We start from the raw sequence: 56,625 nt of genomic DNA on the forward strand, positions 1-56,625 counted from the left end.
ACGCCTTTACCGCGATCGCCCGTGCAGCGGGCGAGCGGGTCCCGGCATGATCTACGGGTTGCTCCTGGTCGTTCAGGTGGCGGTCTCGATCGCCCTGATCGCCCTTGTGCTGATGCAGCATGGCAAGGGTGCCGACGCGGGTGCGGCCTTTGGCAGTGGCGCGTCTGCGACCGTGTTCGGCGCACGGGGGTCGGCGAATTTCCTGAGTCGTTCCACGGCCTTTCTCGCGGTGGTGTTCTTCCTGAACAGCCTGACACTGGCCTATCTAGCTTCCTCGACGCCTCAGGCGGAGAGCCTCATGGACCAGCTGGAGGCGCAAGAGCTTCAGGAAGAGGGCGACATCCCGGAAGGGGTTCCCGGGACGGTCCCGCCGGAGGAAGAGGCGGATAGGCCGGCACCCGATCGCCCGGCCGACGTACCTGAGTAGGCCGTTGCGGCCTCGTAATCAAGCAGATGTGGTGGAATTGGTAGACACGCTATCTTGAGGGGGTAGTGGCGAAAGCCGTGTGGGTTCGAGTCCCACCATCTGCACCATATTCAACGGCGCTCGGAGTCATGCTGCAATGTGGCGCCGAGAGTCAAAACAAATAAAAATCAGTAACTTATAAAATAAGAGACACTTGACACCGTTTTTGCGGTTCACCTAGACTCCGTGCCCGGTATGCGCCCCGGCCTCGTCCATCGAGGTGGCCACCTGCCGGCGCATTCAACCAGCAACGCTAGAACGGCTCGCGGACGCGCCGGATCCACGCGGCACCCTGCGAACCGACCCGCCCGAGGGCGGTGTACGGGAGAGAGACATGCTGGAAGGTTATCTACCCATCCTGCTGTTCATCGCAGTGGGCATCGTGATCGGCATCGTGCCGCTGGTGGTCGGGATGGCCGTCGGGCCGCGCAAGCCGGACGCCGCGAAGAACTCGCCATACGAGTGCGGCTTCGAGGCCTTCGAGGACTCGCGGCTGAAGTTCGACGTGCGCTTCTACCTGGTCGCGATCCTCTTCATCATCTTCGATCTTGAGATCGCATTTCTCTTCCCGTGGGCGGTATCGCTGGATGCCATTGGCCTGTTCGGGCTTCTTGCGATGGCCGTGTTTTTGCTCATTCTGGTCGTTGGGTTCATTTATGAGTGGAAGAAGGGGGCGCTGGAATGGGAATAGAAGGCGTTCTTGAAAAGGGCTTCGTCACCACCTCGGCTGACAAGCTCATCAACTGGGCGCGTACAGGCTCCCTGTGGCCCATGACTTTCGGGCTGGCTTGTTGCGCGGTGGAGATGATGCATGCGGGTGCCGCGCGCTATGACCTGGACCGGTTCGGGATCATCTTCCGGCCCAGCCCGCGCCAGTCGGACGTGATGATCGTCGCCGGCACGCTGGTCAACAAGATGGCTCCGGCGCTGCGCAAGGTGTACGACCAGATGCCCGAGCCGCGCTGGGTGATCTCGATGGGTTCCTGCGCGAATGGCGGCGGCTACTACCACTACTCCTACGCCGTGGTGCGCGGGTGCGACCGCATCGTGCCGGTGGATGTCTACGTGCCGGGCTGTCCGCCCACGGCCGAGGCACTGCTCTACGGCATCATCCAGCTGCAGAACAAGATCCGGCGCACGAACACCATCGCGCGCTGACGCACCCGGGGTTTCAGATGGCTGAACAAGACAACTGGATCGACGCCCTGCGGGCGGAACTGGGCGACGCCCTGGAGACGGTCACGGAGGCCTATGACGAGGTCACGGTCGATATCCGGCCAGAGTCCTGGCGCGAGGCCGCTGAGAAGCTGCGTGACGCGTTCGGCTTCGAGATCCTGATCGACCTGTGTGGCGTGGACTATCTCGAGTACGGCCAGGACGAGTGGGGCACCGAGTCCGCGACCAACACCGGCTTCTCCCGCGGGGTCGAGGCGGCCACCTCCGGGCGCTTTACCTTCGACGACGCCCCGGAAGACAGCCTCTGGGACGGTCCGCGTTTCACCGTCGCCGTGCAGCTGCTGTCGATCCAGCACAATCGCCGCCTGCGCATGCGCGCCTGGCTGGCGGATGACGAATTCCCCGAGATCGAGTCGCTGGTGGAGGTCTGGGCCTCGGCCAACTGGTTCGAGCGCGAGGCCTTTGACCTGTTCGGGATCCTGTTCTCCGGGCATCCGGACCTGCGCCGCATCCTCACCGACTACGGCTTTGTCGGCCATCCGTTCCGCAAGGACTTCCCGCTGGTCGGTCATGTGGAGATGCGCTACGACGCCGAGCAGGCGCGCGTGGTGTACCAGCCGGTGACCATCGAGCCGCGCGTGCTGGTGCCCAAGGTGATCCGCGACGACCATCGCTACAGCGAGGGCCAGAAGCCGGGCGAAGGAGCCGAGAATGCCTGAGATTCGCAACTTCACCCTGAACTTCGGGCCGCAGCATCCGTCCGCCCATGGCGTGCTGCGCCTTGTGCTGGAGATGGACGGCGAGGTCGTGCAGCGCGCCGACCCGCATATCGGTCTGCTGCATCGCGGTACCGAAAAGCTCGCCGAGAGCAAGCCCTACAACCAGTCCATTGGCTACATGGACCGCCTCGACTACGTGTCGATGATGGCCAACGAGCACGGCTATGTGCTCGCGATGGAAAAGCTGCTCCAGATCGAGGCCCCGCTGCGCGCGCAGTACATCCGGGTGATGTTCGACGAGATCACCCGCATCCTGAATCACCTGATGTGGCTGGGCGCCCACGCGCTGGATATCGGCGCGATGGCGGTGTTCCTTTATGCCTTCCGCGAGCGCGAGGACCTGATGGACTGCTACGAGGCGGTCTCCGGCGCGCGTATGCACGCGACCTACTATCGCCCGGGTGGGGTTGCGCGCGACCTGCCGGGCACGATGCCGCAGTACCAGCCGTCTTCGTGGAAGTCCCAGGATGTCGTGGATGACCTGAACAGGATTCGTCAGGGCTCGCTGCTGGACTTCATCGAGGCGTTTACCGAGCGTTTCCCGGGGTGCGTGGACGAGTACGAGACCCTGCTGACCGACAACCGCATCTGGAAGCAGCGCACCGTGGGTATCGGCGTGGTCGATCCCGAACGCGCCATGCAGCTGGGCTTTACCGGCCCGATGCTGCGCGGCTCCGGCATCGAGTGGGACCTGCGCAAGAAGCAGCCGTACGAGGTCTATGACCGGCTCGACTTCGATATCCCGGTGGGTGCCAACGGCGACTGCTACGACCGCTACCTGGTCCGCATGGAGGAGATGCGCCAGTCCAATCGCATCATCCGCCAGTGTGTGGACTGGCTGCGCCAGAACCCGGGCCCGGTGCTGCTGGAGGATCACAAGATCACCCCGCCCAAGCGCGAGGAGATGAAGGCCGACATGGAGGCCCTGATCCACCACTTCAAGCTGTTCACCGAGGGCATGTGCCTGCCGGAGGGCGAGGCCTACGCCGCGGTGGAACATCCGAAGGGCGAGTTCGGCGTGTACCTCGTCTCGGATGGTTCCAACAAGCCCTATCGTCTGAAGGTCCGTCCGCCGGGCTTTGTGCACCTGTCCGCGCTGGACGAGATGGCGCGCGGCCACATGCTGGCCGATGTGGTCGCGATCATCGGGACCCAGGACATCGTATTCGGGGAGATCGACCGCTGATGGCTGCCGAACAGAAAACCGTCGCCTTCCACAAGCCCGCGGGCAAGAAGGTCGAGCTCAGCGACCACGAGCGCGAGGAGATCGATACCTGGCTGGCGCGCTATCCAGACGACCAGAAGCGCTCTGCGGTGCTGGCCGCCCTGCGCGCGGTACAGCACGAGGACGGCTATCTCTCCACCGAGAAGATGGACGCCGTGGCCGAGTACCTGGATCTGCCGCCGATCGCGGTCTACGAGGTCGGTTCGTTCTACTCCATGTATTCGCTGGAGCCGGTGGGCAAGCACACGATCATGGTGTGCAACAACATCTCCTGCATGCTGCGCGGTTCGGACAAGATTATCGAGCACCTGGAAAACCGGCTCGGCATCAAGCTCGGCGAAAGCACGCCGGACGGCAAGTTCTACCTGAAGCAGGAAGAGGAGTGCCTGGCGGCCTGTTGTGGTGCCCCGATGATGCAGGTGGATCACGTCTACTACGAGAATCTCACCCCCGAGAAGGTGGACGAGATTCTCGACGGTCTGGAGAAGTAGCATGGCCAACCAGATCTGCTTTGCGACCCGCTACCTGGACGATCCGGCCTCGCTCGAGACCTACAAGAGCGTCGGCGGTTACCAGGCCCTGGAGAAGGTCTACAAGGGCAAGATGTCCCCCGAGGACGTGATCGAGGAGGTCAAGGCCTCCAATCTGCGCGGCCGCGGCGGGGCGGGCTTCCCCACCGGGCTCAAGTGGTCCTTCATGCCGCGCAACACCCCGGGGCAGAAGTACATCGTCTGCAACTCGGACGAATCCGAGCCGGGCACCTGCAAGGACCGCGAGATCCTGATGTACAACCCGCATGCCCTGATCGAGGGCATGGCGATCGCCGGCTACGCGATCGGTGCGACGGTGGGCTACAACTACATGCGCGGCGAGTTCATGGACGAGGTGAACACCCGCTTCATGGCCGCGCTGGACGAAGCCTACGCGAACGGTTATCTGGGCAAGGACATCTTCGGCTCCGGGGTCGATTTCGATCTCTACCCGTCGCTGGGTGCCGGCGCCTACATCTGCGGCGAGGAGACGGCGCTGCTGGAGTCGCTGGAAGGCAAGAAGGGCCAGCCGCGCTTCAAGCCGCCGTTCCCGGCCAATTACGGTCTCTACGGCAAGCCGACCACCATCAACAATACCGAGTCGCTGGCTTCGATCCCGGCGATCATCCGCAACGGCGGGCAATGGTTCGCCGATCTGGGCGTGCCCAAGTCCGGTGGCGAGAAACTCTTTTCCGTGTCCGGGCACGTGAACAAGCCGGGGAACTACGAGATCCCGCTGGGCACGCCGTTCAAGGACCTGCTGGAGATGGCCGGCGGCGTGCTGAACGGGCGGAAGCTCAAGGCCGTGATCCCTGGCGGATCATCGGTGCCGGTGGTCCCGGGCGACGCGATGCTGAAGGCCAACATGGACTTCGACTCCATCGCCCAGGCCGGTTCCATGCTGGGCTCCGGCGCGGTGATCGTGATGGACGAGACCGCCGACATGGTCAAGGCCCTGCAGCGCATCTCCCGTTTCTACTTCTCCGAGTCGTGCGGCCAGTGCACGCCCTGCCGCGAGGGCACCGGCTGGCTCTACCGCATGCTGACCCGCATCGTCGAGGGGCAGGGTCGCCCCGAGGACCTGGAACGCCTGGACGATGTGGCCAGCAAGATCGAGGGGCATACCATCTGCGCCCTGGGTGATGCCGCGGCGATGCCGGTGCGCAGCTTCGTCAAGCACTTCCGCCACGAATTCGAATACTACATCCAGCACGGTCGGAGCCCGGTGGCAGACGCCGCCTGACGCCCTCCGCGCATCCGCAGCAGGAATCGAGCATGAGTCAGGATCAGAAGCAGGATCTGGTCAGCATCGAGATTGACGGCCGCACGATCGAGGCGCCCAAGGGCGCCATGCTGATCGACGTGGCGGACGATGCCGATATCCGCATTCCGCGGTTTTGCTACCACAAGAAGCTGTCGGTGGCGGCGAACTGCCGTATGTGTCTGGTCGAGGTGGAGAAGGCGCCCAAGCCGCTCCCCGCCTGCGCGACCCCGGTCATGGACGGGATGAAGGTCTACACCCAGTCCCCGCTGGCGCTGCGCGCGCAGAAGGGGACCATGGAGTTCCTGCTGATCAACCACCCGCTGGACTGCCCGATCTGCGATCAGGGTGGCGAGTGCGAGCTGCAGGACGTGGCCATGGGCTACGGCGAGAGCGTATCCAAGTACACCGAAGCCAAGCGCGTGGTGAAGGACAAGGACATCGGTCCGCTGATCGAGACCGAGATGACCCGCTGCATCCACTGCACCCGCTGCGTGCGCTTTGGCGAAGAGATCGCCGGGGTGCGCGAACTGGGCGCCACGGGGCGCGGCGAGCACATGCGCATTGGCACCTACGTCGAGAAGACCGTGGCCCACGAGCTGTCGGGCAACGTGATCGACCTGTGCCCGGTCGGTGCGCTGACCGCCAAGCCGTCGCGCTACACCGCGCGCGCCTGGGAGCTTTCGCAGGCCGCGACCATCGCCCCGCACGATGCAGTCGGTTCCAACCTCTATCTGCATACCCACGACGGGCGTGCGATGCGCGTGGTGCCGCGCGACAACGAGGCGGTCAACGAGACCTGGATCTCCGACCGCGACCGCTTCAGCTACACCGGCCTGTATGCCGAGGATCGCCTGACCCGGCCGCGCATGAAGGTGGACGGCCAGTGGCAGGACGTCTCCTGGGAGACCGCCCTGAGCTATGCGGTAGAGGGCCTGAAGGAGACCGCCCCCGAGCGAATGGGTGCGCTGCTCTCCCCGTCGCTTTCGGTGGAGGAGCACTACCTGGCGCAGAAGGTGCTGCGTGGCATGGGCGTCACCGACATCGACCATCGGCTGGACCAGGTGGATTTCTCCGACGAGGCGGCCGCACCGTTGTTCCCGTATCTCGGCTCGTCGATCGGCGAGCTGGAGACCGCAGACGCCGTGCTGCTGGTCGGCACCAATCCACGGCGCGAGCAGCCGCTGCTGGCACATCGCCTGCGCAAGGCGGCATCGCGCGGGGCGCGCGTCAGTCTGATCAACGACATGCTGCTGGATCTGACCTATCCGGTTCAGGCCCAGCTGGTCGGGCACGAGCGTGACCAGGTGATGGCACTGGCAGGTGTCGCCGGGCAACTCGCCGCCGCCGGCAAGTCGCTGCCGAAGAAGCTGGAAAAGATCGTCAAGGCCGCCGAGTCCGATGACGCGGACACACGTGCGGCGTTCGACCACATTGCGAAGTCGCTGCTGGATGCCGAGCAGGGCCATGTACTGCTGGGCCAGGTCGCGATCCACGGGCCGGCCTTCGCCACCCTGCGGGCGCTGGCGGGCTGGATCGCCAAGCATACCGGTGCCCGGCTGGGCTATCTGCCGGCCGGTGCCAGCGCCGCGGGTGCCTGGCTGGCCGGCGCGCTGCCGCACCGGGGACCTGCCGGGGCCGAGATCGACGCAGCCGGCAAGAACGCCGTCCAGATGATCACTGAGGGCCGGGAGGCCTTCGTGCTGGCCGGTGTCGAGCCGGGCCGCGACGGCGCCGATCCGGTGGCGCTCCGCGCCGCGCTGGACAAGGCCGGGTTCGTGGTCGCCCTGAGTGCCTACGCCAGCACGGATCTCGAGGCCGTGGCCGACGTCCTGCTCCCGGTCGCAACCAGCTTCGAGAACTCCGGGACCTTCGTGAATGTGGAGGGCCGCTGGCAGAGCTACCGCGCCGCCGCCCGTGCGCCGGAAGACGTTCGTCCCGGCTGGAAGGTCTGGCGCGTGCTCGGGAATCTGCTGGAACAGCGCGGCATGGATTACCTCGATTCGCGCGCGGTGCGCGACGAACTGAAGGGTCTTCTGACGGATGCCAGTTTCGACACCGCGGTCAACATGAACAAGGTCCAGGTCTCCCTGCCGGAACCGGCACAGGGCGGCCTGTATCGGGTCCAGGCCGCCGGGCTGTACAGCACCGATGCCGTGGTGCGCCGCGCCGAGCCGTTGCAGACCAGCCCCGAGGGCGAGCTGGCCGAGTGCGTGGTCGTGCATCCCGAATCCGCGGGCGGACTGGATACAGGTTCGCGCGTGAAGCTGCGCCAAGATGGCGCCGAGACGGAACTGACCCTGATCCTGGACGACGCCGTGCCGGTGGGCCTGGCGGTGACCTTTGCGGGCTCGACGGCCATGGGCCGGTTGGGCGCCCCGAACGCCACGGTCACGCTCGCGCGTGCCTGAGGGAACGTAAGACATGTTCGACTGGATGATGAACTTCTACAGCGGCCTGCCGACAGTGATCCAGATCCTGATCGGCATTCAGCTGATCGTGATCCCGCTGATGCTGGCCGTGGCCTATACGACCTTTGCCGAACGCAAGGTGATTGGCTATGCCCACGTGCGCGTCGGGCCGAACCGGGTGGGCCCGCGCGGCTGGCTGCAGCCGATCGCGGACGCGCTGAAGCTGCTGACCAAGGAGGTCATCCTTCCGACCAACGCCAACCGCTTCCTGTTCCTTAGCGCCCCGGTGCTGACCATTGCCCCGGCGCTGGCCGCCTGGGCGGTGATCCCGTTCTTCGAGGGCGGGGCGCTCGCCGACGTAAACGCAGGACTGCTGTACCTGCTCGCACTGACCTCGCTGGGCGTGTACGGGATCATCATCGCCGGCTGGGCGTCGAACTCGAAGTACGCGCTGCTGGGCTCGCTGCGTTCGGCCGCGCAACTGGTCTCCTACGAGATCGCGATGGGCTTTGCGCTGGTGGGCGTGCTGATGGCCGCCGGCACGCTGAACGTGGGCGGCATCGTCGAGGCCCAGTCGGGGAGCATGTATCACTGGTTCCTGCTGCCGCTGCTGCCGCTGTTCTTTGTGTATTTCATCTCCGGGATCGCCGAGACCAACCGTGCCCCGTTCGACGTGGCCGAGGGCGAGTCCGAGATCGTCGCCGGTTTCCACGTCGAGTACTCGGGCATGGCCTTTGCCGTGTTCTTCCTGGCCGAGTACGCGAACATGATCCTGATCTCGGCCCTGGTCGCGATCCTGTTCCTTGGTGGCTGGCTGTCGCCGTTCCAGGGGATCCTGCCGCAGGCGGCCTTTGACCTGCCGGTGATCGGTGCGCTGCTGGGTCACGGCATCCACTGGTTCCTGTTCAAGACGGCGGTGTTCCTGTTCGCCTTCTTGTGGTTCCGCGCCACCTTCCCGCGCTATCGCTATGACCAGATCATGCGTCTGGGCTGGAAGGTGCTGATCCCGGTGACCATCCTCTGGCTGTTTGTCGAAGGCGTGCTGGTCGCGTTCAACGTCGGCCCGTGGTTCGCCTGAGGAGTTCGTGATGAAAGCGTTGCGCCGTTACCTGAAGAGTTTTCTGTTCTTTGAGCTGCTGCTGGGGCTGCGCCTGACCGGGCGCTACCTGCTCAGTCGCAAGTTCACCGTGCAGTACCCGGACGAGAAGACCCCAATGTCGCCGCGTTTCCGCGGCCTGCATGCGCTGCGCCGCTACCCGAATGGCGAGGAACGCTGCATTGCCTGCAAGCTGTGCGAGGCGGTCTGCCCGGCGCTGGCGATTACCATCGATTCCGAGGAGCGCGCGGACGGCACGCGCCGCACCACGCGCTACGACATCGACCTGTTCAAGTGCATCTTCTGCGGCTTCTGCGAAGAGGCCTGCCCGGTGGATTCCATCGTCGAGACGCACATCTTCGAGTACCACTTCGAAAACCGGGGCGAGCAGATCATGACCAAGGACAAGCTCCTGGCCATTGGTGATCGCTTCGAGAAAGAGATCGCCGAGGCCCGCGCGGTCGACGCCCCGTACCGGTAACGCAGGGAACGCCCCATGACCTTCGAGCTGCTTCTTTTCTATCTCTTCGGCGCGATCCTGCTGGGCGGGGCGCTGGCGATGATCAGTGTCCGCAACCCGGTGCACGCGGCCCTGTTTCTGGTGCTGTGCTTTTTCGCCGCGGCGGCAATCTGGCTGCTGGCGGAGGCGGAGTTCCTCGGCATCGTGCTGGTGCTGGTCTATGTCGGCGCGGTCATGGTGTTGTTCCTGTTCGTGGTCATGATGCTGGACATCAACCTCGCCAAGCTGCGCGAGGGCTTCACCGAGTATCTGCCGGTGGGCATCGTGGTCGCGGTGGCGATGGCGACCGTGCTGGTGGCCGTGATCACCCGCTACATCACGATGGATGTGCCGGAGCGCGCTGGGCCGGAGTACGCCAATACCGAGGCACTGGGCGCGATCCTCTACACCGACTACGTCTATCCGTTCGAGATCGCGGCGGTGATCCTGCTGGTGGCGATCATCGCGGCGATCTCGCTGACCATGCGCAAGCGTCCGGACAACAAGTCGATCGACCCGGGCCAGCAGATGGCGGTCTCCCGCGAGGGTCGAGTACGCATGGTCTCCATGGCATCCGAGAAGAAGAAGTCCCCGCGTCGGGGCGCCCAGGGCGGCGGCGCGGATGGGCAGCAGGACGACCAGTCGAAATAGGCAATCCGAGTAACTAGGCATTCCGGCCAGAGGTCGGGACCCGGACACCGGGGGCGGATTTCGCCCTCGAAAGAACTCAGGGCTAGAACATGATTACGCTAGAGCACTACCTGGTGCTGGCCGCGCTGTTGTTTTCGATCAGTGTGGCCGGGATCTTCCTGAACCGGAAAAACGTGATCGTGCTGTTGATGTGCATCGAGCTGATGCTGCTCGCGGTGAACATCAACTTCATTGCCTTTTCGTTCTTCCTGCAGGACCTCGCGGGCCAGGTGTTCGTGTTTTTCATCCTGACCGTCGCCGCGGCCGAGGCGGCCATCGGCCTCGCCATCCTGGTGTTGCTGTTCCGTAATCGCGGAACCATCAACGTCCAGGATCTGGACGCAATGAAGGGATAACGGGCCATGGATACGATCTATCTACTTATCGTCCTGGCGCCGCTGTTCGGCGCGATCATCGCCGGCCTGTTCGGCCGCCAGATCGGCCGGGCCGGGGCGCACAGCGTCACCATCCTCGGGGTGGCGATCTCGTTCATCCTGTCCGTGGTGGTCTTCTGGGCGCACGTCTTCGGTGACGCCGGGGTCTATAACGAGACCGTCTACACCTGGATGGTCTCCGACGGGATCCAGTTCGAGGTCGGGTTCCTGGTCGATAACCTGACCGCGCTGATGATGCTCGTCGTCACCTTCGTCTCGCTGATGGTGCACATCTACACCATTGGCTACATGAAGGACGATCCGGGCTACCAGCGCTTCTTCGCCTACATCTCGCTGTTCACCTTCTCCATGCTGATGCTGGTGATGGCGAACAACTTCATGCAGCTGTTCTTTGGCTGGGAGGCCGTGGGGCTGGTTTCCTACCTGCTGATCGGTTTCTGGTACAAGCGTCCGACCGCGACCTACGCCAACATGAAGGCGTTTATCGTCAACCGCGTGGGGGACTTCGGCTTCCTGATCGGGATCGCCGCGCTGGTGTTCTATGCCGGCAGCCTGAACTACACCGAGGTGTTCGCCGAAGCGGAGTCCATGCGTGATGCGACCATCACCATCTGGCCGGGCTGGACCTTCGGCCTGCTGGACCTGGCGCTGATCTTCCTGTTCATCGGCGCGATGGGCAAGTCCGCCCAGGTGCCGCTGCACGTCTGGCTGCCGGACTCCATGGAAGGCCCGACCCCGATCTCCGCGCTGATCCATGCGGCGACCATGGTGACCGCGGGCATCTTCATGGTGGCGCGCATGTCGCCGCTGTACGAGTTCTCCGTCCCGGCACTGTCGATGATCCTGATCATCGGGGCGATCACGGCGTTCTTCATGGGTCTGATCGGGCTGGTCCAGAACGACATCAAGCGCGTGGTGGCGTACTCGACGCTGTCGCAGCTGGGCTACATGACCGTCGCGCTGGGCGCCTCCGCCTATGCCGCTGGACTGTTCCACCTGATGACGCATGCCTTCTTCAAGGCGCTGCTGTTCCTGGCCGCGGGCTCGGTAATCATCGCGATGCACCACCTGCAGGACATGCGCGCGATGGGCGGGCTGCGGCGGCACATGCCGATCACCTACGTGACCGCGCTGATCGGCTCGCTGGCACTGATCGGCTTCCCGTTCTTCTCCGGGTTCTTCTCCAAGGACGCGATCATCGAGGCGGTTGGCTACTCCGAGATCCCGGGAGCCACCTTTGCCTACTGGCTGGTGCTCGCCGGGGTGTTCGTGACCGCGCTGTACACCTTCCGCATGTTCTTCCTCGTCTTCCACGGCGAGGAGCGCTACGACCAGGCGCACAAGTACATGCCGGATCACGGCGACGAGGACGATGATCATCACGACCATGGCCCGCTGCACCCGAAGGAGTCTCCGTGGGTGGTGACGGTGCCTCTGATTTTGCTGGCAATCCCTTCGGTGGTGGCCGGCTACTTCATCGGTCCGATGCTGTTCGGCGACTTCTTTGCCGACAGTCTGTTCGTGCTGCCGGAGCAGGACGTGCTGGCGACCAAGGGCGAGACCTACACCGGCGTGATCGCGTTCGTGCTGCATGGCCTGATGCTGCCTGCGTTCTGGCTGGCGATGGCGGGTCTGGGCACGGCCTGGTACCTGTACATGAAGCGGCCCGAACTGCCGGGCGTGATCGCCGAACGGCTGAAGCTGGGCGTGCGCATCCTCGAGGACAAGTATGGCTTCGACCGCTTCAATGACTGGTTCTTCGCGGGCGGGACTGTTCGCCTGGGCCGCGCGCTGTGGCGCTACGGGGACGCGCTGATCATCGACGGGCTGCTGGTCAACGGCACGGCGCGCTCGGTCGGCTGGATCTCGGCGCGCATCCGCCACATGCAGTCCGGTTTCCTCTACCACTACGCGTTCGTGATGATCATCGGCCTGCTGGTCCTGATGTTCGCCTTCGTGATCTGAGCGGCTTCGACACCCATGCGCTCGAAGCCCATCGCTGTTTCAAGGAACGACCATGTTTGCTGACTGGCCTATCTTGAGTCTGTTGATCTGGCTGCCGATTCTCGGCGGCTTCCTGGTGCTTGCCGCCGGGCGCGATGCGCCCCATGTGGCGCGGCGGCTCGGGCTCGCGGTGGCCGTGGCGACCTTTGTGGCCAGCCTGCCGCTGTGGTTCGCGTTCGAGCGCGGTACCGCGGAGATGCAGTTCCAGGAACTGGCCTCGTGGATCCCGGCGTTCAACGTGAACTACCACCTGGGCGTGGACGGCATCTCCATGCCGCTGATCCTGCTGACCACGCTGATCACCGTGATCGTGATCATTGCCGCCTGGGAGTCGGTGAAGGACCGCATTGCCTATTACATGTCGGCGATGCTGGTGATGGAAGGCCTGATGATCGGCATGTTCGCGGCGATGGACGCGGTGCTGTTCTACGTGTTCTTCGAGGCGATGCTGATTCCGATGTTCCTGGTGATCGGGATCTGGGGCGGTCCGCGGCGCGTCTACGCGACCATCAAGTTCTTCCTCTATACCTTCCTGGGCTCGGTGTTCATGCTGGTCGCGCTGATCTGGATGTACATCCAGTCCGGCAGCTTCCTGATCCAGGACTTCCATGCCCTGCAGATCGGCATGACCGCGCAGATACTGATCTTCCTCGCCTTCTTCATGGCGTTCGCGGTGAAGATCCCGATGTTCCCGGTGCATACCTGGCTGCCGGATGCGCACGTAGAGGCACCGACCGGCGGCTCGGTGATCCTGGCCGCGATCATGCTGAAGATCGGGGGCTACGGCTTCCTGCGCTTCTCGCTGCCGATCACGCCGGATGCCTCGGCGGTGCTGGATACGCTGATGATCGTGCTGTCGCTGATCGCGATCGTGTACATCGGCCTGGTCGCCCTGATCCAGAGCGACATGAAAAAGCTGATCGCCTATTCGTCGATCGCGCACATGGGCTTTGTGACGCTGGGCTTCTTCCTCGCCTTCTACATCTACCGCAATACCGGTGACTGGGAAGGCGCCTCGCTGGGTATCGCCGGCGGCATGGTGCAGATGATCTCGCACGGCTTTATCTCCGCGGCGATGTTCCTCGCGGTCGGCGTGCTGTACGACCGCCTGCACAGCCGGCAGATCTCGGACTACGGCGGTGTAGTGAACACCATGCCCTGGTTCGCCGCGTTCTTCGTGCTGTTCGCGATGGCCAACACCGGCCTGCCGGGCACCTCCGGCTTCGTCGGCGAGTTCATGGTCATCCTGGCCGCGTTCAAGGCGGACTTCTGGATCGCCTTCCTGGCCGCGACCACGCTGATCCTGGCCGCGGGCTACACCCTGTGGCTGGTCAAGCGCGTGATCTTCGGCGCGGTGGCCAACGACAACGTGGCCAGTCTGTCCGACATGAACCGCCGCGAGTTCTTCCTGATGGGCGTGCTGGCCTTCTTCACCCTGCTGCTGGGTGTATGGCCGGCGCCGCTGCTGGATGTGATGAACGCGACCATCGACCACCTCGTGGCGCATATCGCGCACTCGAAGCTCTGAACGGACGCCTGACATGACTTTCGAGATCCCCAACTTCCTCCCCGCCGTGCCCGAGATGTTCGTGCTCGGGATGGCGTGCCTGATCCTGGTGATCGACGCGTTCCTGCCGGATTCGCGGCGCGACATCACCTATGGCCTGGTGCAGGCGACCCTGGTCGCGGCCGCCGGTCTGACCCTGTGGATGATGGGTCCGGAGACGGTGTTGACCTTCTCGGACAGCTTCGTGAAGGATCCAATGGCGGACATCCTGAAGGTCGCGGTCTACGTGACCAGCTTCCTGGTGTTCCTGTATGCGCGTCCGTACCTCATGGAGCGCGGGATCCACAAGGGCGAGTTCTACATCCTCGGCCTGTTCGCCGTGCTCGGGATGATGATCATGATCTCCGGGCACAACCTGCTGACGCTCTACCTGGGTCTGGAGCTGCTGTCGCTGTCGTCCTATGCGCTGGTCGCGTTCTGGCGCGACAACACCCGCGCGACCGAGGCGGCGATGAAGTACTTCGTGCTGGGCGCGCTGGCCTCCGGTCTGCTGCTCTACGGCATGTCGATGATCTACGGGATGACCGGCTCGCTGGATATCGCGGTCATTGCCGCCGAACTGGTGGCGGCCGATGAGACGCCGAACATCCCGCTGGTCTTCGGTCTGGTGTTCCTGGTGGTCGCGATCGCGTTCAAGCTGGGGGCGGTGCCGTTCCACATGTGGGTACCGGATGTCTACGACGGGGCACCCACGGCAGTCACGCTGTTCATCGCCACTGCGCCGAAGATCGCCGCGTTCGCCTTCTTGATGCGCCTGCTGGTGGAGGGTATGGGCCCGATGCATGCCGACTGGCAGGGCATGTTCGTGATCCTGGCCGTGCTGTCGCTGGCGGTGGGCAACGTGATCGCGATCGCGCAGACCAGCATCAAGCGCATGCTCGCCTACTCGACCATCGCCCATGTCGGCTTCGTGTTCATGGGCATCCTGGCCGGTACCGACAGCGGCTATGCCTCGGCGATGTTCTACGTGATCGTCTACGCGATTACCGCGGCCGGTGGCTTCGGCATGATCGTGTTCTTGTCGCGCAAGGGCTTTGAGGCCGATCAGATCGACGACTTCAAGGGCCTGGCCAAGCGCAACCCCTGGTTTGCGTTCATCATGCTGCTGCTGATGTTCTCGATGGCCGGGGTGCCGCCGACGGTCGGCTTCTACGCCAAGCTCGCGGTGATCCAGGCCGCGGTGGGCGCGGACCTGGTCTGGCTTGCGGTGGTCGCTGTGATCTTCTCGATCATCGGGGCCTTCTACTACCTGCGTGTGGTCAAGATGATGTTCTTCGACGACCCGCGCGAAGACGCGCAGGAGCCCGTCCAGCCCTCCGGCGCGCTGGCCACCGCGCTCAGTATTAACGGGCTGGCAGTGCTGCTTCTTGGAATTTTTCCGGGCCTGCTGTTGTCTGTCACCCACTACGCAATCATGGGCTAAGTCGTGACACAGTGGATTCCGTTTGAAGTTCTGGTCTGGGGTTTTGTCGTTGTTGCCTTTATTTCGGCAAACCTGCCCTGGCTGACCGAGCGCATCGGCCTGATGGTCCTGCCGGCCAGCGGCGTGAAGGGCCCCTGGACCCGGATCTTCGAATGGGTCGGGCTCTATTTCCTGGTGGGGCTGATCGGCAAGGGCCTGGAGTACCAGGCGACCGGTGGCATCCATGCGCAGGGCTGGGAGTTCTACGTGATTACCCTGTCGATGTTCGCGGTGTTCGCGCTGCCGGGATACATCTGGCGCTACGACCTCAAGCAGCATCTGAGGAGCCGTGCGCACCGCTCGCGGTAAGGGCATCGACGAGGAGCGCGAGAGGTCGCTGGAGCCGGAAAAAACTCGCATTTTTCCTTGCAGGTCCCAACCCTCTTTGTTATAGTTTTGCGTCTCGGATGCGGGGTGGAGCAGTCTGGCAGCTCGTCGGGCTCATAACCCGAAGGTCGCAGGTTCAAATCCTGCCCCCGCTACCAATTTTCAGAGAGGCCCCATATGGGGCCTTTTTGTTAGGCAGGTCCGTTGTGGCGGTCTTGCCGGGCTGCGCTCCCGCGCGCCAAGCAGTCGGCACGACTGGCTGCGGTCATCGCTGAGGTGTTCGAGGGGCGTTTATCGCCCTTTTTTTGTTTCCGGGCCCGGGAAAGGGCCGTTGCGCGAATCGTTCCGGGTGGAATCAGGTGGCGGAAAAGGCCGAACAACTGAAGGCATTGCTGGCCCCGGTGGTCGAGGGGCAGGGGTTTGTGTTCTGGGGGCTGGAGTATCACCCCGGTTCCAAGCCGGTGATGCTGCGCATCTACATCGACAGCCCGGAGGGGGTGACGGTGGATGACTGCGCGCTGGTGAGCGAACAGGCCGGCGCGGTGCTCGAGGTCGAACAGGCCATCCGGGGCAACTACACGCTGGAAGTGTCCAGTCCGGGCATCGAGCGGCCGCTGTTTACGCCCGATCAGTACCGGGGCTACATCGGGCATCCGGTGAAGGTGCGGTTGAGCTGGCCGGAGCATGGTCGGCGGAACTATCGCGGCACGCTGATCGGCGTGGACGAGGAGATGATCGAAGTCGAGGTCGACGGCATGGGCTACGAGCTGCCGTTGAACGCTATCCACAATGCGCGGGTCCTGGAACAGCTGTAGACCGGCGTACGGTTTTTGTTGAATCGGCGGGCAACCGCCGAGGTGCGGAGAGACAAGAGATGAACAAGGAGATCCTGCTGGTCGCGGATGCCGTGGCGAACGAGAAGGGTGTCGAGAAAGACATTATCTTCGATGCCCTGGAATCGGCGCTGGCCATGGCGACCCGCAAGTATCACGGCGGCAAGATGGACGTGCGCGTGAGCATCGACCGTGAGGAAGGTGACTACGAGGCCTTCCGTCGCTGGACCGTGGTCGATGACGAGGACCCCGAGTTCGAATCGCCGGAGTACCAGATTCTCCTGTCGTATGCGCAGCAGAAGAACCCCGAGGCACAGATCGGTGACGTGATCGAGGAGCCCGTGGAGGCCGTGGATTTCGGCCGGATCGCCGCGCAGACCGCGAAGCAGGTCATCGTGCAGAAGGTGCGCGAGGCCGAACGCGCCAAGGTGGTCGAGGAATACCAGGACCGCGTGGGCACGCTGGTGATGGGGATCGTCAAGCGCACCGACCGCAACGGTACCTACGTGGATCTCGGCAACAACGCGGAGGCACTGATCCCGCGCGAGCACATGATCCCGCGCGAGACGGTACGTACCAATGACCGCCTGCGCGGCTATCTCAAGGAGATCCGTCCCGACGCGCGCGGGCCGCAGTTGATTCTGAGCCGTACCGTGCCGGAGTTCCTGATCGAGCTTTTCAAGCTCGAGGTGCCGGAGGTCGGGCAGGAGATCATCGACATCATGGGTGCGGCGCGCGACCCGGGCCAGCGCGCGAAGATCGCGGTGCGCTCCAACGACCCGCGCCTGGATCCGGTCGGCGCCTGTGTCGGCATGCGCGGCTCGCGCGTGCAGTCGGTGTCCAACGAGCTGGCCGGTGAGCGCATCGACATCATCGTCTGGGACGAGAATCCGGCCCAGTTCGTGATCAACGCGATGTCCCCGGCCGAGGTCCTGTCGATCGTGGTCGACGAGGACAAGCAGTCGATGGACATCGCGGTCGAAGAAGACAAACTCTCCCTGGCCATCGGCCGCGGCGGGCAGAATATCCGTCTGGCCTCCCAGCTGACCGGCTGGGAACTGAACGTGATGACCGAGGAGCAGGCGGCCGAGAAGAGCGAGGCCGAGGCACAGCAGCTGGTCACCTTCTTCATGGAGGCGCTGGACGTCGACGAGGAAGTGGCCGGCATCCTGGTGCAGGAGGGCTTCAGCACGCTGGACGAGGTGGCCTATGTCGAAGAGGCCGAACTGCTGGCGATCGAGGAGTTCGACGAGGATATCGTGGCGGAGCTGCGCAACCGTGCCAGCGACGCCCTGTTGACCCGCGCGATCGCGGGCGGCGAGAACTACCAGCCCGCCGAGGACCTGCTGAGCATGGACGGCATGACCCAGGGTGTGGCCAACAAGCTGGCCTCGCATGGTGTCTGCACCATGGAGGACCTCGCGGAGCAGGCAGCCGACGACGTGGTCGAAATGACTGGATTGAGCACGGAAGAGGCGTCCGAGCTGATTATGACGGCGCGCGCCCCGTGGTTCGAAACCGGGGAGTGAGCCCCGGACGAACGGATCGCGAACCCCGTGTGGCAGGCCTTCGGCTGGCCTGAAAAGAATATGGAATGGAGGTAAGGCGCCATGGCGCAAATGACAGTTCAGCAATTCGCGGAATCGGTTGGCAAGCCGGTGGACCGCCTCATGGAGCAGCTCAAGGAGGCGGGCGTCGAGGTGGATGGCCCGGAAGCGGCGATTACCGATGCCGAGAAGCGCAAGCTGCTCGATCACCTCCGGCAGTCGCATGGCGAGAGCGAAGGCGGGCGCGTGACGCTCAAGCGCCGCTCCCAGGCCCAGACCCTGAAGGTCAGCTCCGGGCCCGGACGCTCCAAGACGGTGAACGTCGAGGTGCGCAAGAAGCGCACGATCAAGCGCAAGCCGGTCGAGGAGCCAGCCGAGGCCCCGGCCGAGGGGGAAGCCGCGCCGACCCCCGAGCCGAGCGCCGAACCGACCCCGACTCCGAAGGAAGTGCCGGCCGAGCCGGTGGCCGAGGAGCCCAAGCCGGAGGAAGTCGAGGTCGAGGAGCCTGCCGCCCCTGAAGCCGAGGCCGCCGCTGAAGAACCGGTTGAGGCTGAGGCCAGCGAAGAGGCCGAAGCGCCTGAACCCGAGGCCGAGCCCGAACCCGAACCGGTCCCGGCCAAGCCAAAACGCCCGTTGAGCCGGACCGAGCAGCTGGCCCTGCAGGTCGAGGCCGAACGGGAGGCCCAGCGCAAGGCGCTGGAGGCTCGCAAGCAGGAAGAGGTCGAGCGCGGCGAGCGTCAGAAGCGCCGCCAGAAGGAGCTGGAGGCCCAGGAGGCCAAGCGCGAGAAAGAAGAACAGGCACGTCTCGAGCGCGAGGCTGCCCAGCGTCAGGCCGCCGCTGAGGCCGAAGCCGGCAAGACCGCGGCCGGCGCGGGCAAGGGTCGCAAGACGCGCAAGGACGACCGCAAAGAGCTGCATGTCGCTGGCGATCGTCGTGGTCGGCGCAAGAAGGGCGAGGGCCGCAAGGCGCAGTCCGCCGCCGCGCAGGCCGTTGCCAGCAAGCATGGCTTTGCCAAGCCGACCGCACCGGTTGTCCGCGAGGTCGAGGTGCCGGAGACGATCACGGTCTCCGAGCTGGCCCAGGCGATGGCGATCAAGGCGCCACAGCTGATCAAGGCCCTGATGGGTATGGGCGTGATGGCGACCATCAACCAGTCCATCGACCAGGACACCGCGATGCTGGTGGTCGAGGAGATGGGCCACACGCCGGTCGCCGCGAAGGAGACCTCGGTTGAGGACGAGATTGACACCGGTCTGGAGCAGACGGCAGAGGCCAAGGCGCGCCCGCCGGTCGTCACCGTGATGGGTCACGTCGATCACGGCAAGACCTCGCTGCTGGACTACATCCGCAAGGAGAAGGTCGCCTCCGGCGAGGCTGGGGGTATTACCCAGCACATCGGTGCCTACCACGTGGACAATGGCCACGACGGCGTGACCTTCCTGGATACTCCGGGGCATGCGGCGTTTACCGCGATGCGTGCCCGTGGCGCGCAGTCCACCGACATCGTGATCCTGGTGGTCGCGGCGGACGACGGCGTGATGCCGCAGACGCTCGAGGCGATCCAGCACGCGAAGGCGGCGGGCGTCCCGATCGTGGTCGCGGTCAACAAGATCGACAAGCCGGAGGCCGAGCCCGAGCGGGTGATGAACGACCTCGCCCAGCACGAGGTGATCCCCGAGGCTTGGGGCGGCGATACGCAGTTCATCAACGTCTCCGCTCATACCGGCGAGGGCATCGACCAGCTGCTGGAGGCCCTGGGCCTGCAGGCCGAGGTGATGGAACTGAAGGCCCCGGACGAGGGACCCGCGCGTGGCGTGGTGATCGAGTCACGCCTGGACAAGGGGCGTGGCCCGGTGGCGACCATCCTGGTCCAGTCCGGCAAGCTGAAGCATGGCGATATCCTGCTCTCGGGCAAGGAATACGGTCGCGTCCGGGCAATGTTCGACGACACCGGAAAGTCGGTGAAGGAGATCGGTCCGTCCATGCCGGTCGAGGTGCTGGGTCTGTCCGGCGTGCCGGAGGCCGGGGACGAGGTGCTGGTGGTTGCGGACGACAAGACCGCCCGCGAGGTCGCCGAGCACCGCGACGCCAAACAGCGCGAGCGCAAGCTGGCCGCGCAGCAGGCCGCCAAGCTGGAGAATATCTTCAACCAGATGCAGGAAGGCGAGATCGCCACGGTGAACATCCTGATCAAGGCGGATGTTCAGGGCTCGGCCGAGGCCCTGCGCGAGTCGCTGATCAAGCTGTCCACCGACGAGGTGCGCGTGAAGGTGGTCTCCGCCGGGGTCGGCGGGATCTCCGAGTCCGACCTGAACCTGGCGATGGCCTCCGAGGCGATCGTGATTGCGTTCAACGTGCGTGCCGATGCTGGCGCCAAGCGTCTGGCTGCCGAGAACGACATCGATGTGCGCTACTACTCGGTCATCTACGAGGCGATTGACGACGTGAAGCAGGCGCTGTCGGGTCTGCTGTCGGCCGAGATCCGCGAAGAGGTCGTGGGCCTCGCCGAGGTGCGCGATGTGTTCAAGGCCTCCGGCTTTGGTCAGGTCGCCGGCTGTCTGGTGGTCGAGGGTGCGGTCAAGCGGGGCAACCCGATCCGCGTGCTGCGCGACAACGTGGTGATCTACGAGGGCGAACTGGAGAGCCTGCGTCGCTTCAAGGATGACGTGAACGAGGTCAAGGCCGGTACCGAGTGCGGTATCGCGGTGAAGAACTACAACGACGTGAAGGCCGGTGACCAGATCGAGGTCTTCCAGCGCGTCGAGGTGGCCCGGACGCTCTGATGCCCGGCAATCGCGACTTCCATCGTTCCGACCGGGTCGGGGACCAGATCCAGCGCGAGCTGGCGGAACTGATCCGTCTGGAGGTCAAGGACCCGCGCGTGGGCATGATCACGCTGGCGGATGTCGAGGTCTCGCGGGATCTCGCCCATGCGAAGGTGTTCTTCACCCAGCTGGGCGGCGAGGAGAAGGGGCTCGAGGCACAGCAGGGGCTGAATCACGCGGCCGGATTTCTGCGCCGTGCGCTCGGTCAGCGGATGCGGCTGCGTAGCGTGCCCCAGTTGCGGTTTGTCTACGACGACACGCCGGAGCGCGGGGCTCGTATGTCCTCTCTGATCGATCAGGCCCTGGCCGAGGATCGCGCGCATCACGCCGATTCGGATGGGGGCGACAGCGGTGACAATGGTGGGTCCGAGGACCCGAAGGACCCGGGCCGCGAGGCCTGATCCCGGCCGGTTTCCTTGATGGCGCGCGCACGTCGCGAGGTCGACGGTATTCTGCTGCTGGACAAGCCCCGCGGGCCGAGTTCTACCCAGATCCTGGGGCGCGTGAAGTACCTGTTGCAGGCCAAGAAGGCCGGTCATACCGGGGCGTTGGACCCGCGTGCGACCGGCCTTTTGCCGTTGTGTTTCGGTCAGGCGACCAAGGTGTCGGGCTGGCTGCTGGACGCTGACAAGCACTACATCGCCGAGGCTCGGCTGGGCATCGAGACCGACAGTGCGGATCTCGATGGCGAGGTGATCCGCGAGGCGCCGGTGCCGGCCATCGAGCCGGAGCAGCTGTGGGCGCTGGAACGGCAGTTCAGCGGGGCACAGGAGCAGGTGCCGCCGATGGTCTCGGCCCTCAAGCACGACGGCCAACGGCTCTACGAGCTGGCGCGCAAGGGGGTGGAGGTCGAGCGTCCTCCGCGGCCGGTGCAGATCCATGCCCTGTCGATCGAGCCTGTTGCTCCCGACCGATTGCGTATCGATGTGCGCTGCAGCAAGGGCACCTATGTCCGCTCCCTGGTGGCCGACATCGGGCATGCGCTGGGTTGCGGGGCGGCGGTCGACAGCCTGCGGCGGGTCGGGCACGGTCCGTTCGAGGCCGCCGCGATGGTCACGATGGAGCAGGTCGAGGCCGCCTTCGAGACCGGGGGCGCGGCCGCGATCGAGGCCATGCTGCAGCCCCCGGAGGCAGCGTTGACGCACTGGCCCGGCGTAAGCCTGGACGCGCAGGCCAGCGCGGCCATGCGGCACGGCCATGCGGCGAGTGCCGAGGCGATCGAGTTGTACGCGCCGGGCGCGAAGGATGCGCCTGTGGATCCCGAAACTGGCTGGCCGCTGGTGCGGGTGTATGACGCCGAGGGTGGGTTCCTGGCGGTGGGCGCGCGCGAACCGGACGGCCGGGTCCGGCCCCGTCGCCTGTTTGTTTCGGCCCCCTGAAGGGGCCGGGATTCTTCCTATTCAAGGCCTGTGTGTCGTGCTAACATTGCGCGCCTATCGCCAGCGCCACTGGTCGGTTAACGGTTCAGAATTCTCAGGAGTCAGGTTTACATGTCGCTCACTACCGAAGAAAAATCGGCCATCGTCGAGAAGCACAAGCGCGATGCCAACGACACCGGTTCGCCGGAAGTCCAGGTCGCGCTGCTGACCGCCCGCATCCAGCATCTGATGGGGCATTTCGAAAAGCACAAGCAGGATCACCACTCGCGTCGCGGGCTGCTGAAGATGGTCAGCCAGCGGCGCAAGCTGCTGACCTACCTCAAGCGCAATGACCAGGACCGTTACCAGGCACTGGTTCAGGAGCTTGGCCTGCGCCGCTAAGGCAGGCACAACGGGCCCGCGCCACTGGTGCGGGCCCGTTCAGTTTCAGGGGCGGCCACGCAGGGGCGCTGGCCGGCCCGTCGCAAGCAAGACCGATGCACGCATTACGGGAAACGGGATATAACGTGGCACACAAGAAGTCGTTCCAGTACGGAAACCATACCGTCACCTTCGAGACCGGTGATATCGCCCGCCAGGCCAGTGGCGCCGTCCTCGTCAACATGGCCGAGACCGTGGTCCTGGTGACCGCCGTCGCGCGCAAGGAGGCCGATCCCGGCCGCGACTTCTTCCCCCTGACCGTGAATTATCAGGAGCGGACCTACGCCGCCGGCAAGATCCCGGGCGGCTTCTTCAAGCGCGAAGGGCGTCCGAACGAGAAGGAAACCCTGACTTCGCGCCTGATCGATCGCCCGATCCGCCCGCTGTTCCCCGAGGGCTTCAAGAACGAGACCCAGATCGTGGCCACGGTCATGTCGATCAACCCCGATGTCGATCCCGACATTCCCGCCCTGCTGGGCGCTTCGGCCGCACTGGCCTTGTCCGGCGTCCCGTTCGCAGGCCCGATCGGTGCCGCGCGGGTCGGCTATCGTGCCGGCGAATATCTGCTGAACCCGACCTACAGCGCCCTGGAAGAGTCCGACCTCGACCTGGTCGTGGCGGGCACCGAACAGGCCGTGCTGATGGTCGAATCGGAGGCCAGCGAGCTCTCCGAGGAAGTGATGCTCGGCGCGGTGATGTTCGGTCACGAACAGATGCAGGCCGCGATCCAGGCGATCAAGGAACTGGCCGCGGAGGCCGGCAAGCCGGCCTGGGACTGGCAGGCACCGCCGTCCGAGGCGTCGCTGGAGGACCGCGTCAAGGAGGCGGTGGGCAGCGATCTCGTCGAGGCCTACCAGATCGCCGAGAAGCAGGCGCGCACCCAGCGCATCAGCGAACTGCGCAACCAGGCCGTCGACGCGATCGCCAGCGAAGACGAGTCCGGTCCGAGCGCGGAAGACGTGAAGACGGCGTTCCACGATCTCGAGTACCGTCTGGTGCGCGACCGCATCCTGGATGGCAACCCGCGCATCGACGGGCGCGACAACAAGACCGTGCGCCCGATTAGTGTCCAGAACGGCGTGCTGCCGCGTGCGCACGGTTCGGCGGTGTTCACGCGCGGCGAGACCCAGGCCCTGGTCGTGGCCACTCTGGGTACGGACCGCGATGCCCAGGTGATCGACGCGATCGAGGGCGAGCGCCGTGACCGCTTCATGCTGCACTACAACTTCCCGCCCTACTGCACCGGCGAGACCGGTTTCGTCGGCTCGCCCAAGCGCCGCGAGATCGGGCATGGCCGTCTGGCCAAGCGGGGTGTGGCGGCGGTGATGCCGACGGCCGAAGACTTTCCCTATGTCGTGCGCGTGGTCTCCGAGATCACCGAGTCGAATGGCTCCAGCTCCATGGCGTCTGTTTGCGGTACCTCGCTGGCGCTGATGGATGCCGGCGTGCCGCTGAAGGCCCCGGTCGCGGGGATTGCGATGGGCCTGATCAAGGAAGGCGATCGATTTGCCGTGCTGTCGGACATCCTCGGTGACGAGGACCATCTCGGCGACATGGATTTCAAGGTGGCCGGTACCAGCAACGGCGTGACCGCGCTGCAGATGGACATCAAGATCGACGGGATCACCCGCGAGATCATGGAACAGGCGTTGGCGCAGGCGCGCGAGGGCCGGATGCATATCCTCGGGTGCATGAACGAGGTGCTGCCGAGCCACCGCGAGGAGATGTCTTCGCACGCGCCACGCTTTATCACCATGAAGATCAACCCGGACAAGATCCGTGACGTGATCGGCAAGGGCGGGGCCACGATCCGCGCCCTGACCGAGGAGACCGGTGCGACGATCGACATCCAGGACGACGGTACCGTCAAAGTCGCCTCCACCGATCAGGCCGCGGGTCTCGAGGCCAAGCGCCGCATCGAGGAGCTGACCGCCGATATCGAGGTCGGGCGTCAGTACACCGGAAAGGTCGCGAAGATCATGGATTTCGGGGCGTTTGTCTCCATTCTGCCGGGCCGCGACGGTCTGGTGCATATCTCGCAGATCTCCGATGAGCGGGTGGAGAACGTGGCGGACTTCCTTTCCGAGGGCGATTCGGTCACCGTGAAGGTGCTGGAAGTGGACAAGCAGGGGCGTATCCGCCTGAGCATGAAGGCGGTCGAGTCCGAGGCCTGATCTGGGCCCTGTCACGCTGCGGGCGCCCACGGGCGCCCGGCCATCGGTATTCGGGACGTAACGGCATGGATCTGGTCAGTATCCGCAAGAGCTACAAGCGCTACGCCCGGCACTACGACGCCACGTTCGGACGCGTGTTTGCGACCGGACGCGAGCGCGCCCAGGAGACCCTGGCGCCGCTGTCCGGCAAACGCGTGCTCGAGGTGGGCGTGGGCACCGGGCTCTCGCTGCCGGACTATCCGGACGACTGCGAGATCGTCGGGATCGACGTCTCGCGCGAGATGCTGGAGGTGGCGCGTGGCCGCCTCAATGGCGGCCTGCCTGCGGTCTCGGGCCTGTGCGAGATGGACGCCGAGAAGCTCGGATTTGCCGACGGGAGCTTCGACGCGGTTGTCGCGATGTACGTTGCCACTGTGGTGCCCAACCCTGATCGGTTGTTTGCCGAGATGTGGCGCGTCTGCCGTCCGGGCGGGCAGATCCTGGTGATCAACCACTTCGCGTCGCAGCAGTGGCTACTGCGGGGGTTCGAGCGCTGCCTGCGGCCATTGTCGCGCGCGGTCGGCTTCCGGCCGGATATGGAGTTCGAGGACTTCGTGAACGTGACCGGGCAGGAGCCGGCGATGGTGGCCCCGGCCAGTCTGTTCGGCTACTGGAAGCAGGTGGAGTTCCGCAAGCCGGCGCACGCCTGATGCGGGCGGCGCGTGCATGCGGGCGCGAGTTTGCCTACACTACGCGCCGCACGCTGTTCCTGCCTGGCGCCCGCGTTAGCCGGGGCCTCTCTGGAGCCCGCCGTCTGGCGGGTTCTTGCGTTTGCGAAGCAGGATCGCCCCCGTTTTTTCAACCTTAGTCAGGAGAGCCAGCATGGCCGCAGAACGTACCCTGTCCATCATCAAGCCGGATGCCGTTTCCAAGAATGTGATCGGCGAGATCTACAGCCGCTTTGAAAAAGCCGGGCTGCAGATCGTTGCCGCGCGCATGATGCATCTGAGCCGCGAACAGGCCGAGGGCTTCTATGACGTGCACAAGGAGCGCCCGTTCTTCAACGATCTGGTGGAGTTCATGATCTCCGGCCCGGTGATGGTGCAGGTGCTCGAAGGCGAGGACGCCATTGCCAAGAACCGCGAAATCATGGGTGCCACCAATCCGAAGGAAGCGGCGCCGGGCACGATCCGTGCGGACTTCGCGACCTCCATCGACGAGAACGCTGTCCATGGCTCGGATGCCGCGGAAACCGCCGCGCGCGAGATCGAGTTCTTCTTCGGCAACGACGGCGTTTGCCCGCGTACCCGTTAAGCACCGGTTCGGGAAGGGCGCGGATCGTCCTGCCCGCGCCCTTTTCGTCTGCCGCGGCGCCTTTTGCGGGCCCCGTAGGCAGGCATCCCCCATGCACAGTACACTAGGGGGTGTTTTCAACCGGTCGCGAGCATGGCAGCGGAAACCTCTACACCTCTGAATCTGCTGGGTTACAGTCGCAGCCAGCTCACCGAGCTGCTGGCGCAGTGGGGTGAGCCGCGTTTCCGTGCCACGCAGCTCGTCAAGTGGATGCATCAGCGCGGAGTCACGGACTTCGACGCGATGACGGACGTATCGCGCAAGCTGCGCGAGCGCCTGTCGCGCGAAACCGAGGTTGCCCTGCCCGAGATCGCGCTGGAGAAGGCCTCTGGCGACGGTACCGTGAAATGGGTGCTGCGTCTGGCGGATGGCAACGCGATCGAGACCGTCTTCATCCCCGAATCCGGACGCGGCACCCTGTGCATCTCCTCGCAGGTCGGTTGCGCGCTGGACTGTACCTTCTGTTCGACCGCCCAGCAGGGCTTCAATCGCAACCTGACGGCCGCCGAGATCATCGGCCAGGTCTGGCTGGCGATGCAGCGTCTGCCGGCCCCTCAGGGCCGTCCCCGCGCGGTCAGCAATGTGGTGTTGATGGGCATGGGCGAGCCCCTGGCCAACTACGATGCCGTGGTCGCTGCCTGCCAGCTGATGACCGACGACAATGCCTATGGCCTCAGCCGTCGCCGGGTGACGCTGTCGACCTCCGGACTGGTGCCGGCGCTGGACCGCCTCAGCGAGGACACCGATGTGGCCCTGGCGGTCAGCCTGCATGCCCCGAATGACGCGCTGCGTGACCGTCTGGTCCCCATCAACCGCAAGTATCCGATCGCGCGCCTGATGGAGAGCTGTCGGCGCTATGTCGAGGCGACGGGCGCCCACAGCGGTGTCACGTTTGAATACGTGCTGCTGGCTGGCGTGAATGATCGCCCCGAACATGCCAATCAGCTCGCGGGCGTGCTGCGGGGCATCCCGGGCAAGATCAACCTGATCCCGTTCAATCCGTTTCCCGGTGCGCCCTTCGACCGCCCCGCCGAAGCGGATATCGAGCGTTTCGAGCGTCAGCTGCAAAAGGCGGGCTACGTGACCACGGTGCGACGCACGCGCGGGGACGACATCGACGCGGCCTGCGGACAGCTGGTGGGGCAGGTGGAGGACCGTACTAACCGGGGGATGCGCATGATTCGTCTGCACGCCGAATTGCCTGAGCGGCCGCGGAGGGCCTCTTGATGGGGCGGCGATGGGGGCGCCCGTTGGCTGTGCTGGTGCTGGGGGTGGCCCTCGGGGGCTGTGCCGCGATGGCGGAGCGCGAGGTGACCGGGGAGCGTGCAGAAGCGGCGGAGGTCAATGCCGAACTGGGCATCGGGTACCTGCGCGAGGGCGAAGTCGACCAGGCCGAGCGCAACCTGAAGCGGGCACTGGAATTTGACGCCAACCATCCGCTCGCCAATCTGGGCATGGCGAACGTCTACGAGCGCCGCGGTGCGTATGACCGGGCGGAGGAACACTATCGGCGGGCGCTCCGGCGCGACGATGGCAACCCGTATGTGCAAACGAGCCTCGGGGCACTGTTGTGCCGGCGCGAGGCCTTTGACGAGGCACAGGAGCTGTTCGCCAAGGCGATCGACAACCCGGACTACGACCAGCGCGAGATTGCCCTGATGAACTCCGGGGTGTGCTTCTCCGATGCCGGCGACAGCGAGCGCGCGGAAGAGAAGCTCCGCGAGGCGCTGCGCATCAACCCGCAGTATCCGCGGGCCCTTCTGGAAATGGCGAGCCTGACCTACGGAGACGACCGCCCGATGCAGACCCGGGCATTCCTCCAGCGCCTGGAAGGGCTGGGCGTGGAGAATTCCGAGACGCTGTTCCTGTGCTATCAGGCGGAGATGGCGCTCGGCAATCGTCGGGCGGCGGACGATTGTGCGGAACGCCTCCGCCGTCAGTATCCGGACAGCATGGAGCTGGTCCGCCTGGAAGACATGGAGCGTAATGGTGGCTGAGCCGCGTGACGACAAGGAGCCGGGCCTGGGCCGGGTCGACGAAGTCGACGATTCCGTTTCCGAGATGGAGCCGCTGCGTACCACGGATGATGATCCGCATGGCGCGTCGGATGTGCCTCCTGCGGGTGGTCTGACAACCCGTGACCAGCCTCCGCCTCCCGATCCCGAGAGCGGCGAAGGCGAGCCCGGCAACAGCCTGCGCCGGGCGCGCGAGGCCGCCGGTCTGGATACCGCCACGCTGGCGCACCGGATCCACCTTGGCCGGGGCACACTGGAGGATCTGGAGGCGAACCGGTTCGACCATATGGCGCCGGCGTATGTTCGGGGCTACCTGCGGGCCTGTGCGCGCGAGCTCGGGGTGAATGCCGATCCCTGGCTACGGGCATTCGAGAGCCACGGGCTGACGGAGCCGGAGCTGCGTGCGGTGGCGACTGCTTCCGCGCGTTCCAGGGGACGGCGGCGTTCCAGCGCGCCGTACTGGCTGACCTTCCTGCTACTGCTGGGGCTGCTGGGGCTGGGGGTGTACGCCTGGACGGAGCGCGGAGGCGGGACACCGTCGTTTCCGTCCCTGGGGTGGACGGAAGACGATCCAGCGGCTGTGTCTCAGGACGCAGCGCCCGCGACCACCGACGATGAATTGGGTGCTCCGCCAGCGCTGATCGAGGAGGCGGAACCCCAGGCCGAGGCACCGGCCGAAGCCGAAGCCGGGAGCGAGGCCAGCGAGGCGGATGCAGAACGGGATCCGGAACCCGTGATGGACACCCTGACCGAGCCGGTACCTTCGGAGGACGCGGCGACGGATGACGTCGAAGCGCATGAGGTGGCCGAGGATCCCGGCCCGGTTTCGGACATGGCCCTTCTGACGGGCGAGACCAGGCCTTCCGCAGAACAGGAGGAGGAAACGGCGGAATCCGATGCCGGCGAGGCCGAACGCGAGGGCATGAGCCGGCTGGTGCTGGATGTCAGCGAGACCTCCTGGGTCGAGATTCGCGATGCCGACGACGAGGTCGTCTTCACCGGCGTGCTGAGCGGAGGCGATCGCGAGGAACTGGAGCTGACATTGCCCGGGCGCGTGGTGCTGGGGAATGCCCAGGGGGTCGAGCTGACCCTGGATGACGAGCCCTTCGATCTCGAGTCGCACATCCGCGGGGACCGCACCGCGCGTTTCGACCTCGAACCCTGATTTTTTCGACTCCGTCCACGTGCTAGGGAAACACCGATCAATGTACACGCTCGCGTTGGCGCCCCAGGTTCCCCGATCCTGCGTTGCGCCGCTTGCCGGTAGAACCACTACCGGCTGCGCACCGCGCCTTGTTCGCACGCAAGAGCGACGAAGCAGCGAGTGTCTACATTGATCAGTGTTTCCCTAGGCGGCGTGAACGGTCCCGAATCCACAAAGGCAACATGAAAGCAATCAAGTCCATCCGCGGGATGCATGACATCCTGCCCGAGTCGATCCATGTCTGGCAGCACCTGGAAGACCGCCTGCGCGACCTGCTGGGCCGCTACGGGTACCAGGAGATCCGCATGCCGGTGGTCGAGGCAACGGAACTGTTCAAGCGCTCCATCGGCGATGTCACGGATATTGTCGAAAAGGAGATGTACACCTTCGAGGACCGCAATGGCGACAGCCTGAGTCTGCGGCCAGAGGCGACGGCCTCCTGCGTGCGCGCCGGCATTCAGCACGGCCTGCTGCACAATCAGGTCCAGCGGCTCTGGTACCTGGGGCCGATGTTCCGCCACGAGCGTCCGCAGAAGGGCCGCTATCGCCAGTTCCACCAGGTCGGGGTGGAGGTGTTCGGCCTCCAGGGCCCGGATGTAGACGCCGAGATGATCGCCATGACCGCGCGGCTCTGGCAGATGCTGGGCCTGGACAATGTCCGTCTCGAGCTGAATACCCTGGGCACGCCCGCGAGTCGCGCGCAGTATCGGGAACAGCTGATCGCCTACCTGGAGCAGCACCGCGATTCGCTGGACGAAGAGGCGCTGCGGCGGCTGCACGACAACCCGATGCGCATTCTGGACAGCAAGCACCCGGAGACGCGCGCGGTGGTCGCGAACGCGCCCAGCCTGATGGACCACCTGGACGACGAATCGCGCGCGCATTTCGACGCCCTGCGGTCGCATCTGGACGTGCTGGGTATCGAATACGTCCACAACCCGCGTCTGGTACGTGGTCTGGACTACTATACGCACACCGTGTTCGAGTGGATCACGGACGACCTGGGGGCCCAGGGCACGGTCTGCGCCGGCGGCCGTTATGACGGCCTGGTGGAGCAGCTGGGTGGACGTGGCACCCCGGCTATTGGCATGGCCATGGGGCTGGAGCGCCTGGTCGCGCTGCTGGAAGCCCGGGAAGACGCACCGCAGCCGCCAGGGCCGGATGCCTACCTGGTCGTGGGCGGTGACGAAATGGTGGGGTCGGCGCTGGCGCTGGCCGAGCTGCTGCGCAGCGAACTGCCCGGGCTGCGGCTGGTCCAGCACTGCGGGGGCGGCAGCTTCAAGTCACAGATGAAACGGGCGGATCGCCTGGGTGCGCATTTTGCCCTGGTGCTCGGAACTGACGAACACGCCGCGGGCACCGTGACGGTGAAGCCGTTAAGATCGCCCGGAGCTGAACAAAGTACCGTACCGCGCGAGGGGCTGGCGCGCCATTTGGAGCAGGCCCTGCACGCTATCGACGCCTGACGCGCGTTCAGTACGTATCGAAACTAGAGAATCGAGAGGACCATGAGTTACCTCACCGACGAAGAAAAAGCCGAGCGCATCAAACAGTGGTGGTCGGACAATGCGATCGCCATTATCGCCGGCCTGGTGCTGGGCGTCGCTGGCCTGATCGGCTGGAACTGGTGGAGCGGTCACCAGGAAGAGCGCGCGGCCGGCGCCTCCGACATGTATATCGCCATGCAGGGCGCGGCGCAGGCCGGCGATAATGCCCGTGCGATGGAGCTGGCTGACCAGTTGATCGAGCAGGGCCGGGGAACACCGTACCGCTCGCTGGCCTGGGTGTTCCGTGCCGACCTGGCGGTTTCCGAGAGCGACCACGAGGGGGCGATCGAGGCCCTGAGCGCCGCTCGTGATGCCGCGCCGGATCGGGGCTACCGGGAACTGCTCACCCTGCGCATGGCGCGCCAGATGATTCTGGCGGAGCAGTATGATGATGCCCAATCGGCCCTCGACGACGTGCGCCGCGATGCCTTTCGTGGCTTGCGCCTGGAACTGGAAGGCGACCTCGCGCGGGCGCGCGGGGATCTCGACCGGGCCCGCGAGCGCTATCGCGAAGCGCTCGACCATGGCCACACACCCGAATACCTGAGCCTGAAGTACGAAGAGCTCTCCGCCTAAAGGATTACTGTTCCATGTCCGTGCCTGCCCCGACGAAGACTGCCATGCGCCTGCTGATTGCCGGTGCGCTCATGCTGTCGCTGAGTGCCTGTGGCCTGTGGCAACGCGATACCACGGAGCCCCCGGCCGACCTGCCCGATTTCGAGGCGGAGGCGCAGCCGGAACAGCTGTGGTCGCGTTCGGTCGGGAGCGGTGGTGAACGCTTTCTCTGGCAGGTCTATCCGGGGGTGGCGGACGACATGCTGGTGATGGTGGATGCCGATGGCCGCGTCTCGGGGATGAACCCCGAGAGCGGAAGCCAGCGCTGGCGGCTGCGCCTGGACGACGCCCGGGTGTCGGCGGGTGTCGGTGTGGGCGACGAGATCGCCGTGATCGGCACCCTGGAGGGCGAGGCCATAGCGGTGGATCTGCAGGGCGATGGCGAGCGCTGGCGCTCGCGTCTGTCCAGCGAGGTCGTGGCGGTCTCGGATGTCGCCTCGGGGGTGGTGATTGCACGCACCAACGATGGTCGCGTGCATGCCCTCGATGCGGCCTCCGGGGCCACGCAATGGACCGCGCTGCGGACCACGCCCTCGCTGAGCCTGCGCGGTGCGCACCGGCCTCAGATGACGGCCGGACGCGTGCTCACGGGCTTCGATAACGGCCGTGTGGTGATGCTCGGGCGGGAGCGCGGCAACGTGCTGTGGGAGACCACCCTCGGCATCCCGACCGGGCGTTCGGAAGTGGAGCGCATGGTCGATGTCGACGGCTACATGCCGATCTACCAGGGTGCGGCGATCGCATCCGGGTATCAGGGGCGCCTGGCCGCCATCGACCTGGACTCGGGCGAGATCTTCTGGGCCCGCGACTTTTCGTCCTATCAGGGTGGGGACGTGACGAACGAGGCGAACGTCCTCGCGGTCACCGATGCCGAGAGCCACCTGTGGGGGGTGGACCCGCGCAATGGCGCCGATCTCTGGCAGAGCGACCAGCTACGCCTGCGCGGCGTCACCGCCCCGGTCGTGGTCGGTGACTACGCCATCGTCGGGGATTACGAAGGCTACCTGCACTGGTTCCACCTGGAGGACGGGCGCATCGTGGCGCGTCTGCGGGCGAGTTCCGGCGCGGTCGTGACCCGCCCCGTGCTGGTGGACGACATCCTCTACGTGGTGACCGACAACGGTCGGCTCACCGCGGTCAATCCGCGTCTGGACTCCGGGGAATGAGCGTCGCTGGCACATACCCCCGGATCCTGCGGTTGCGGTAGCGTTGCCTGATGATCCCTGTCATTGCCCTGGTCGGCCGGCCGAACGTCGGCAAGTCGACCCTGTTCAACCAGCTCACGCGCTCGCGTGATGCGCTGGTAGCCGATGTTGCGGGCCTCACCCGCGATCGCCAGTACGGCATCGGCAAGGTCGGCGACTTCCCCTACCTGGTGGTGGATACCGGTGGTCTGTCGGGCGAGGGCGCCGAGATGGACCGCGCGATGGCCGAGCAGACCCGGCGCGCCGTCGCGGAGGCGGATCATGTCCTGTTCCTGGTGGATGCGCGCGATGGCCTGACCCCTCAGGACCAGGCGATTGCCGACCAGCTGCGCTCGGCCGGGGTCAAGGCCCGGGTCGTGGTGAACAAGACCGACGGCCTGGATGCCGATGCTGTGAGCGCCGAGTTCTATACCCTGGGCATGGGCGAGATCACGTCGATCGCCGCCGCCCATGGTCGCGGCATCAAGGGCCTGATGCAGAAGGTCCGGCGGGCCGTGGCCGCCGAACGGCGCGAGTCCGAAGCGGCCGAGGGAGCAGGGGAGGAGGCCGCGGAGGACGGGCTGGACGAGGCCTCTCAGCAGGCCGCGCTGGACGACTGGCCCGGCATCCGCGTGGCCATTGTCGGGCGCCCGAATGTCGGCAAGTCCACGCTGGTCAATCGTATCCTCGGTGACGACCGCGTGGTGGCCACGGACGTCGCCGGCACGACCCGTGACTCGATCTTTGTCCCGTTCTCGCGCGACGGACAGGATTACACCCTGATCGACACCGCGGGGGTGCGGCGGCGGGCGCGTGTGCACGAGACCATCGAGAAGTTCAGCGTGATCAAGACGTTGCAGGCGATCGAGGCCGCTCATGTCGTGATCATGGTGATGGATGCCCAGGCCGGGCTGTCGGAACAGGATGCCCACCTGCTGGGCCTGGTGATCGACTCCGGTCGCGCGCTGGTGCTCGCGGTGAACAAGTGGGACGGTATGGCGCCGGAGGAACGCGAGCGGGTGCGCGACGACTTGGACCGGCGCCTCGGCTTCGTCAATTTCGCCCGGCTGCGGCTGATCTCCGCCCTGCATGGCACCAATGTGGGCCACCTGCTCGAAGACGTGCAGGAGGCGCATACCAGTGCGTTCGCCAAGGTCTCTACCCCCGAACTGACCCGCCTGCTGGAGAGTGCAGTCGCCGAGCATGCTCCACCGCTGGTCAGCGGTCGCCGGATCAAGCTGCGCTATGCCCATCAGGGCGGACAGAATCCCCCGGTCATCGTGATCCACGGCAACCAGACGGATGCCCTGCCGGGGAGCTACAAGCGCTACCTGGAGAACTTCTTCCGCAAACACCTGGGGCTGGTCGGGACACCACTGCGCATGGAGTTTCGCTCCGGACGCAACCCGTACGCCGGGCGTCGCAATATCCTCACCCCCCGCCAGCAGCGCAAGCGAAAGCGCATGATGCGCCATGTCCGGCGCTGATCCGAGCCGGACATCCGTGGAGGCGCCGGGCGCCCCTGCGCTGTCCGCGTTCGGCCGCGCGGTCGAGCCCTTCCGGGTGATGGACATCCTGGCGCGCGCCCAGGCGGCCGAGCGTGCCGGGCGCGATATCATCCACCTGGAGGTGGGTGAACCGGACTTTCCCACACCCCCTGCCGTACTGCGCGCCGGGGAGCTGGCGCTGGCGGCCGGGGATACCCGCTATACCCCCGCGCATGGCACCCGTGAACTGCGCGAGGCCATCGCGGCCGATTACCGCCGTCGCCATCAGGCCGACGTCGACCCCGAACGCATCGTGATCACGGCGGGGGCCTCCGCCGCGATCCTGCTCGCGCTGGCCGCCGGAGTGAATCCTGGCGAGGAGGTACTGCTCCCCGACCCGGGCTATGCCTGCAACCGCCAGTTTGTCGCCGCGCGCGGGGCCGTCCCGGTGGGACTTCCGGTGGGGGCCGAGCACGCCTTCCAGCCGACGGCCGAGGCGGTAGCGCAGGCCTGGGGCGAGCGGACCCGGGCCGTGCTGCTCGGCTCGCCCGCAAATCCCACTGGCACCCGGCTGTCCGCTGATCGTCTGGCGGACATCGTGGATGTCGTACGGGCGCGGGGCGGTCTGGCGATCGTGGACGAGATCTACGGCCAGATCCTGTTCGACGAGCCGCAGCGCAGTGCCGCGGCCTTCCATCCCGATGTCATCGTGATCAACAGCTTTTCCAAGTACTTCGCGATGACCGGCTGGCGGCTAGGGTGGATGGTGGTCCCGCAGATGTGGATCGACCCGGTTCGCAGGATTGCCCAGAACCTGTTCGTGGCCCCGGCCAGCATGGCGCAGACGGCCGCAGTCGAGGCCTTTGCCCCCGAGACCGAGGAGATCCTGCAACGCCAGGTGCGCGAACTGCAGACGCGGCGTGACGTGCTGCTGGAGGCCCTGCCGGCACTGGGCCTCGAGGTCCAGGCCCGCCCCGATGGGGCGTTCTACATCTACGCCGACTGCACGGCGCACGGGGACGACTCCGAGGCGCTTTGTGCGCGCATCCTCGACGAGGCGGGCGTGGCCCTGACGCCGGGCACGGACTTCAGCCCCAGCGCAGGCCAGCGCTACCTGCGCATCGCCTACACCCAGCGCGAATCCCGCCTGCGCGAAGCACTGGACCGCCTCGCGTCGGTCCTCGCCTGATACCGTTTCGAGGCTGGGCCTGGTCCGTCCTTTGGCGTTTACGGTGGCTTCGTCCGGCCGCCTGCCTGCGCTGTTTCGGCAGCGCACCCCGAGGTACTTTCTTGCTTGCCCAAGAAAGTACCCGTCGAGGCGCACCCGGATTCCGCCCGGGGACCTTGCTCCAGGGCCCTCGGGCCGGCGGCGCTGAAACTCGCTACGCCTTTGGCTTCGCTCAGACAGTCAGCGCCTCTCTTCCGTCCCGAGGACCCTTCCGTAAGGGGCTTCATACGGGGGGATGAAGGTCAAGACAACGGCTAACCCGACGTTTGTGCCAATGGTTGGAGGCAAGGTATTCCGACATCCTGGGCACGCGCGGCCTTCGGCCATGGCGTGCCGCGCCCGCGAGCGGGCGCCAAGGGGGGGGGGTGCTCGTTGCTCGGTTACCAGGAATTAGTCGCCACGTGGGGACGCCTTCTGTTTTGACCTTCCCTCCCGATATGAGCCCCTTGTGGAGGGCGTGACAGGCCGGGAGAAGGCGCTGACTGTCTGAGCGAAGCCAAAGGCGTAGCGAGTTTCAGCGCCGCCGGCCTGGCGCGGCCGGAGCAAGGTTCCCGGGCGAATCCCGGGCGTGTTTCTTGGGTACTTCTTTGCACGAGCAAAGAAGTACCTCGGGGCGCGCTGCCGAAACAGCGCCTGGCAGGCGGCAAGACGAAGCCACCGTAAACACCGGATGCCGAACCAGGCCCAGCCACACCGTGGCAACGAGCTTCGCCGTGTGATCAGGAATATAGCGTTAAGACTTGGTGGGGGCGGTGGCGGGGTCGGCCTCGTAGGAGGCCCCCTCTGGCGGCGTCAACAGAAGCGCATAGCGCCGCAGCACCCAGATACCGCGCTCGAACAGGCTGGTCGCGCCAAACACCGCGTCGCGTACGCTGCCGTCGAGGTCGCTGGAGGCCAGCAGACGGCGACGGATCGAGTCCATCAGCTCCGAGCGGTCGTGGGTCAGGGACTGCAGAAGGGCGATATCCTCGGTATCGCCGGTGCGTGCCGCGTCGGTCAGCGTCAGCAGCATCATGTGGAGCGTCTCGACCAGGTTGTGGGTCAGGGCGCGGGCCTCGGCGGAGGCGTCCGCATGGAGGGAACGCTCGATCTCCGTGGCGAGGTCGTTCAGGGTGTCTTCCAGTTGCAGCAGCAGTTGATTGCGGTTCTTCAGCACGATCGCATGATCGAGCGTGGCCCCACTCAGGGCTCCGGAGAGGATTTCGTCTAGAAACTGTTCGAGCGCCTCGGTGACCTGCAGGTTGCCGCGATGCAGGGCCAGGCGCTCGTGGCGGGCGCCGTCGCTGTCGTCGCGCACGCTGTCGAGGTAGTCGGGTAGCCGCTTGAGCAGGCGCAGCTGCTCTTTCTCCACCAGTACCAGCGCGGACCCGGCGTCGTTTTGCGCCCCGGCGTAGATGTAATGCGGCTTGCCCAGGGCCTCTTCCTCGGTCGGGGGTGCCGTGCGTTCCAGAAAGCGCGCGACGGGGGCGTGCACCGGGTGCATCGCCAGGTCGCAGACGACCTGGTAGAGGATGTAGGCGAGGGCAATCTGCAGGCTGATGCCGATCGCGAGTGCTTCCAGCCCCGAGGCGATCAACGGGACGCCGCCGTAGAACTCGATCCAGAACAGCGGCAGCAGCAGGATCAGGCCCAGCGCCTTGAGGATGAACTGGTAAAGCGCCAGCTGGCGCCCAAGCCCCTTGTGCGAGGCGGCCAGGATCAGCGTCGAGATGCCCGTGCCGAAGCTGGCCCCGTAGACGACCATCAGGCCGTATTCGAGGTCGATCACGCCGCTGGCGGCCAGTGCCATCGTCACGATCGTGATGCTGGAGGCCGAGTGCGCGATCACCGCAAATACGAGCCCGGTGGCGAACGCGATCAGCAGCGACTGCGCCGAAAGCGACATCAGGCCGGTCATCCAGGTCAGATCGGTGAGGGGCTTGGCCCCTTCCTTGATGAACATCAGCCCGAGGAACAGCAGGCCGATGCCGAGCAGGGCGCGGATCAGGTGACGGACGCGCGCGGACTGGTCGCGGTCGAAGTAGAACAGCAGCCCGGTGACCCCAACCAGGATGAAGACCATCAGGGTCAGGTCGAGCGCGGCGATCAGGACCAGCAACGAGGTGCCGAGGTTGGCGTAGTTGATCACCGGCTGGGCACGCCGGGCGTCGAGCACGCCGGCGGTGACCAGCGAGATCAGAACGAAGATCACCGCGTGGATGCTCTGTGTGATCGCCCCGCCCACAAGACCCAGGAAGGCGGCGGCGCGATTGGAGCCCGTCGCGCGCCCCACCAGTGCACGCAGCCGCTGGTCCGCGAGCTGGCGCAGGTGCTCGCTGAGCAGGCGGATACCGACGAAGAACAGCCCGAGTCCGGCAAACAGCGTCGCCGCGATCTCGAAGGTGATCATCCACTCGCCGTTCATCCGTGCATTCTAACGGGGCCTTGTGCGGTCTGCGTCCGTGTCCGTGAGGTGGCCGTGACAAGGAACGCCGGTATCGGCAAAGGGGAATACGGTCAGCCAGACTGAGCAGCCGCGATGGCGGCCCCGCATCCGGTCGCCGCGGCTCAGCGGTTCTGATGCGGACGTGCCTCCGGGTCTGTCTGGCCGAGAGCAGAAAGGCGTACCGGTGGGTCCAGCGTTCTGGGTGGCGACGGTTCCACGGGCGACTCCGGAATCAGGGTTCCGCGCGGGGTGCCGGTGCGGGGTCGCTCAGGTCAATGGCAGGTGGTTGACGATCACCGAGTTCTGCCAGAACAGGGTCAGCAGGGCGATCGGTGCGATATAGCGAAGGATCAGCCGCCAGATATGGAAGGCCATCGGCGGCCGTCCCAGTTCGTCACGGGTGATGGTCGCAGGCAGGATCCAGCCGGCAAACAGCGCGATCAGCAGGCCGCTGACCGGCAGCAGGATATTGATGGCCGTGTGTTCCAGCAGGTGGTAGAGCGTTGGCAGCTCGCGCCCCAGCACGACCAGGTCGATCTGGGCCCAGCCGGCCCCGGTGAACGAGAAGATCGTGATCAGGCTGAAACCCCAGATGGCCAGCGCGCTACCCAGGGCGGCCTGCAGGTTGGAGATGCCGAAGTGGTCGTGCAATAGATGCACGAATACCTGGACATTCGCGATCATGGTGCTGAAGGCCGCGAGGCTTAGCGCCGCGAAGAACAGCGTGGTGAGCATGACCCCCGCCGGGACCGCGGACAGGGCCAGCGGCAGGGCCTCGAACATCAGACCGGGGCCGGCGGCCGGATCCAGACCATAGCCAAAGACCACGGGGAAGATCGCGACCCCGGCGATCAGTGCGATCACGGTGTCGGCGATCGCAACCCCGATCGCGGTGCCGGCGATGGAGGTCCTCCTGGGCAGGTAGGCGCCGAACATCATCAGCACGCCGGCAGCCAGGGTCATGGTGAAGAACGCATGACCGACCGCGATTACCAGGCTGTGCCGGTCGAGAGCGGAGAAGTCCGGGCGGAACATGAAGTCCAGGGCGGTTTCGACGTCGCCGACCCAGAGACCGCCGATCATGGCGGCCAGCAGCAGGGCGAACAACAGCGGCATCACCAGTGCCACACCGCGCTCCAGCCCGTTGCGCAGCCCCAGGGCCACAATCGCGAAGGTCGCCGCAAGGCCCAGCGTAGTCCACAGCAGCATCCCCGAAAGCGACGTCTGAACCCCTTCGAAGATTGCGATGACCTCGGGCGCGTCCACGCCGGCGAAGGCCCCGCTGGCGGCGCGTGGCACATAGGAGAAGACCCAGCCGGTGACCACGGCGTAGAAGGTCATGATCACGAACAGGGCGATGATCCCGATCCAGCCAACCATCTGCCAGGCGTCGCGGACACGCGCCTCGCGGGCGACGGCGAGGGCCGCATACCCGGGGGAGCGGCGACCACGCCGCCCGATCATGACCTCCGCCATCATGATCGGGATGCCGATCAGCGCAATGGTCAGCAGGTACACGGCGAGAAAGGCGCCGCCCCCGTTCTGGCCGAGGATGTAGGGGAACTTCCAGATGTTGCCGAGCCCGACCGCCGAGGCGGTGGCGGCCAGCACGAACGCATAGCCATGCGTCCAGCGCTGCCGGGTGGCGACGATGTCCATCAGCGGTGGACCGCGGGTTGGGTCAGGTAATCACATCGGGTTTGTCGCGACCGGTCAGGCCCGGCAGGTCACCCAGTCGCACGGCCGCCTCGATCAGCGGGCGCAGCAGCTCCTGCGGCTCGCGGTCCAGGTGTTCAGGGTGGGTCTCGTACTGCTCGATGTAGATGCGCAGGGTCGCCCCTTCGGTGCCAGTCCCGGAGAGGCGGAACACGATGCGCGCGCCGCCCTCGAACAGGACCCGCAGGCCCTGGTGCTCGGTCACGCTGCCGTCCACCGGGTCGCGGTAGGCAAAGTCGTCCGCCTCCGCGACACGCATACCGGCGAGCGACTGCCCCGGGAGGCTCGAGAGCTGCTCGCCGATGCGCGCCATTACCTGTTCGGCGCGGGCGGTGTCCAGCCCTTCGTAGTCATGCCGGGTGTAGTAGTGGCGGCCGTAGTCGCGCCAGTGGTCGCGCACGATCTCTTCCACCGACTGGCGGCGGGCGGCCAGCAGGTTTAGCCAGAACAGCACGGCCCACAGGCCATCCTTTTCGCGCACATGATCGGAGCTGGTGCCAAAGCTCTCCTCGCCGCACAGGCGGATGCGGCCGTCGTCCAGCAGGTTGCCGAAGAATTTCCAGCCCGTGGGGGTCTCGAAGCAGGGGATGCCGAGCGCCTCGGCGACCACGTCCACCGCCTGGCTGGTCGGCATGCTGCGCGCCACACCCTTCAGCCCGTCGGAGAACGCGGGGATCAGGTGGGCGTTGGCCGCCATGATGGCCAGGCTGTCGGACGGCGTGACGAAGAAATGCGGGCCCAGGATCAGGTTGCGGTCGCCGTCGCCGTCGGAGGCCGCGCCAAAGTCCGGCGGGTTGCGCCCGTACAGGGCCTCTCGCAGCTCGCGGGTATGGGCCAGGTTCGGGTCCGGGTGGCGTCCGCCGAAGTCGGCCAGCGGTTCCGCGCGCAGCAGGGCATCGCCGGGGGCGCCCAGGCGATTGATCAGGATCTCCTCGGCGTAGGGCCCCGTGACCGCATGCATCGCGTCGAAGCGCATACGGAAATAGTCCGATCGCAGCAATTCGCCAATGCGTTCGAGGTCGAACAGGGTCGCCATGTGGTCGGCATAGGCGCCCACGGGGTCGACAACCTCGATCGACATCTCGCCGAGATGGGTGCTGTGCAGGTGGTCGATGTCGACGTGCGGCGTGCCACTGGCGATCCGGTAGTGAGTCAGCACCTTGCTGCGTTCGAAGATGGCATCGGTGATGCTGGCTGGCGCGGGTCCGCCGTTGGCCGTGTTCAGCTTGACGCCAAAATCGCCCTCGGGCCCGCCTGCGTTATGGGAGGCCGAGAGGATGATGGCGCCGGCGGCACCGCGCGAGCGGATCAGGTGGCTGGCGGCCGGTGTCGACAGCAGGCCGGCATGCCCGACCGCGACCTTCTTGACGTCGTTGGCAGCGGCCATGCGCAGGATGGTCTGGATGGCCTCGCGGTTGTGGAAGCGTCCGTCGCCGCCGAGGATCAGCTCGCCTTCGCACAGGTCGGGGTGCGCCTCGAAGATGCTCTGGATGAAGTTTTCCAGGTAGTGGGGCTGCCGGAACTGTCGTACCCGCTTGCGCAGGCCCGAGGTGCCTGGTCTTTGGTCGGTGAATGGCCGGGTCGTGACGACACTGATATCCATGGAGTCGTGAGTCCTTGTTGGTTAACGCGCACCGGTGAATCCCGTCTTGTTCGACGGTACCAAAAAGGGTCGGGGGTGTCCCGTGCCTGGCGGTGGGTTTGCGTATGGTTTTCGGCAGGCGCCATCCACCGGCCGACTTGGACCCGGCGATGTTGGCAATGGTGCAGCGAAGGGTGGATCGTGGAAAACGGGACACTATTGCGAGCGGGTACATTGGCCAGTGTTTGCCCGGGGGCTGTTAGACTGCGCGGCATGTTGCTGGATACCCGCACCCCCGCCCATCTCGAACCACGCCCGGTCACCTTCGCGGCGTTGATGGAGATGTACGAGGAAAACTACCTGTCGGTACGCCGTCTGTGCCCGGAGCTGCATCGTCAGCCGGTGCGTGCGGTCTCGCGGGTCGAGGGAGCGCTGGATCTGCACCTGGAGGTGCTGGAGCGCACGCGGTACACGACCACGCTCCGACTCACCTATGCCTTTGCCGGGCGCGACGAACCGCGTCTGCAACCGGATGCCCGGGTGCGCCTGTTTCACGATGCGCGGCAGGCCGAGGTACTGGGGCGTCATTGCCGGCGCAGCGGCGAAGATCTGGTGATCGATACCATCGCGGGACACCCGGGGCTGGGCTGCCGCTGGCGGCACAACCGGTTTCTGTTCAAGTGGCTGCGCTATTGCCTGCGCCAGGGCCACCGCTTTCACCCGGACGCCACGCCCGCGCCGTTGGCGGCGGACTAGCTTCCTGCCGGAGCAGGCTCGCCGCTCAGGTCAGAAGTTTTCGGTGGAGGTGAACAGGCCCACGCGCAGGTCGTGGGCCTCGTAGATCGGCCGGCCGTCGACCTCGACGATGCCGTCGCCAATGCCCAGCACCAGTTTGCGCGAAATCACCCGCTTCATGTCGATGCGATAGGTGACCTTCTTCGCGGTGGGCAGGACCTGGCCGGTGAACTTTACTTCGCCCACGCCAAGGGCGCGGCCACGTCCGGGGTTGCCCAGCCAGGCGAGGTAAAAGCCGACCAGTTGCCACATCGCGTCCAGCCCCAGGCAGCCGGGCATCACGGGGTCGCCGGGGAAGTGGCAGGCAAAGAACCACAGGTCCGGGTCGATATCCAGCTCGGCGATCATCTGGCCCTTGCCATGCTCGCCGCCGTCGCTGTTGATCTCCAGGATGCGATCCATCATCAGCATGTTGGGGACCGGCAACTGGGCGTTGCCCGGGCCGAACATGTTGCCGTAGCCGCAGGCCAGGAGTTCGTCGCGATCGTACTGATTCTTCTGCATGGGGGCGCCGCTCGGGGAAAAGCCCGGTATTGGACCGAAACCCGCGCGCAAAAGCAATTCCGCCGGTTACCGGCCGGCGTGGCGCGCTCGCGTTCGCGGCCGTTCAGCCGCGGGCGTCAGGCATCGCAGGGGTAGCGCAACAGCTCGGCCAGCGTGTAGAAGCGCGACCCGCGCAGGTAGCCCGCCTGGATGTCGGCCACCAGCGCGCCGGGGCGTCCTTCGGCGTCGCGCTCGGCGATCCAGCCCGCGGGCAGGGTGTCGAGAATATGAGTGCAGGCCAGGCGGCCGTCTTCCAGATGGCTGGCATGCACCTCTCCGGTACCGCGATGGCGAAACGCGGGAAGCCAGCCGGCAGTGAAGCCGGCGTCCAGCCAGCCGGGCTGCCCGGTTGGTTTGGGGTCTGCGACGGGGAGTAGATCGGTCTGCAGCATCGAAGTTCTCCGGGGATTTACACCTCCTATCGGCGTCGCGGCGACAAACTTGAGCACGTGGGGTGGGCCGCGCGTCGCGAGGCTGGATCGGCCATAATCGCGGCCGGAGAGAACCGGCGGCGGGCGGGAGCCGGTCGCAAACCGTGCGGGGATGGGGCTCGGCGCGTCCGGGTACCAGGCAGAATCGACGAGGGGGTGGCGTGGCTATCACGATCCTGATTGTGACTCTGGCGATCATCATCGCCATCGTGCTGCTGGACTGGGCGCGAGAACCGGTGCGCGCGGTGCTGTTCGCGATCACGGGCGGGCTGGTTCGCGTGTGCTGTGCCTTGCGGCGACACCTCGTGCATCTGCGGGATGCCGTGACGGGCTGGCATCGCGGCTATCTGGCACGTCTGGAAGCGGACCGAATCCACGGGGCGGTGGAAGCTCTGGAGCGTCGCTATGGCCACCTGGTAGGACATGATCTGGCGCAGATGCCGGAGCTTCGCCAAGAGGCGGCCGACACCTTGCGCGCCCTGCGCGAGGCTTATGAAAACGATGAGACCCGTCTGCTCGAGGAGCCCGCCTGGGTGAGCCGTCTCGAGGCGCTGGCCAGTACCCCTGTTAGCGATACCCCGCAGAGCCAGCGACTGGCGCAGGATATCCAGGAGACGATCCTGCGTATTGCGCGCCTGGGCATGGAAGAGCATAGGCAACTTGCTCAGGGCATGCTGGCGGCCCGGCGGCGGCTGGAGTCGCCGGTGGACCAGCTGGTGGATCGGCTGGAAAGTCTGCAAAGGCGCCTCGGTGACCTGCAGCGCCAGGGCGATCGTCTGGACCGTGCCCTGGCGCGCTGTGAACAGACCGAGCCTTCGATCCGGCACCAGCTGCCGTCGTATGCCCAGGCCGTCAGTCAGGGATTGCTGGGGCTGGTGGGCCTCGCACTGACGGGGCTGGCGGTCATCGTGTACCACCAGCTCTTCGGGCCACCGTTCGCCGGGCAGTTCCCGGCCGCCGAGGATGCCGGGCCCGGCGCGCTGTCGGACCGGATCATTGCCCTGCTGCTGGGGATTGCGCTGGTGAGCGGGTGGCTGCTGGCCGAAAGCCGAGGGGCGATCCGGCTGTTGCCGCAGGCGGTAATGGAGCGCGACAACTGGGCCCGTATGGGGCTGGTTGTCATGGCATTACTGGTGCTGGGTGCTGTAGTCGCGTTGTCCGGACTGGCGGGCTTTCACCTCGAGTGGGTGCGTTATCGGAACGAGCTTCTGGAGACGCTGATGGCCGGAGAAGTGGCGCCTCCGCCCACGCTGTACTGGACCGAGCAGCTGGTCGGCGCGGCCGTCGGGTTGGTGGTTCCGCTGGTGATGGCACTTGCGCCGCTGTGGCTGGTCTCCCTCTTGCAGGCGGTACGGGTGCTGGTCGGGGGACTGCTTGGCATCGTGCTGGCGCTACTAACGGGTGTGCTGCACCTGCTGGCCGTGATCGCGCTGCAGCTGCGGCGGCTCCTGCCGGCCCTGTTCGAGCTGGTGACCTTTCCGCCGCGCGCGGTACGCGAGCGGCTGATGGGACATGCAGCGTCTTCCCGGGGGGCGGACCCCGGAATGTGACGGGGATCACCCCATAGACGGAGCATTCCCGCGCGGCGCAAATGCCGCTGTAGAATGCGCTCCCTCAAGTAAATGGCCGGATCAGGCTACCAGGTGAGAGGCAGGACATGGGCATGCAGGTGCAGCGGGTGATTCGCGGGCTGACGGTAACCGGAATACTGGTCCTGGGTGGGTTGACCGCGACGGCGGTAATGGCCGAGACCACGCGTTTTGTCAGCGACGAGCTGGAGGTCGGGGTGCGCAACGGCACCGGGCCGAACAGCCGCATCATCAGTTCGGTGCGCTCCGGGCAGGAGGTCACGGTGCTCGAGGAGAGCGGTGATGGCCATACCCGTATTCGCCTGCCGAGCGGTACCGAGGCCTGGATTCTGACTCGCTACCTGCAGGATGAACCGCATTCCCGGGAACGCCTGGAAGAGGTCGAGAGCGAGCTGGCCGAGATCCGCTCGGGCGCGGACGACCAGGAGGGCCGGATTGCCGAACTGCTGGATATCCGCGGCGAACTCGAGTCCGAGCGTGACGATCTCGAGCTGCAGGTGGCGGATATGGAATCCGAGCTCGAGGAACTGCGTGACGTGGCGGCGCGCCCGCAGGAGATCCAGCGCGAGAACCAACGTCTGGAGAGCGAGCTGGTCGATGCGCGTGATTCCGCGGACGAGTATCGTCGGCAGGTGGAGGTCATGCAGGCCGACAGTCAGCGGCGCTGGTTCATGACCGGCGCGGCGGTGACCGTTGGCAGCCTGATTCTCGGCATCATCCTGACGCGCATCCCGCTTCGCCGCCGTCGCAGCGACTGGTACTGATCGTCTCACCCCCGGGAGTTTCTCCGGGGGCAAGAGGCGTGTCCCGCTTCGCGTTTCTTGCGTGGCGCTCGTCGAGCCATTAGGCTTTCGCAGCTGTTTTGAAGCCGTCGCCGGTGGTCCTGGGTGACGGACGCAACTCCAGGAGCGTGATTCCAGGCAGGTTTCGGTGTCACGCGGATAACGCCCGACGCAAAAGGACTCAGCTGGCCGGATGCTCTACGCAATTCTGTCAACATTCCTGGTGGCCGCGATTGCGCCCGCGGTCCATCGAGTGACCGGTCGTGCCAGTGGCTGGGTGCTGGGGATTCTCCCGGCGGCGCTGTTCCTCTATTTCCTGAGTTTCCTGCCCGCGGTCTCCAGTGGCGAGTCCATCGTGCTCAGCTGGCCGTGGCTGCCGGGTCTCGATATCCACCTGTCGTTCCTGGTGGATGGCCTGTCGTTGCTGTTCGCGCTGCTGATCTCGGGCATCGGGTTCTTCATCGTCACCTATGCCGGGCGCTATCTCGAGGGGCACCGGGATCTCGGGCGCTTCTACGTGATCATCCTCGCCTTCATGGGCTCCATGCTGGGGCTGGTGCTGGCGGATAACCTGATCGCGATGTTCGTGTTCTGGGAGTTGACCAGCATCACGTCCTATCTGCTGATCGGCTACAACCACGAGAACGCGGACGCCCGGAAGTACGCACTGCAGGGCCTGATTGTTACCGTGGGTGGTGGCCTGGCGCTGCTTGCCGGGATCGTCATGCTGGCGATGGCGGGGGGCTCGTACGAACTCTCCGAGATCCTGGCCAACGGCGATGTTGTCCGCGAACACTCGCTGTACCTGCCACTGCTGATCCTGATACTGATCGGGGCCTTTACCAAGTCGGCACAGGTCCCGTTCCACTTCTGGCTGCCGCGCGCAATGGCCGCGCCGACACCGGTCTCCGCCTACCTGCACTCGGCCACCATGGTGAAGGCCGGGGTCTATCTGCTGGCGCGCCTGAACCCGTCGCTGGGCGGCACCGATATCTGGTTCACCACGCTGGCGCTGTTCGGCGCGCTCACGATGTTTACGGGGGTGTTCCTGGCCTTCCGCAGTACCGGCGTGAAACAGGTCCTGGCGTATTCCACCGTGATGGCGCTGGGCACGCTGACCATGCTGATCGGTATCGGCACCGAGACCGCGCTGATGGCCGCGATGGCCTTCCTGCTGGCGCATTCGCTGTACAAGGGCGCGCTGTTCATGGTCGCCGGTATCCTTGACCACGAGGCGGGGGCCAAGGATTTTCTTCAGACCGGCGGGCTGCGCACGGCATTACCCGTTACAGCGGCCTTTGCGATCCTCGCGGCGTTGTCACTGGGCGGGGTGATCCCGCTGTTCGGCTTTGTCGCCAAGGAGCTGATGCTGGAGTCGGTGCTCGAGGCCCCGGGTCTGGTGGGCATCCTGACACTGCTGGCGGTACTGACTGCGATCCTCGGGGTCGCGGTTGCCGCGATCGTTGGTATCCGGCCGTGGTTCGGCTCGCGGGTGGAGACGCCGAAGACCCCGCACCACGAGGCCCCGCCGGCGATGCTGGCCGGCCCGGTCGTGCTGGCGAGCCTGGGCCTGATCTTTGGCCTTGGGCCGGGGCTGGCGGATGAAGGACTCGTCAACGCCGCGGCGGCGAGCGTGCAGGGCGCGCCGGTGGATGCCTATCTGGCGCTGTGGCACGGCATCAACTGGCCGCTGGCGATCTCCGCGTTCAGCCTGATCGCGGGTGGCCTCCTCTACTGGCGCTGGGAGCAGGCACGGCGCGCCCTGGCCTGGGTGGACCAGGCGGCCGAATACGGTCCGGAGAAGGGCTACTTCAAGATGATGGATGGCCTGGTCTGGATCTCCGAATGGCAGACCCGCGTGCTGCAAAACGGCTATCTGCGCTATTACGTGATCGTGATCGTCGCGATGACCGCGGGCCTGGTCGGGGTGACCGCCCAGCTATTCGACGTGAGCGTCAGCGCGGTGCACTTCGAACGCCTGCAGATCCACGAAATGGCGATCATCGCGATCCTTGTGGCGTCGATGCTGTTCGCGGTGCTGACACGCTCGCGCCTGGGCGCCGTGGCGGCGCTGGGCTCTCTGGGCTTTACGGTGGCCCTGGTCTATGTGCTGTACAGCGCGGCCGACGTGGGGATCACGCAGGTGCTGGTAGAGACCCTGACCGTGATCCTGCTGGTGCTGGTACTGTTCCGTCTGCCGGGTTTCTTGAGCCTGTCGTCCACTGCGCTGCGGCTGCGCGATGCCGGCATCGCGCTGGTGGCCGGCGGCATGATCACGCTGCTGATGCTGAGCACCCTGGATGCGCGCCTGTTCGACTCGATTTCGCAGTATTTCATCGAGGAGTCGGAACCCTCCGGCTATGGCCGTAACATCGTGAACGTGGTGCTGGTGGACTTCCGGGCACTGGATACGCTGGGCGAGATCTTCGTGCTGGCCCTGGCGGCGATCGGGGTGTACGCCATGATTCGCTTCCGTGCGGAGGACCGCCGATGAGCATGCACTCACTGATTCTGCGCACGGCCGGACACTTCCTGCTGCCGCTGCTGCTGCTGTTCTCCGTGTTCTTGCTGCTGCGCGGCCATGACGAGCCGGGTGGCGGGTTCATCGGTGGCCTCGTCGCGGCTGCGGCGATCGTGCTGTATCTGTTCTCGATGGATATTCGATCCGCGCGCAAGGTGCTGCGCGTGGATCCGCGCGACCTGCTGGGCGCGGGCATGGTGCTGGCGGTTGTGAGTGCGCTGCCTGCGGCCTTCCTCGGGCAGGCGTTCTTCACGGCCCAGTGGTGGGAATTCACGGTCCCGGTCTTCGGCGAGATCAAGCTCTCCACCGTGCTGATCTTCGATATCGGCGTTTATCTCGTCGTCATCGGGTCAGTGCTGACGATCATGCTCAATCTGGCGGAGGCGGAAGACTGATGGAAGTCGTCATGGCCTTCGTGGTCGGCGGCATGTATGCCGCGGCCATCTATATGATGCTCCGGCGTTCGATCGTCAAGCTGGTGATCGGGCTGGTTCTGCTGTCGAACGCGGCCAATCTGCTGATTTTTACCCTGGCCGGAATGAAGTCGGGGGCGCCGCCGCTGATCCCGCCGGGCATGTCGATGCCCGACGGGGCAGCCGCAGACCCGCTTGCGCAGGCTGTGGTGCTAACCGCGATCGTGATCGGTTTCGGCGTGCTGGCGTTTGCCGTGGTATTGATCCATCGCGCCTACGAAGTTGTGAAGGCGGATGACATGGACCAGATGAAGGACACGGATCGATGAACATGTCCGTCGCCCTCCCGGTCATCATCCCGCTGCTCGCCGGCGCCCTGTCGGTGATGTTCTGGCGCTCGCATTTCGCGCAGCGCGCGCTGGGCGTGCTCGGGACCGGCGCGATGCTGGCCACCAGCGTCTGGCTGTTGCTGGAGACCTGGGAGCACGGCCACATCGTGATGGAGATGGGCACCTGGCCGGCGCCGTTCGGGATCGTGCTGGTCTCCGACATGCTGGCCGCGATCATGGTGGTGCTGACCGGCATCATCGGCTTTGCCACGGCCGTCTATTCCCTGTCCGGCATTGGCAAGATGTCGGAGAAATTTGGCTACTACCCACTGTTGCACCTGCTGCTGGCTGGTGTGAACGGTGCGATGCTGACCGGCGACATCTTCAACCTCTATGTCTGGTTCGAGGTGATGCTGGTGGCTTCGTTCGCGCTGCTGATCCTGGGTGGCGAGCGCGCACAGATGGAAGGGGCGATCAAGTACGTCACCCTGAACCTGCTGTCGTCGATGATCTTCCTGACCGCGATCGGTCTGACCTATGGCCTGACCGGCACGCTGAACATGGCGGACATCGGCGACAAGCTGTCCACGGTGGAGGACACCGGGCTGATCACCGTGATCGCGATGCTGTATCTGGTCGCGTTCGGGGTGAAGGCAGCGGCCTTCCCGTTCTTCTTCTGGCTGCCGGCCTCCTATCACACGCCGAAGGTCGCGGTCTCCGCGCTGTTCGCGGGCCTGCTGACCAAGGTCGGGGTGTATGCGCTGTTCCGTGTGTTCACGCTGATCTTCAACCAGGATGTGGACTATACCCACGAGATCCTGCTGTGGGTCGCCGCGGCCACGATGCTGACCGGCGTGCTCGGGGCGGCCGCCCACTACGAGTTCCGGCGCATCCTGTCGTTCCACATCATCAGCCAGATCGGCTACATGATCATGGGGCTGGCGCTGTATACGCCGCTGGCGCTGGTGGGTGGCGTGTTCTACATCATGCACCACATCATCGTGAAGGCGAATCTGTTCCTGATCAGCGGGATTACCTTCGTGATGAAGGGCACCCACGAGCTGAAGTACATGGGCGGCATTTACCGCACGAATCCGATGCTGGGCGTACTGTTCCTGATTCCGGCGCTGTCGCTGGCGGGTCTGCCGCCGCTGTCCGGGTTCTTCGCCAAGTTCATCATCATCCGCGCGGGCATCGAGGCCGAGGCCTACTGGGTCGTCGCCGTGGCGCTGGTGGTCGGTCTGCTGACGCTCTATTCGATGATCAAGATCTGGGCGGAGGTCTTCTGGAAGGCACAGCCGGAAGGGGTCGAGGACGAGATCCGTGATGTAAGCTCGGGCCCGATGATCTGGATGTGGGTGCCGGTGATTATGCTCGCGCTGATGACCGTGGCCATTGGCCTGTATGGCGAGCCGATCTACCAGATGGCGGCGATGTCGGCCGAGCAGCTGCTGGATCCGTCGCAGTACATCGAGGCGGTCCTCGGGGAGGCGCGCCAATGATCGCCCTGACCTGGAACATCGCGCTGGCCCTGATCTGGGTATTCCTCACCGGCAACTTCACCGGGGGCAACCTGCTGATCGGCTTCTTCCTTGGCTATGTGCTGCTGGCCTTCGCGCTACGCGACAAGCCGGCGTTCGCAAGCTACGCGCGCCGGGTGCCCAGGTTCATTGCCTTCATCGGGTTCTTCCTGTGGGAGCTGTTCCTGTCGAACCTGAGAGTGGCCTACGATGTGATGACGCCCACCCACCACATGGTCCCCGGCGTGATTGCCTTTCCGCTGGATGCGCAGACCGATGGCGAGATCACGATCGTCGCGAACCTGATTTCACTGACGCCGGGCACCCTGAGCCTGGACGTATCGACCGACCGCAAGGTGCTCTACATCCACGTGATGTATCTGGAGGACCGCGACGCGGTGATCCGCTCGATCAAGTATCTGGAACACCGGGCCCTGGAGGTCCTGCGCTAGGCGCGGGGGACACAGATGTTCGATATCGCCATCATCGTGGCCAATGTCCTGCTCAGCATCTCCCTGGTGCTGGGGTTCTGGCGTCTCTATCTCGGGCCGACGCTGCCCGACCGGGTAGTGGCGCTGGAGCTGATCGCGTCGCTGACCATTGGCTTCATCGCGGTGTACGTGATCTCCAGTGGCCGGACCCCGTTCATCGACGTGGCGATGGTGCTGGCGCTGACTGCATTCCTCGCCGCAATCGGGTTCGCCCGCTATCTCGAGAAAGGGGGGCACCGCGAAGATGATTGAACTGATTACGGGTTTCTTTCTGGTGATCGGGGCCGCTTTCATGATGGTGGCAGCGCTGGGGCTTGTCCGCATGCCGGACCTGCCGATGCGTCTGCACGCCACGACCAAGGCCGGCGTGCTCGGGGCCGGCCTGATGATGGTAGGGGTTGCTGTCTACTTCGGTGACGGGGGCGTGACGGCCCGCGCCGTGGCGGTGATCGGCTTTCTGCTGCTCACCGCCCCGGTGGCCGCGCATGCGATCGGCCGAGCCGGCTACTTCGTCGGGGTTCCGTTGTGGGAACACACCCGCTCCGACGAACTGAAGGGCCGCTACGACGACAAGACGCATACGCTCGCCTCGCCACCGGAGATGAACGAATCCTCTGCGGACGACGAGCCACGCCGCTGAGCCAGCCTTGACCGGGCTCCTGGACGACCGGCCATAAAAAAGCCGGGACGCAAAGTCCCGGCAATGGGCACAGTCGCGGGAGAGAAATGCGACTGGAGTTCACTCCCTGATGCAGGCGGTTCAGGCCGCCTGGTGGGTTTCCTTCGCCTCGCGGGCAGCCTTGGCCTCTTCCGGCGAATAGGCGGCGCCGGACCAGAGCATTTCGTAGGCGATCTCTTCGTTACCGTTTTCGCACAGCTCCAGGACCTCCTGGAACAGCGGCTGGAAGGTCTCGCTGCGGTGCGAGGCCTCGTGTTCCTCGAAGCTGCGCCAGAAGGTGATGATCAGCGCCTCCTTGTCCTTCATCGGGCTCTCCACGGCCTGGCCGATGGTCGAGCCCTCGTTGGAGACGGCGCCGGAGTTCAGGGCAACAAAGCCGCCGACGAAGCCGGTGTCCGAGTGATAGGTCTTCACGTTTTCGCACAGCATGGCAACCCGTTCCTGCAGGTCGTCGATGCTGTACTCCGGCTTCAGGATCACGCGGTTGATGGTGACGACGCCGTCGGCCGGGAAGTTGTGGATCAGCTGGCTCATGGTTGTCCTCCTTTCGGGAACGGGTGCCCCTGCGGCGGGGCACGGCTTGTCAGTTAGTTCGTTACCAACTGCTAATAAATAGTTCCCGAGTAATCTAGTCAAGAATGAATTCGGCGCAACAAACCCTCGTTCGCGCTCGGGCCTTGCGCCTTGCGGCGGGGCGGTCTACCTTGCCGACTTCCCCATCCGGAATGCGTCATGTCCGATCGCGAACTGAAGGATTTGCTCTACGACCAGGTCGCCCGGATCGGCAAGGCGGCGTCCAGCCCGAAGCGACTCGAGTTGATCGAGCTCCTGGTGCAGGGGGAGAAGAGCGTCGATCAGCTCGCGTCGGACGCCCAGATCAGCGTCAAACTGGCCAGTGCCCACCTGAAGGAGCTGCGTCAGGCCAACCTGGTGGAGTCCCGGCGCGACGGGCGGCGCATCTTCTACCGCCTGGCAGATCCGCGCGTCGCGGATTTCTGGGTCGTGCTGCGGGAGCTGGCCGAGAGCCGGCTACTGGAGCTGCAGGGCGCCGTGCGGGACATGACGGCCAGCGCCGGTGACATGGTCCCGCTGAGCGGTCAGGAGCTGCTGGAGCAGGCCCGCAAGGGCGAGGTGATCGTCCTCGACGTTCGCCCGGACATCGAGTACGCCACCGCGCATCTGCCGCACGCCCGCTCCATCCCTTTGCGCGAGCTGAAGCAACGCCTCGACGAACTGGCGCCGGATATCCCGGTGGTTGCCTACTGCCGGGGCCCGTATTGCCTGATGGCGCGCGACGCGGTCGCGATCCTGGACGCACACGGTTTCCGCGCGGTCCGTCTCGATGAAGGTGTGGCCGAATGGCGCCATCAGGGCCTTCCCCTTGAACAAGGGAAACCCTGATCCGAGTTTTCCCAGGACCCTCCGACGGCTGAAACCACCTCGGTTGGCGGACTTGCAGGTTCGCTCACTCCCGCGTCAGCGCCCCCAGCAAGGCGTGTGAGTGGCGTGCCGCTGGATGTTCGTCCGTGTCCTCCGGTGGAACCCCCTCTGTATTGGCCAGAACGTATTTGACATCCCTTCGGTGGCGGACTAGTTTACATTCTAACGAACGTTAGACTAAATACCGTGCCCGGCAGGTTCCGTTCGATTGCGGGGCGCCGTTCCCGGAATGAAACCAGCCGGTTTCCCCGTTCTCGCGCGATCCTTGCCGTCATCATGGATGATCCAGGAGGTATGTCATGTTTTTCCGTCAGTTGCCGACCCGGGAATCTTCACTGTCCTATCTGTTTGGGTGCGGGTCGCTCGGCAAGGCGATTGCCGTGGACGTCGTCGAGGGTGATCAGGAGTGGTTCCTGGAGCAGGCACGCCAGGTCGGCGTCGAGATCACGCACGTGATCGATACCCATGTCCACGCGGATCACTATTCCGGTGGGCGCGATCTGGCAGAGCGTGCCGGCGCGAAGTACTGCCTCCATGAATCGGATCGCGAGGTGGTCGAGTTTGATTTTCATCCCCTGCGCGACGGCGACCGGATCGAGGCTGGTAACGTCGAAGTAGAGGTCCTCCACACGCCGGGGCATACCGAAGACAGCGTGTGCCTGCTGGTGACCGACAAGCGGCGCGGCGAGCAGCCCTGGTTCGTGCTGACGGGTGACACGCTGTTTATCGGGAGCGTCGGGCGCCCCGACCTGGCCGGGCAGGAGCGCGAGATGGCCGGGCGGCTCTACGACAGCCTGCATCAGCGGCTGCTGGGGCTGCCGGATGAGCTCGAGATCTACCCGGGCCACTACGCGGGGAGCGCCTGCGGCGCCGGTCTGTCGGGCAAGCCGTCCTCCACACTGGGTTTCGAGAAACGATTTAACCCGGGGCTCGCGTTCAGTGATCGCGATGCGTTCGTCGACTTCCTGACGAGCGACATCCCCCCGCGTCCGCCCGGCATGGATGCCTATGTGGCCGCGAACATCGCGGCCTGAGGGGTACAGGACAAGGAACGAATTATGAGTGATCCATCCAGGGCCGCGCAGGCCTACGAGCACCTGACCCACGGGATTCGCGAGAACCTCGGGCAGTTCGGGCAGCAGCTGATCCAGGTCTTTTTTGTCGGCCTGACGATCGGGATGATGCGTACCGTCATCCCGGCGCTGGCCGAGGACGAGTTCGGCGTGGCCGAGGGCTCGTTCATGCTGCTGACCGCGTTCGTCGTCGCGTTCGGGGTGGTCAAGGGCGTGCTCAATTTCGTGGCCGGGCGACTGTCGGAGCGCATGGGGCGCAAGACCGTCCTGATGCTTGGCTGGATGGCGGCCATCCCGATCCCGTTCATGATCCTCTACGCCCCGTCCTGGAGCTGGATCGTGGCCGCGACCATCCTGTTGGGCGTGAACCAGGGGCTCGCCTGGTCGATGACCCAGACCGCGAAGATGGACATCACCCGGAGCGACGAGCGCGGCTTCACGATGGGCATGAACGAGTTCTCCGGCTACGTCGGGGTGGCCGTGGCCGGGATCGTGACCGGCTATATGGCCGCTGCCCTCGGGCCGCGCATGGGAGTGTTCGTGTTCGGTGTGGTCGTGATTCTGATCGCGATCCTGATGACCGCACTGTGGGTGCGCGAGACCCTGGACTGGGCCAGGGCCGAGGGGGCCCGGCATGCCGCCGGGCAGTCCACCGGGCCGCAACCTCGCTATCCCAAATCCATCGCCGATACGCCGACCACCTGGGAGGTGTTCACGCTGATGTCCTGGCGTGACCGGCGCATGGCCGCGTTCAGTCAGGCGGGCCTGGTGGAGAAGTTTGTGGATGCCCTGGTCTGGGTGTTCTATCCGGTATTCCTGTATCAGCAGGGGCTGAGCCTGGCCGCGATCGGCTGGGTCGTGGGGATCTACGGCTTTGTCTGGGGTGGCTCGCAGTTCGCCACCGGCAAACTCTCCGACCATGTGGGGCGGTTGCAGCCCATCGTCTGGGGCATGTGGATCTGCGGTGCTGGCGTGGCACTGACGCTGCTCGGCGAGGGGGTCATCTGGTGGTCATTCGCGGCGGCCGTGACCGGTTTTGGCATGGCGCTTCTGTATCCCAACCTGAGCGCGGCGGTCGCCGATATCGCCCATCCGAACTGGCGTGGCTCGGCGATCGGGACCTACCGCTTCTGGCGCGATCTCGGCTACGGCGTTGGTGCGCTGGGTCTGGGGGTCGTTGCCCACATCGGCGGTTCGGTCACCTGGGGCTTCTGGTTCGTGGCCATCGCCATGTTCCTGTCCGGTGCGCTGGTACTGCTGTGGGGGGAGGAGACCCATCCACGGCTGAATCCCGATAAGGATTAGGCCCCGCGCGCCTACCAGCGCGCCTTGTCCCACATCTCGGGATTGGCCCAGAAACGGGCATTCAGCCAGTCCGGCGTCAGCTTGTAGTCGTACAGGCTGGTGCGGTAGACCGCATGATCCGGCGCGGCGGATTCGGCGTCCGGGTCGCGCCGAAAGCCCAGCGCGAGAAACTCGTTCAGTCCCCAGCGTTCGTCGTCCAGCCGATGCAGGATCAGTACCTCGTCCGCCCAGCGGTCCCGCAGGCCGCCGAGCAGGTGCTGGCCGGTCGGGACATCCAGCGTGCTGAGGGTGTCCAGCAGCAGGACGAGTGGCACACGGGGCTCCGGTGGGTTCTCGAGAAACACCGCGGCCGTGGTGCATTCCACGTCCAACGGGCTGTTCAGCCCGTCCGTGTCGGGCACGAGCAACAGGGCCCGACCATCTCGCAGACGGGCAGGCAGGTGGCGGCGAAGGGCCTCAATGTCGATCAATCCACGTCTCCTCGGTACATCCCGTCCCCCGTGCCGAGGGTACAATCGTTATACTCTAAACCACCCTCACTGCTACTGCGGACCCGTCAGAAGGAAGCCCTCTCATGTCCAAGGAACTGCTGACCGAATTCCTCTCCAAGCACCCGATCTCCGCGTCCCTGACGCCTGCGGAGGTGGAAGTCCTGCTCGAATACCTGGAGGTGGTGGAGACCCACCACAAGCAGGTGATCGCGGATATCGGCGAGGTGGGCGAGTCGCTGTTTTTCGTGGTGAGCGGGACGGCCGCGTTGTATCACGACGACGGCAGCCAGGAGATCGAGGTGGGCCGCATGCAGACCGGCGAGTTGGCCGGGTCGATGTCGTTCTTTGACCGGGTGCCGCGCGGCGTGCGCATGCGTGCGCTGAGCGACAAGACGCGGCTGCTGCGCCTGTCGCGCTCGATGTACGACCGCCTGCGTGTGGAGAACCCGTATATCGCGGTGAACCTGCTGGAGTTCGCGATCATCAGCCTGGATCACCTGATCCGCCGTGTCTCGGAGGACGTGGCGACCTACGCCCACTACCTCTACTCCCCGGGCAAGAAGTAAGCCCCCCGGGACCGCCCATGCTCGCGTCCCTGCAAACCATTGCGGAACACCTGCTGTTGCCGCCGGGGCTGGGTATCGCCCTGACGGTGTTGGGCGTGCTGTTGTGGCGGGCCGACTGGCGTGGTGGCCGGCCGCTCCTGGCGCTGGGGCTGGTGGCACTGGTGTTGCCCAGCCTGCAGGTCGTGGCACAGCCCCTGGCGGACACCCTGGAGCGCGAGGTGCGCGACAGCGTACTGGCGACCGGGCGGGCGGATG

At 65.5% G+C, this 56,625-nt stretch carries 56 protein-coding genes and 2 tRNA genes (2 of these 58 running past the window's edge); 51 read left to right on the plus strand and 7 right to left on the minus strand.

Annotated features, from left to right (window positions below):
• The 36 genes from tpiA to C995_RS0111070 all read left to right on the plus strand — a co-directional run.
• Positions 1-50 carry the 3' end of a triose-phosphate isomerase gene (gene tpiA, locus C995_RS0110895; RefSeq protein ID WP_018864968.1) on the plus strand. 718 nt of this gene lie to the left of the window's left edge, so 50 of the gene's 768 nt are visible here — the last part of the coding sequence; the start codon falls outside the window, past its left edge; it ends in the stop codon at positions 48-50.
• Positions 47-427, plus strand: a complete 381-nt coding sequence (gene secG, locus C995_RS0110900; protein WP_018864969.1) for a preprotein translocase subunit SecG — start codon at positions 47-49, stop codon at positions 425-427. The genes tpiA and secG overlap by 4 nt, the downstream gene beginning before the upstream one ends.
• A 22-nt stretch (positions 428-449) precedes the next feature.
• Positions 450-534, plus strand: a tRNA-Leu gene (locus C995_RS0110905).
• A gap of 266 nt (positions 535-800) precedes the next feature.
• Complete coding sequence (locus C995_RS0110910; protein WP_012982121.1) at positions 801-1,157, plus strand: NADH-quinone oxidoreductase subunit A; 357 nt, start codon at positions 801-803, stop codon at positions 1,155-1,157.
• On the plus strand, positions 1,148-1,624 hold the full coding sequence (locus C995_RS0110915; protein ID WP_012982122.1) for an NADH-quinone oxidoreductase subunit B family protein: 477 nt from the start codon (positions 1,148-1,150) through the stop codon (positions 1,622-1,624). The genes C995_RS0110910 and C995_RS0110915 overlap by 10 nt, the downstream gene beginning before the upstream one ends.
• Positions 1,625-1,641: 17 nt before the next feature.
• Positions 1,642-2,361 carry an NADH-quinone oxidoreductase subunit C gene (locus tag C995_RS0110920; RefSeq protein WP_018864971.1) on the plus strand — a complete coding sequence of 240 codons (720 nt, stop codon included), beginning with the start codon at positions 1,642-1,644 and terminating at the stop codon, positions 2,359-2,361.
• A complete protein-coding gene (locus C995_RS0110925; protein ID WP_018864972.1) occupies positions 2,354-3,607 on the plus strand; it encodes an NADH-quinone oxidoreductase subunit D in 1,254 nt (417 codons plus the stop codon). Before C995_RS0110920 ends, C995_RS0110925 begins: the two co-directional genes overlap by 8 nt.
• Positions 3,607-4,137: an NAD(P)H-dependent oxidoreductase subunit E gene (gene nuoE / locus C995_RS0110930; protein WP_018864973.1), complete on the plus strand. Its 531-nt coding sequence runs from the start codon at positions 3,607-3,609 to the stop codon at positions 4,135-4,137. Before C995_RS0110925 ends, nuoE begins: the two co-directional genes overlap by 1 nt.
• Before the next feature lies 1 nt (position 4,138).
• On the plus strand, positions 4,139-5,419 hold the full coding sequence (nuoF, locus tag C995_RS0110935) for an NADH-quinone oxidoreductase subunit NuoF (RefSeq protein WP_018864974.1): 1,281 nt from the start codon (positions 4,139-4,141) through the stop codon (positions 5,417-5,419).
• Positions 5,420-5,451: 32 nt separating this feature from the next.
• Positions 5,452-7,848 (plus strand): NADH-quinone oxidoreductase subunit NuoG, encoded by a 2,397-nt coding sequence (nuoG, locus tag C995_RS0110940; protein WP_018864975.1) that lies wholly within the window; start codon positions 5,452-5,454, stop codon positions 7,846-7,848.
• A gap of 13 nt (positions 7,849-7,861) precedes the next feature.
• Positions 7,862-8,926, plus strand: a complete 1,065-nt coding sequence (gene nuoH / locus C995_RS0110945; RefSeq protein ID WP_018864976.1) for an NADH-quinone oxidoreductase subunit NuoH — start codon at positions 7,862-7,864, stop codon at positions 8,924-8,926.
• Between the two features lie 10 nt (positions 8,927-8,936).
• Complete coding sequence (nuoI, locus tag C995_RS0110950; RefSeq protein WP_018864977.1) at positions 8,937-9,425, plus strand: NADH-quinone oxidoreductase subunit NuoI; 489 nt, start codon at positions 8,937-8,939, stop codon at positions 9,423-9,425.
• A gap of 15 nt (positions 9,426-9,440) precedes the next feature.
• Positions 9,441-10,094 (plus strand): NADH-quinone oxidoreductase subunit J, encoded by a 654-nt coding sequence (locus tag C995_RS0110955; RefSeq protein WP_018864978.1) that lies wholly within the window; start codon positions 9,441-9,443, stop codon positions 10,092-10,094.
• A gap of 89 nt (positions 10,095-10,183) precedes the next feature.
• Positions 10,184-10,489 carry an NADH-quinone oxidoreductase subunit NuoK gene (gene nuoK / locus C995_RS0110960; RefSeq protein ID WP_012982131.1) on the plus strand — a complete coding sequence of 102 codons (306 nt, stop codon included), beginning with the start codon at positions 10,184-10,186 and terminating at the stop codon, positions 10,487-10,489.
• Between the two features lie 6 nt (positions 10,490-10,495).
• Positions 10,496-12,493 carry an NADH-quinone oxidoreductase subunit L gene (nuoL, locus tag C995_RS0110965; protein WP_018864979.1) on the plus strand — a complete coding sequence of 666 codons (1,998 nt, stop codon included), beginning with the start codon at positions 10,496-10,498 and terminating at the stop codon, positions 12,491-12,493.
• Between the two features lie 52 nt (positions 12,494-12,545).
• Positions 12,546-14,060, plus strand: a complete 1,515-nt coding sequence (locus C995_RS0110970; protein ID WP_018864980.1) for an NADH-quinone oxidoreductase subunit M — start codon at positions 12,546-12,548, stop codon at positions 14,058-14,060.
• Between the two features lie 13 nt (positions 14,061-14,073).
• Complete coding sequence (gene nuoN / locus C995_RS0110975; RefSeq protein ID WP_018864981.1) at positions 14,074-15,522, plus strand: NADH-quinone oxidoreductase subunit NuoN; 1,449 nt, start codon at positions 14,074-14,076, stop codon at positions 15,520-15,522.
• A gap of 3 nt (positions 15,523-15,525) precedes the next feature.
• Positions 15,526-15,870, plus strand: a complete 345-nt coding sequence (locus tag C995_RS0110980) for a DUF2818 family protein (RefSeq protein WP_018864982.1) — start codon at positions 15,526-15,528, stop codon at positions 15,868-15,870.
• A gap of 99 nt (positions 15,871-15,969) precedes the next feature.
• Positions 15,970-16,046 (plus strand) — tRNA-Met (locus C995_RS0110985).
• A gap of 201 nt (positions 16,047-16,247) precedes the next feature.
• Entirely contained in the window at positions 16,248-16,703 is a 456-nt protein-coding gene (gene rimP / locus C995_RS0110990; RefSeq protein WP_018864983.1) for a ribosome maturation factor RimP, read from the plus strand.
• A gap of 59 nt (positions 16,704-16,762) precedes the next feature.
• A complete protein-coding gene (nusA, locus tag C995_RS0110995; RefSeq protein WP_018864984.1) occupies positions 16,763-18,250 on the plus strand; it encodes a transcription termination factor NusA in 1,488 nt (495 codons plus the stop codon).
• Positions 18,251-18,331: 81 nt separating this feature from the next.
• Positions 18,332-21,052, plus strand: coding sequence for a translation initiation factor IF-2 (gene infB / locus C995_RS0111000; RefSeq protein WP_026279075.1), 2,721 nt, complete (start codon positions 18,332-18,334; stop codon positions 21,050-21,052).
• Positions 21,052-21,495, plus strand: a complete 444-nt coding sequence (gene rbfA / locus C995_RS0111005; RefSeq protein ID WP_018864986.1) for a 30S ribosome-binding factor RbfA — start codon at positions 21,052-21,054, stop codon at positions 21,493-21,495. Before infB ends, rbfA begins: the two co-directional genes overlap by 1 nt.
• 18 nt (positions 21,496-21,513) lie before the next feature.
• The gene (gene truB / locus C995_RS0111010; RefSeq protein WP_018864987.1) at positions 21,514-22,473 is read left to right on the plus strand and encodes a tRNA pseudouridine(55) synthase TruB; all 960 of its coding nucleotides are present in this window, start codon (positions 21,514-21,516) and stop codon (positions 22,471-22,473) included.
• Between the two features lie 111 nt (positions 22,474-22,584).
• Positions 22,585-22,854 (plus strand): 30S ribosomal protein S15, encoded by a 270-nt coding sequence (gene rpsO / locus C995_RS0111015; RefSeq protein WP_012982141.1) that lies wholly within the window; start codon positions 22,585-22,587, stop codon positions 22,852-22,854.
• A gap of 125 nt (positions 22,855-22,979) precedes the next feature.
• Positions 22,980-25,067, plus strand: a complete 2,088-nt coding sequence (gene pnp, locus C995_RS0111020; protein WP_018864988.1) for a polyribonucleotide nucleotidyltransferase — start codon at positions 22,980-22,982, stop codon at positions 25,065-25,067.
• 65 nt (positions 25,068-25,132) lie between these two features.
• Positions 25,133-25,756, plus strand: a complete 624-nt coding sequence (locus tag C995_RS0111025; protein ID WP_018864989.1) for a class I SAM-dependent methyltransferase — start codon at positions 25,133-25,135, stop codon at positions 25,754-25,756.
• Positions 25,757-25,928: 172 nt separating this feature from the next.
• The gene (gene ndk, locus C995_RS0111030) at positions 25,929-26,360 is read left to right on the plus strand and encodes a nucleoside-diphosphate kinase (protein WP_018864990.1); all 432 of its coding nucleotides are present in this window, start codon (positions 25,929-25,931) and stop codon (positions 26,358-26,360) included.
• Between the two features lie 132 nt (positions 26,361-26,492).
• Complete coding sequence (locus tag C995_RS0111035; protein WP_018864991.1) at positions 26,493-27,626, plus strand: bifunctional tRNA (adenosine(37)-C2)-methyltransferase TrmG/ribosomal RNA large subunit methyltransferase RlmN; 1,134 nt, start codon at positions 26,493-26,495, stop codon at positions 27,624-27,626.
• On the plus strand, positions 27,626-28,396 hold the full coding sequence (pilW, locus tag C995_RS0111040; RefSeq protein ID WP_018864992.1) for a type IV pilus biogenesis/stability protein PilW: 771 nt from the start codon (positions 27,626-27,628) through the stop codon (positions 28,394-28,396). The genes C995_RS0111035 and pilW overlap by 1 nt, the downstream gene beginning before the upstream one ends.
• Positions 28,386-29,579, plus strand: a complete 1,194-nt coding sequence (locus tag C995_RS0111045) for a RodZ domain-containing protein (RefSeq protein ID WP_018864993.1) — start codon at positions 28,386-28,388, stop codon at positions 29,577-29,579. The genes pilW and C995_RS0111045 overlap by 11 nt, the downstream gene beginning before the upstream one ends.
• 221 nt (positions 29,580-29,800) lie before the next feature.
• Entirely contained in the window at positions 29,801-31,084 is a 1,284-nt protein-coding gene (hisS, locus tag C995_RS0111050) for a histidine--tRNA ligase (RefSeq protein WP_019623571.1), read from the plus strand.
• Between the two features lie 42 nt (positions 31,085-31,126).
• On the plus strand, positions 31,127-31,741 hold the full coding sequence (locus C995_RS0111055) for a tetratricopeptide repeat protein (protein ID WP_018864995.1): 615 nt from the start codon (positions 31,127-31,129) through the stop codon (positions 31,739-31,741).
• A 14-nt stretch (positions 31,742-31,755) separates the two neighbouring features.
• Positions 31,756-32,946 carry an outer membrane protein assembly factor BamB gene (bamB, locus tag C995_RS0111060; protein ID WP_020008821.1) on the plus strand — a complete coding sequence of 397 codons (1,191 nt, stop codon included), beginning with the start codon at positions 31,756-31,758 and terminating at the stop codon, positions 32,944-32,946.
• 50 nt (positions 32,947-32,996) lie between these two features.
• Entirely contained in the window at positions 32,997-34,451 is a 1,455-nt protein-coding gene (gene der, locus C995_RS0111065) for a ribosome biogenesis GTPase Der (protein WP_018864997.1), read from the plus strand.
• A complete protein-coding gene (locus tag C995_RS0111070) occupies positions 34,438-35,640 on the plus strand; it encodes an aminotransferase class I/II-fold pyridoxal phosphate-dependent enzyme (protein ID WP_018864998.1) in 1,203 nt (400 codons plus the stop codon). Before der ends, C995_RS0111070 begins: the two co-directional genes overlap by 14 nt.
• Before the next feature lie 772 nt (positions 35,641-36,412).
• Here C995_RS0111070 and C995_RS0111075 read toward each other — a convergent pair.
• From C995_RS0111075 to C995_RS0111085, 3 genes are all read right to left on the minus strand, one after another.
• Positions 36,413-38,083 carry a Na/Pi symporter gene (locus C995_RS0111075; RefSeq protein WP_018864999.1) on the minus strand — a complete coding sequence of 557 codons (1,671 nt, stop codon included), beginning with the start codon at positions 38,081-38,083 and terminating at the stop codon, positions 36,413-36,415.
• Between the two features lie 288 nt (positions 38,084-38,371).
• Complete coding sequence (locus C995_RS0111080) at positions 38,372-39,763, minus strand: sodium-dependent transporter (protein WP_018865000.1); 1,392 nt, start codon at positions 39,761-39,763, stop codon at positions 38,372-38,374.
• Positions 39,764-39,785: 22 nt separating this feature from the next.
• Positions 39,786-41,423 carry an alpha-D-glucose phosphate-specific phosphoglucomutase gene (locus C995_RS0111085; protein WP_018865001.1) on the minus strand — a complete coding sequence of 546 codons (1,638 nt, stop codon included), beginning with the start codon at positions 41,421-41,423 and terminating at the stop codon, positions 39,786-39,788.
• Between the two features lie 252 nt (positions 41,424-41,675).
• On the opposite strand from C995_RS0111085, the gene C995_RS0111090 reads away from it, so the two are divergent.
• Positions 41,676-42,158 carry a DUF1249 domain-containing protein gene (locus tag C995_RS0111090; protein WP_018865002.1) on the plus strand — a complete coding sequence of 161 codons (483 nt, stop codon included), beginning with the start codon at positions 41,676-41,678 and terminating at the stop codon, positions 42,156-42,158.
• Positions 42,159-42,188: 30 nt separating this feature from the next.
• On the opposite strand, the gene fabA is transcribed toward C995_RS0111090, so the two are convergent.
• The gene (gene fabA / locus C995_RS0111095) at positions 42,189-42,701 is read right to left on the minus strand and encodes a 3-hydroxyacyl-[acyl-carrier-protein] dehydratase FabA (protein ID WP_018861710.1); all 513 of its coding nucleotides are present in this window, start codon (positions 42,699-42,701) and stop codon (positions 42,189-42,191) included.
• 116 nt (positions 42,702-42,817) lie between these two features.
• On the minus strand, positions 42,818-43,132 hold the full coding sequence (locus C995_RS0111100) for a hypothetical protein (RefSeq protein WP_018865003.1): 315 nt from the start codon (positions 43,130-43,132) through the stop codon (positions 42,818-42,820).
• Between the two features lie 200 nt (positions 43,133-43,332).
• Here C995_RS0111100 and C995_RS0111105 point away from each other — a divergent pair, with 200 nt between their 5' ends.
• The 9 genes from C995_RS0111105 to mnhG all read left to right on the plus strand — a co-directional run bounded on the left by C995_RS0111105 (position 43,333) and on the right by mnhG (position 51,456).
• Positions 43,333-44,721, plus strand: coding sequence for a hypothetical protein (locus tag C995_RS0111105; RefSeq protein WP_018865004.1), 1,389 nt, complete (start codon positions 43,333-43,335; stop codon positions 44,719-44,721).
• A gap of 113 nt (positions 44,722-44,834) precedes the next feature.
• Positions 44,835-45,524, plus strand: a complete 690-nt coding sequence (locus tag C995_RS0111110) for a TIGR04211 family SH3 domain-containing protein (RefSeq protein WP_026279076.1) — start codon at positions 44,835-44,837, stop codon at positions 45,522-45,524.
• Positions 45,525-45,735: 211 nt separating this feature from the next.
• Positions 45,736-48,036 (plus strand): putative monovalent cation/H+ antiporter subunit A, encoded by a 2,301-nt coding sequence (locus C995_RS0111115; RefSeq protein WP_018865006.1) that lies wholly within the window; start codon positions 45,736-45,738, stop codon positions 48,034-48,036.
• Positions 48,033-48,458, plus strand: a complete 426-nt coding sequence (locus tag C995_RS0111120) for a Na+/H+ antiporter subunit B (RefSeq protein WP_018865007.1) — start codon at positions 48,033-48,035, stop codon at positions 48,456-48,458. Before C995_RS0111115 ends, C995_RS0111120 begins: the two co-directional genes overlap by 4 nt.
• A complete protein-coding gene (locus C995_RS0111125; RefSeq protein ID WP_018865008.1) occupies positions 48,458-48,805 on the plus strand; it encodes a Na+/H+ antiporter subunit C in 348 nt (115 codons plus the stop codon). Before C995_RS0111120 ends, C995_RS0111125 begins: the two co-directional genes overlap by 1 nt.
• Positions 48,802-50,307, plus strand: a complete 1,506-nt coding sequence (locus C995_RS0111130; RefSeq protein ID WP_018865009.1) for a Na+/H+ antiporter subunit D — start codon at positions 48,802-48,804, stop codon at positions 50,305-50,307. Before C995_RS0111125 ends, C995_RS0111130 begins: the two co-directional genes overlap by 4 nt.
• Positions 50,304-50,777 (plus strand): Na+/H+ antiporter subunit E, encoded by a 474-nt coding sequence (locus C995_RS0111135; RefSeq protein WP_018865010.1) that lies wholly within the window; start codon positions 50,304-50,306, stop codon positions 50,775-50,777. The genes C995_RS0111130 and C995_RS0111135 overlap by 4 nt, the downstream gene beginning before the upstream one ends.
• A gap of 15 nt (positions 50,778-50,792) precedes the next feature.
• A complete protein-coding gene (locus tag C995_RS0111140) occupies positions 50,793-51,068 on the plus strand; it encodes a cation:proton antiporter (RefSeq protein WP_018865011.1) in 276 nt (91 codons plus the stop codon).
• Positions 51,061-51,456: a monovalent cation/H(+) antiporter subunit G gene (mnhG, locus tag C995_RS0111145; protein ID WP_018865012.1), complete on the plus strand. Its 396-nt coding sequence runs from the start codon at positions 51,061-51,063 to the stop codon at positions 51,454-51,456. Before C995_RS0111140 ends, mnhG begins: the two co-directional genes overlap by 8 nt.
• A 120-nt stretch (positions 51,457-51,576) precedes the next feature.
• Here mnhG and C995_RS0111150 read toward each other — a convergent pair whose 3' ends face one another.
• On the minus strand, positions 51,577-52,029 hold the full coding sequence (locus C995_RS0111150) for a hypothetical protein (protein ID WP_017925939.1): 453 nt from the start codon (positions 52,027-52,029) through the stop codon (positions 51,577-51,579).
• Between the two features lie 198 nt (positions 52,030-52,227).
• Here C995_RS0111150 and C995_RS0111155 point away from each other — a divergent pair, with 198 nt between their 5' ends.
• The 3 genes from C995_RS0111155 (at position 52,228) to C995_RS0111165 (ending at position 55,313) form a co-directional block, all read left to right on the plus strand.
• Entirely contained in the window at positions 52,228-52,896 is a 669-nt protein-coding gene (locus tag C995_RS0111155) for a metalloregulator ArsR/SmtB family transcription factor (RefSeq protein WP_018865013.1), read from the plus strand.
• A 338-nt stretch (positions 52,897-53,234) separates the two neighbouring features.
• The gene (locus tag C995_RS0111160; RefSeq protein WP_018865014.1) at positions 53,235-53,969 is read left to right on the plus strand and encodes an MBL fold metallo-hydrolase; all 735 of its coding nucleotides are present in this window, start codon (positions 53,235-53,237) and stop codon (positions 53,967-53,969) included.
• A 24-nt stretch (positions 53,970-53,993) separates the two neighbouring features.
• A complete protein-coding gene (locus tag C995_RS0111165; protein WP_018865015.1) occupies positions 53,994-55,313 on the plus strand; it encodes an MFS transporter in 1,320 nt (439 codons plus the stop codon).
• Between the two features lie 11 nt (positions 55,314-55,324).
• Here the strand turns inward: C995_RS0111165 and C995_RS0111170 are convergent, their stop codons facing one another.
• On the minus strand, positions 55,325-55,783 hold the full coding sequence (locus C995_RS0111170; RefSeq protein WP_018865016.1) for a DUF6231 family protein: 459 nt from the start codon (positions 55,781-55,783) through the stop codon (positions 55,325-55,327).
• 104 nt (positions 55,784-55,887) lie between these two features.
• Here C995_RS0111170 and C995_RS0111175 point away from each other — a divergent pair, with 104 nt between their 5' ends.
• Positions 55,888-56,370, plus strand: a complete 483-nt coding sequence (locus tag C995_RS0111175; protein ID WP_012982173.1) for a Crp/Fnr family transcriptional regulator — start codon at positions 55,888-55,890, stop codon at positions 56,368-56,370.
• Between the two features lie 17 nt (positions 56,371-56,387).
• Positions 56,388-56,625: the 5' portion of a YdcF family protein gene (locus C995_RS0111180; protein WP_018865017.1), read on the plus strand. The gene runs 551 nt beyond the window's last position; only the first 238 of its 789 coding nucleotides appear in the window; it begins with the start codon at positions 56,388-56,390; its stop codon lies off the right edge, out of view.

Source organism: Thioalkalivibrio sp. ARh3, assembly GCF_000377265.1.
Classification (GTDB): domain Bacteria; phylum Pseudomonadota; class Gammaproteobacteria; order Ectothiorhodospirales; family Ectothiorhodospiraceae; genus Thioalkalivibrio; species Thioalkalivibrio thiocyanoxidans.

Coding starts and splice junctions, on each gene's coding strand:
- C995_RS0110970 (WP_018864980.1), top strand. CDS start 12,546: ATGTTTGCTGACTGGCCTATCTTGAGTCTGTTGATCTGGCTGCCGATT.
- nuoE (WP_018864973.1), top strand. CDS start 3,607: ATGGCTGCCGAACAGAAAACCGTCGCCTTCCACAAGCCCGCGGGCAAG.
- C995_RS0111130 (WP_018865009.1), top strand. CDS start 48,802: ATGAACATGTCCGTCGCCCTCCCGGTCATCATCCCGCTGCTCGCCGGC.
- C995_RS0110955 (WP_018864978.1), top strand. CDS start 9,441: ATGACCTTCGAGCTGCTTCTTTTCTATCTCTTCGGCGCGATCCTGCTG.
- C995_RS0111160 (WP_018865014.1), top strand. CDS start 53,235: ATGTTTTTCCGTCAGTTGCCGACCCGGGAATCTTCACTGTCCTATCTG.
- C995_RS0111115 (WP_018865006.1), top strand. CDS start 45,736: ATGCTCTACGCAATTCTGTCAACATTCCTGGTGGCCGCGATTGCGCCC.
- ndk (WP_018864990.1), top strand. CDS start 25,929: ATGGCCGCAGAACGTACCCTGTCCATCATCAAGCCGGATGCCGTTTCC.
- C995_RS0111120 (WP_018865007.1), top strand. CDS start 48,033: ATGAGCATGCACTCACTGATTCTGCGCACGGCCGGACACTTCCTGCTG.
- pilW (WP_018864992.1), top strand. CDS start 27,626: ATGGGGCGGCGATGGGGGCGCCCGTTGGCTGTGCTGGTGCTGGGGGTG.
- fabA (WP_018861710.1), bottom strand. CDS start 42,701: ATGCAGAAGAATCAGTACGATCGCGACGAACTCCTGGCCTGCGGCTAC.
- truB (WP_018864987.1), top strand. CDS start 21,514: ATGGCGCGCGCACGTCGCGAGGTCGACGGTATTCTGCTGCTGGACAAG.
- C995_RS0111090 (WP_018865002.1), top strand. CDS start 41,676: ATGTTGCTGGATACCCGCACCCCCGCCCATCTCGAACCACGCCCGGTC.
- hisS (WP_019623571.1), top strand. CDS start 29,801: ATGAAAGCAATCAAGTCCATCCGCGGGATGCATGACATCCTGCCCGAG.
- C995_RS0111175 (WP_012982173.1), top strand. CDS start 55,888: ATGTCCAAGGAACTGCTGACCGAATTCCTCTCCAAGCACCCGATCTCC.
- C995_RS0111085 (WP_018865001.1), bottom strand. CDS start 41,423: ATGGATATCAGTGTCGTCACGACCCGGCCATTCACCGACCAAAGACCA.
- C995_RS0111070 (WP_018864998.1), top strand. CDS start 34,438: ATGTCCGGCGCTGATCCGAGCCGGACATCCGTGGAGGCGCCGGGCGCC.
- nuoI (WP_018864977.1), top strand. CDS start 8,937: ATGAAAGCGTTGCGCCGTTACCTGAAGAGTTTTCTGTTCTTTGAGCTG.
- rpsO (WP_012982141.1), top strand. CDS start 22,585: ATGTCGCTCACTACCGAAGAAAAATCGGCCATCGTCGAGAAGCACAAG.
- C995_RS0110910 (WP_012982121.1), top strand. CDS start 801: ATGCTGGAAGGTTATCTACCCATCCTGCTGTTCATCGCAGTGGGCATC.
- C995_RS0111155 (WP_018865013.1), top strand. CDS start 52,228: ATGTCCGATCGCGAACTGAAGGATTTGCTCTACGACCAGGTCGCCCGG.
- rbfA (WP_018864986.1), top strand. CDS start 21,052: ATGCCCGGCAATCGCGACTTCCATCGTTCCGACCGGGTCGGGGACCAG.
- C995_RS0111100 (WP_018865003.1), bottom strand. CDS start 43,132: ATGCTGCAGACCGATCTACTCCCCGTCGCAGACCCCAAACCAACCGGG.
- secG (WP_018864969.1), top strand. CDS start 47: ATGATCTACGGGTTGCTCCTGGTCGTTCAGGTGGCGGTCTCGATCGCC.
- C995_RS0111110 (WP_026279076.1), top strand. CDS start 44,835: ATGCAGGTGCAGCGGGTGATTCGCGGGCTGACGGTAACCGGAATACTG.
- nuoN (WP_018864981.1), top strand. CDS start 14,074: ATGACTTTCGAGATCCCCAACTTCCTCCCCGCCGTGCCCGAGATGTTC.
- mnhG (WP_018865012.1), top strand. CDS start 51,061: ATGATTGAACTGATTACGGGTTTCTTTCTGGTGATCGGGGCCGCTTTC.
- nuoH (WP_018864976.1), top strand. CDS start 7,862: ATGTTCGACTGGATGATGAACTTCTACAGCGGCCTGCCGACAGTGATC.
- C995_RS0111150 (WP_017925939.1), bottom strand. CDS start 52,029: ATGAGCCAGCTGATCCACAACTTCCCGGCCGACGGCGTCGTCACCATC.
- C995_RS0111045 (WP_018864993.1), top strand. CDS start 28,386: ATGGTGGCTGAGCCGCGTGACGACAAGGAGCCGGGCCTGGGCCGGGTC.
- C995_RS0111035 (WP_018864991.1), top strand. CDS start 26,493: ATGGCAGCGGAAACCTCTACACCTCTGAATCTGCTGGGTTACAGTCGC.
- nuoL (WP_018864979.1), top strand. CDS start 10,496: ATGGATACGATCTATCTACTTATCGTCCTGGCGCCGCTGTTCGGCGCG.
- C995_RS0110920 (WP_018864971.1), top strand. CDS start 1,642: ATGGCTGAACAAGACAACTGGATCGACGCCCTGCGGGCGGAACTGGGC.
- nuoF (WP_018864974.1), top strand. CDS start 4,139: ATGGCCAACCAGATCTGCTTTGCGACCCGCTACCTGGACGATCCGGCC.
- C995_RS0111075 (WP_018864999.1), bottom strand. CDS start 38,083: ATGAACGGCGAGTGGATGATCACCTTCGAGATCGCGGCGACGCTGTTT.
- nusA (WP_018864984.1), top strand. CDS start 16,763: ATGAACAAGGAGATCCTGCTGGTCGCGGATGCCGTGGCGAACGAGAAG.
- C995_RS0110915 (WP_012982122.1), top strand. CDS start 1,148: ATGGGAATAGAAGGCGTTCTTGAAAAGGGCTTCGTCACCACCTCGGCT.
- C995_RS0111055 (WP_018864995.1), top strand. CDS start 31,127: ATGAGTTACCTCACCGACGAAGAAAAAGCCGAGCGCATCAAACAGTGG.
- nuoG (WP_018864975.1), top strand. CDS start 5,452: ATGAGTCAGGATCAGAAGCAGGATCTGGTCAGCATCGAGATTGACGGC.
- C995_RS0111165 (WP_018865015.1), top strand. CDS start 53,994: ATGAGTGATCCATCCAGGGCCGCGCAGGCCTACGAGCACCTGACCCAC.
- C995_RS0111135 (WP_018865010.1), top strand. CDS start 50,304: ATGATCGCCCTGACCTGGAACATCGCGCTGGCCCTGATCTGGGTATTC.
- der (WP_018864997.1), top strand. CDS start 32,997: ATGATCCCTGTCATTGCCCTGGTCGGCCGGCCGAACGTCGGCAAGTCG.
- C995_RS0111025 (WP_018864989.1), top strand. CDS start 25,133: ATGGATCTGGTCAGTATCCGCAAGAGCTACAAGCGCTACGCCCGGCAC.
- infB (WP_026279075.1), top strand. CDS start 18,332: ATGGCGCAAATGACAGTTCAGCAATTCGCGGAATCGGTTGGCAAGCCG.
- bamB (WP_020008821.1), top strand. CDS start 31,756: ATGTCCGTGCCTGCCCCGACGAAGACTGCCATGCGCCTGCTGATTGCC.
- C995_RS0111080 (WP_018865000.1), bottom strand. CDS start 39,763: ATGGACATCGTCGCCACCCGGCAGCGCTGGACGCATGGCTATGCGTTC.
- C995_RS0110925 (WP_018864972.1), top strand. CDS start 2,354: ATGCCTGAGATTCGCAACTTCACCCTGAACTTCGGGCCGCAGCATCCG.
- C995_RS0111125 (WP_018865008.1), top strand. CDS start 48,458: ATGGAAGTCGTCATGGCCTTCGTGGTCGGCGGCATGTATGCCGCGGCC.
- C995_RS0111140 (WP_018865011.1), top strand. CDS start 50,793: ATGTTCGATATCGCCATCATCGTGGCCAATGTCCTGCTCAGCATCTCC.
- nuoK (WP_012982131.1), top strand. CDS start 10,184: ATGATTACGCTAGAGCACTACCTGGTGCTGGCCGCGCTGTTGTTTTCG.